Below are 57,671 nucleotides of genomic sequence, written 5' to 3' on the forward strand. Positions count from 1 at the left end.
GTTTGAACTGAATCAACGTCACCACTAAGATACAGGCAAACAGTACCATAGCCTCTGCCGATGCGTAGCCAAACTTGTAATTCTGGAATGCCTCTTTGTAAATCTGGAGCACCAGCACGGATGTAGCGCGTCCCGGACCGCCCTTTGTCATGATGAAAATCGGCGTAAATACCTGGAACGAGTTGATGATGCACATGATGGTTATGTAAAAGGTAACCGGTTTAAGCTGTGGAATCGTAATAAACCGGAAGCGCTGGAACGAATTGGCCCCGTCTACGGTAGCCGCCTCATACAGCGAGTTATCAATCCCCTTTAAGCCCGCCAGATAAATGATCATATAGTATCCGATTCCTTTCCAGATAATCATGATCATCACAGCCAGCAGCGCCCAGTCCTTATCCGACAGCCACGCGGGAACATTTTGAAGGCCAATGCTGTGCAGGATCTGATTTAAGGGGCCATTCTTGGAATAAAGAAACTGCCATACAACCGAAATCGCAACAATAGAGGAAATATGCGGAAAGAAATGCGCCGCACGGATTGCAGAAGAAAACTTAATGCCGGAATCCAGAATAAATGCCATAACCAGCGACAGCATGATGATAAACGGCACAGTCCCCACCGTATAAATAATGGTATTCCAAAGGGATATCGTAAAGTTTGAATCGCGAAACAGATTGATATAGTTTTTAATTCCCACAAACTTAGCAGCACCGGACCCGTCCCAATTCGTAAAGCTTAAACCGATTGCCCAAACAGCCGGTATTAAGGTAAAAACTGCAAATCCGATGATATTTGGCAGCAAAAAACAGAACGCCATCTTCCTGTTCCGGTTGACCACTACCTGGTTCGACTTGTATACTGCTGTCGTTTTTGCCATATCGTCCCTCCTTGTTATGAGCACTTCGCGGCGTTCCCTGGCCGCTCACGTGCAATACATGTCATCTCCGCTCAGCGCGTGACGCTTTTTAAAGTCTGAGCCGGCAGACTTGAATGCTGCACTGCGTAATAAACGGCGCAGTGCAGTGCTCAAAATATCGTACCGGCTCAGGAACCACCCCTTAGTTCTGAGACAGAATCTCTTCACGGCGGGTATTTAAGTTATCAGCCATCTCTTCCGGAGACTGGTTGTCTGTAAGAACAAGCTCAAGTTCTTCGTTTACCGCACTTGACATCTGGCCTAAATTCACGCTTGCCTCTCCAAGGCCGTAGCTGACATTATCCGTCAGCGCTTCCATGGATGATTCGTCAAGCCCTGTGCTCTCTTTAAATGTGGTCATAATCTCATCTGTCATGTATCCCGGAACCAGCATGGATTCTGCAACGATCTTTGCGCCCTCTTCTCCGCAGAGAAATGTCATCAAATCCCATGCCGCATCTAATTTTTCCGTCTTAGGATTGATCAGTACCGGCGTAGAGGTTGCGAAGCCCTTCTTCTCGGTTCCTTCCCAATAGGGAGATTTCACAATGCCGTAATCAAATCCAAGATCCTGTGCTTCCAGAAGCTGCGTCATCCAGGAACCGTTATACAGCATGCCCCATTTTCCCTGGTAGAAGTATGTCTGATCCTTCGACATGGAGACAGACTCCGCATAGTCTTCCCAGACTCCGTCTTTCATCGCTGCCATAACCTTTGCAGCTGCCGGCACCAGCTCATTAAAATCGCTGGAGGTAATATCAAACCCGTTTACGGCTCCGACGAGACACGGTGCGATAAATCCTGGTTTTGGATAGAACGCGCATCCGTAGACATCGTCATGGCTTAACTGCTTTCCGAGTTCAAAGAACTGCTCCCATGTCATATCATTGGTGGGATATGCAACTCCTGCATCATCAAAAATCTTCTTATTATAATAGATCACCCAGTCATTGGTCCGGAACGGAAGGGCATAGAGGCCGCCGTCAATCACATAATGCTGTTCCAGAACAGTTCCGTAAGGGGTGAGGTCAAATCCTTTTTCTTTCGCTATGGCATTTAAGTCGAGGGCAAAATTCTTCTGTACCAGCGTCGGATAAGAAGTATTGGATTTTGCAAAATATACGTCAATGTCGTCGCCGGAAGCCAGCATCGTGGTAAGCTTTGTCTCGTAATCGTTGGCTGGCGCGTTGATGACTTCCACTTCAATATCAGGATATTTCTGGTTAAACGCCTCCATCATGGCCGGGTATACAGAGCCCTCCACGTCATAGTCCCAAAGAGCCAGTTTTAATTTCGTCTTTTCTCCTGACGCATCTTTGCTTTCTCCCGCCATTGTTGTCGCAGACTCAGTCGCCGGAGCTGCTGTTGTGGTCTCTGTCTTTGTTCCGGTACCGCTGCATCCTGCTAGAACTGTCACTGCGGCTGCGGCTGCCAGCATTACACTTACGTTTCTTTTCTTCATGTGAATAATCCCTCCATTTTGAATGCCAATAAAAACCGCCAATCACTTTTACGATCATTTATTGGTTTTACGATTGTTTTGTATGTTCATTATATTCTTTTATGTACGTTATGTCAATAGTGTCAAGAAATATTTTTCGTTTCTTGTTGTTTTTATGCGTTTTTTCGTCTCAAACTGTTCATTTAAGCACTTTTATGAATTCTATTTTTATCTTTTATTGCAATTCGCGCGATTTTCTATTGATTTATTGTACATTTTTTGGTATGCTGTCCCTGTATTCTCAAGTTTTTTCTTTTTTTCGTTCATTCAGGAGGGTTATATGAACGTTTTAGTGATTGATGTTGGTACTTCCAGCATGAGGGGGATTTTATACGATGCGCACGCAGCAGAACTGAAAAAGATTCAAATTTCCTATTCCCCGTTCTATATTGATCAGATTTGTGTAGAGCAGAATGCTTCTGACTGGACCTCGGCACTGATCCGGATCTGTTCCGGATTGGCGCAGGCCGCCAAAGAAGAAAACAGGAAGATTGATGTGCTGTCTCTCACCTCACAGCGATCCTCCGTGCTTCCTCTGTCGAAGGATATGGAACCGCTGTCTCCGGCAATCATGTGGCAGGACAAACGCACAATGTCTCTCTGCCATGATTTAAAGAAGTCTGATCCTGTCATAATCCAAAAGGCAGGAAGCCGGATTAATCCGGTTTACTCCGGCAGTAAAATGGCCTGGATCCGCAGGAATCAGCCGGAGCTGTTTGAACATGCGGCAAAACTGGCGGTCATTCCCGATTATCTGGTATGGTTTATGACGGGTACTCTGGTCACCGACCATACCTACGGGAGCCGCTCTCTTCTCATGAATCTGGGAACCCGGGAGTGGGATGAGGAGCTTCTGCGGCTCTTTGAACTCCCCCGCTCCAAGCTCTGTGATCTCATATCTCCCGGCACTGTGGCGGGACACATATCCGGCCCATTTTCGCGGCTCACCGGACTTTTGGAAGGGACGCCGCTCATATCGGCCGGAGGCGATCAGCAGTGCTCCGCGCTGGGCCAGGGGGTGATCCACCACGGAGACGCCCAGATCACGACAGGTACCGGCGCTTACATCATCAGCGGCTGCGATGAACTGCCTGTGGTTAAAGGCAGCGAAGTCATCGCGGGCGTCAGTGCAATACCGGGGAAATACGTTTTAGAGAGCAGTATTCTGGCCTGCTGTTCCGCCTTTAACTGGTTTCATAACGCCTTTTATCCTGACAGCGACCACGGCTTCGATTCGATCAACCGGGAAATCCTGGATTCGCCTCCTGCGGCAGGCGGCATCATCGCTCTGCCTTATTTTCAGGGGCAGGGGACGCCAGACTGGAACAGCATGGCCACGGCCTCCCTCCTGGGTCTCACGCTGTCCTCCTCAAGAGGGGATATAGCCAGAGCCATCTTAGAAGGGATCTGCTATGAGATAAAGGTCAATATGGAGTGCATGGCACGGTATCTTCCTGCCCCCTCGTCCATTGTCTTAAGCGGCGGCCTTACGAAATGCCCGTCCCTGGCGCCATCCCTGGCCGGAATCCTGGGTACGCCGGTCACCCAGTACAGCAATCCGGAGTCCACTGCCTTAGGCGCATGGATGTCCGCCGCCGTAGCCACCGGGCTGTATCCCGGCTGGGAAGAAGCCTTTCGGGCCGCCCGGGCCTCCGATGCCGTTACACAGACACTCCCGGAAAACAGGGACAACTACAAAAAAGGATACAGTCTATATCAGGAATCTTATTCCAGACTGTATCCTTACACTTAAATATTCTGTTATCTGTCCTTACATATCAATCGGTAACGTGGCCCTTCAATATGGTCACGTTATCTTTTTCCAGCCTTGACGTAACCGCCTCGTCGGCCAGCTCGTCCGTAACGATATGGGTAATCTGATGGGTATCCGCGATGATAAAATTATGCAGCTTGCCGATCCGCTTATGATCCGCCAGTATGACGACCATATCCTTTGCCCGCTCGATCATCAGGCTGTTTACCATGGTTTCCTGAAGTACCGCCGTGCTGATCTCGCCTTCTGCCGTGATCCCGCTGACTCCGATGAAGCACTTGTTCGCCCGGATCTTCCGTATGGTGGCGAGTGCAAAATCCCCTACCAGGGAACATTTCGTTCCGTGCAGCTCTCCGCCGGTCAGAATAATGCTGACCAGCGGATCGTGACTGCTGGTAATGGCATTTCCATTATTCGTTATCACGCTGACCCGCTTGCCGGATATATAGTCCAGCATTAAAAGAGCCGTCTTACTGCTGTTGACGAATATTATATCGCCCTCCTCAATCAGTTCTGCAGCCTTCTTTGCAACGACTCTTCTGTAATCCGTCGTTCCGTCCTGACCGGTGGCAGGCGGGACATCCAGCGTCGGATCTTCAAAAAGGGTGCCTTCTATCAATTTTGCACCGCCGTAATGGCGTTTCACAAATCCCTGATTTTCAAATTCAATCAAATCCCGTCTTATGGTAAGCGGTGAGACTCCCAGTTCATTGGCTAATTGATCGACCGATACTTCTTTCTCTTTCTGCAGTCTCTGTAAAATCGTCTGCTGCCTTTTTACAATGACACCCTTTTTGTTTTTCACTTCGACAACCTCTTATATCCTGTTATAGTTTCGTTTCCTGCCTTCCGCAGAAGACATTTTCACTTAAAATACATTTTCCTGATCGTTTCATTCAGATGCATCGCATTTCACGAACGTTTCTTAATGAAAAAGGATTCGTTCAGAACGTTTTATCGAACATTGCAGCAAATATCTGCGGTGTTTCAGTCCGGCATTCCCCGCCAAATGCTTATATAGTACATATCATACCATATATTTCATTATTTGAACAGTTCAATAGCCAGGAACTTAAAATTTGAATTTAAAATTCCTGGCTATAAACAGTAACCTATAATCTCTTCTTTGTTTTTGACGTTATGAATCCCAGCGCAATCGCAGCCGCGCACCCGGCCAGTTTGGACACCAGCAGCGCAGGCAGCATGTCCGGCTCGGTGCTCACGGTAAATCCCAGATGGGCGGCCAGCATGGAGGCGGAGCTCACCATATACGCCACATTGACAAGCTTGCCAAACGTGTTCATGTCCTTCATCATGACGAGCGCCGGTATGGGACTCACGATACTGACCAGCAGCCCCAGGACACTGATGCTGTCCAGCCCCATTCTGGCGCCCAGCGCGGTACAGGGCCGTTTCAGCCGGCGCTGTAAAAATTCCGTCACGGGAAGGCTGCCCAGAAGCACCACACCAATGGAGGAAACCACCGCCATGGCCTCCTCGATGGGAGCCATTCCGGGAATCACCACAAATCCTGTCATATATGTAACCGCCGCCAGCACAAGCCCGGCGGTTATCACGGTACGGATAAGAACAGCGAACACCTCAAAGCCTTTCACCATGCCATCAGGAATGCGGAACAGACCGATTCCCAGCAGAAGGGCCAGAACCAGAACAGGAAGATTCTGATGCAGAATCTCCCCGATCCCCAGGCCGCACACAGCCCCTCCGGTGATCAGCGCCGCCGGCATGGCAGCCAGTCCCAGCATAATCCCCTTTGCAAATACAGGGCGGTCGCCCTCTTCGATCAGCCCCATCCCTACCGGAATGGTAAAGACAATCGTACAGCCAAACACGGAGGCCGCCACGATTCCCGCGTACCTTCCGATCAGCGGATTCTCCGCCAGCTCCATGGAAAGCTGATATCCGCCCATATCGATGGCCAGAAGGCTTCCAAACATGGCGGGGTCCACCCCAAGGAACCGGTAAACCGGAATGATAAGTCTTCCCAGCGTCCCCGATACCAGCGGGGCCAGGCAGATGATCCCCACCATGGACAGCGCGGTCGGCCCCAGATACTGAAAGCCTTCCTCAAATTTCTTCCCATACCCAAAACGGTTCCCCAGGATACGGTCAATTCCCCCAGCCACGGCGCCCAGCGCCATAATGATCATAATAATCCGGTTTATCATATCTCTGTCTCCAAAATCAAATTTAATCTCTCACCGGACACTGTCGGCTGTGTCTCATTGTACCACAAACACGATACTCGTGGAAGACCTCATTCGCTTTTGAGCAGGTATGAATCTTCTATTCTTTACCGCTGAATCTCAAAGAATACGCGTTTCTCGTCCTGTCCAGAATCTCCTCCAGCACACGTTTCGGAACCGCCGCATTCAGCCGGATAAATCCCAGCCCGGCTTCCCCAAAATGGCTGCCTTCATAGACGGATACCTTCGCCTCCTCCAGAAAAAACTTAACAATCTGCGCTTCCGTCATCCCTGTCTTTCTGTAATCAATCCATGCCAGGAAGGTTCCTTCCGGTTCCCTCAGTTCAAACAGCGGCATGTGTTCCTTTAAATATCCGGCCAAAAAGCTCATATTTTCATCCAGACAGCGTTTTAATTCCTCTTTCCACGTTCCGCACTCACGATACGCGGGTTTTATCACTGCCGCCGCAAATATGTTTGGATTATGGAATCCCTCCCGGTCTACCGTCGCCTTCATCGCCTGACGCATGGAATCATCGGGTATGATCATATTGGAAAACATAATTCCCGGAATGTTGAACGTCTTCGTCACGGACTGGTATACGATCATCCTCTTCCTCATCGGTTCGGAGAGCGACAGTATGCTGCAAAACCGTCTGCCTTTCCTTATTATATCGGCGTGAATCTCATCGGATAAAAGAAACAGTTCATGGCGCAGGCAGAAGGACTCCACCGCCTTTAATTCCTCCGCTTCCCAGACCCTGCCCGTCGGATTGTGGGGATTGCAGAGAATCATCATTTTCACAGAAGCATCCATCTTCGATTCCAATGCGTCAAAATTCATACTCCAGCGTGTTCCGTCCCATTCCAGCGGACTCCCGATCATGATTCTGCCATGCTTATTCACCGCATCCATAAGGGCCGGGTAAGCCGGCGTATGAACAATGATCCTGTCTCCCGGCTTTGTAAACGTCTCCACGGCCATGTTTAGCCCAATATTGATTCGCGGGGAAAACAGGATCCACTCATCTTCGACCCTGCATCCGTATTCTCTGCGGATCCACTCCCCCACAACAGCGGGATAACAGGACGGAAGATTGGTATAGCCATATATTCCGTGATCTGTCACCTTCCGGCACGCCTCCCGTATGGGTTCCGGCGCGCGAAAATCCATATCGGCCACACCGCAGTGCAGGATGTCTTTCCCGTACTTTTCATCCATTTCATCGTATTTCGCGCAGTTGGTCCCTCTTCTGCTGATCACCTCATCAAAACAGCCTGTATTCATCTCCGCTCACCTACCCTTTTACGGAACCGGCAATCAGGCTCTGCTGCACCTGCCTGCTCAATATCACATAGATAATGATAATGGGGAACGTGGCGACCACCAGCCCGGCCCCGATGGGGCCCCAGTCTGTCGTATACTGCCCTACCAGGGACTGTATTCCAACCGTCAGCGTCCGGTATGCCGGCTTGCTGATAAACACGACCGCAAACATCAGCTCATTCCAGGACTGCAAAAACGTAAAAATGGCAATCGTGGCCAGCGACGGCTTCATCAGCGGGAGTATAATCTGAATAAAGATTTTATATATATTGCATCCATCGATACACGCGGCTTCCTCCAGTTCCACCGGAATGGAAGAGATAAAACCGGAGCTGATCATAATCGCCATCGGCACTGCGAAGGCCGAGTACGGAATAATCAGGCACCAGTAAGTATTGATTAAATGCACCTGCCGCATCATGATAAATACGGGCAGCAGCGCTGCGTGGATCGGTATGGTGATTCCCATGATAAAAATCAGCTGAAAGGTCCTCTGAAGCTTCCATTTCATCCGGATCAGAGCGTAGGAAGCCATCAGAGATGCAATACAGACAATCAGAATGGTGGCCGCCGTAACAATAATACTGTTGGCCAGATAGCGCCCCACATTTCCGCCCATAAAGGCATGGGTGTAATTCTCAAAGCGCCAGACAGAGGGGAGGCCAACCATATTTCCCTGAAATATCTCTGTGTTGTCCTTCAGTGAAAACGTCAAAAGCCAGTATAAGGGGAATATCTGAAGCGCGGCCCAAAAGATCAGACACGCCTGAATGACTGCCCGGGATAAATTTATTTTTTTCATATGTCCTCCCTTACTCATTGTCACGAAATGCCCCACGAATCAGCCATGCAAAAAGGAAGCATTCCAGAATAATGAAAATTGCCATCGAGCTTCCATAACCATACATATTTCTGGAGAAAATGGTCTCAACCATCAGCGTACTCGGAAGCTGGCTCGCTCCCGCCGGTCCGCCGCCCGTCATAACGTACACAAGATCGAAGTTCTTTAAAGACCCAACCACCGCAAAGGTCACGCAGACCTTCAGAATCGGCTTCATAAGCGGAATGGTAATATGTAATGCAGTCTGAATCCCATTGGCGCCGTCGATACGGGCCGCTTCGAAAATCTCCTCTGAGATGGAGCGCACCGAGGCGTACATCAGCAGCATGTGGTAACCGATGTATTGCCACAGCACCGGCACGATCACGGCAAAGATCACCTTTTTTGTGTCTCCGAGCCAGTTCCCCGTAAGCTGTTCTAAGCCCATGGATCTTAAGACCGTATTCAGAAGCCCGTACTGCGGATTGTAAATCTTCATCCAGAGCTGTCCGATCACCACGGTAGAAATCAGAACCGGGATGAAATAGACGCTGACGTAAAAACGTTCCCCCTTTACTCCTCTTGCCAGAATCAGCGCCAGGATGAGAGAAATCGGCAGCTGCACAAAGACAGAACCCGCTGCAAAAATCAAAGAATTCTTAACTGCCCTCCAGAATCCATCACTGTTGGTGAGGAACAGCTCCTTATAGTTATCAAACCCCGTAAATACCTTTTTCCCGATCCCATCCCACTCTGTGAGGCTGTAAGTCACGGACATAAAGATCGGCACGATAATAATGGTCAAAAACAGGACCAGCGCCGGAAGCAGGAAAATAAACACGGCTTTTTTATTTGACAGTACCCGGTTCACAAAAAACCTCCTATCTTTTTATGAAGGGGACTGTCTCCAGTCCCCTTTCGGTTTGGAGTCGCTCTCAAAAAAACGTTTCCGGGAGCGCTCCTCGTTTACTGATTTAATTTCTGCAGTTCAGCCACATACTGTTCCGGTGTAATACTGCCGACAAACAGCTCCTGAAGCTTGTTTAAATATACGGTTGCATCTTTTCCTTCCATCAGATTATCCCACCAGATTGTATAGCTTGTGGCGTCTTTTGTGAAATCATAGATCTCCATTAAGAGCGGATTGATTTCAGACTTATCTACGTCCACGTTTACATACGGAAGGATGCTGGAACCGATCTTGTACTTTCCGATCGCCAGTTCATAGGCAATATACTGAGCAACTTCGGTTGTAAGCTTCGGATCCCTGGTGGCTGCGCTGACCGCAAAGGCCGTATCCGGCCCGCCGGTAAAGTCTGTCACTCCTGATTTTCCATCCTTTAATACCGGGAATGGGAATACTCCGATTTTTCCCTGTACCAGGGAAGAGTCCTTATACACTCTCGTCGCCGTCCAGCTTCCGTTTAAGTACATCGGAATCTGTCCCTGAAGGAACGGAACCTCCGATTCTTCTCTCGAGATACCGGCGGAGCCATCCGGAAATGCGCCCATATCCACCAGCTTCTTCAGGCACTGGGCCGCCTCTAAGAATCCAGGATCGTCATATCCCGTCTCTTTTCCGGTGGCAGCCTTTACGCCCTCGCTTCCAACCGCCCTTAAGGCCAGAAGATCGTGATACATGGCAATCGTCCACGGTTCCTTTCCGCCTACGGTGAGCGGTGTGATTCCGTTGTCCAGGAAGGTCTGGCATACTGTCAGGAAGTCATCAAAGGTCTCCGGAACTTCCAGATTCAGTTTTTCGAACATCTCTTTATTATAAAACATGCAGGCTACCGACTGGTCTGTCGTAAGCGCATACGTTTTTTCATCGAACTGGAAGCCGGTCAAGGTTGACGGCCCCAGATGTGACTTGAAATCATCGGTCAGATAATCGTCCAGCGCCTCTACCTTTCCCGCTTCGACAAACGGCTTGATGAAGCCATGGCCCCAGGTATAGAAGATGTCCGGCGTTTCATTGGCCGCGATGGCCGCCTTTAATTTCATCTTATATGCCTCATTTTCAGCCGTGTCGGATTCTATCTTTACATGGAACTTTTCTTCCGCATCTTTTACGACCTGATCGATAATTGCCTTATTGGGATCGGTATCCCCTCCGAATATATGCCACAGCTTGATCACAGGCACTTCCCCCGTGTCACCACTGGCCTCTTGTGTGGTTTCCTTAGCCGTTTGTGCAGCACTGGTATCTCCTCCGGCTGTACTGTTTACTGCACCTGAGCCGCAGGCAGTCAGTCCCATCGCCATAGTACCCGCAAGTGCAAGTGCCATGACAATTCTCCATGTTTTCTTTTTCATGATTCCGCTCCTCCAATATTTTTACTGCTGTTTACAGTTATCTGATTCAAAAGCGCGCCCTTGTGAATATAAATCTATTTTACACAGTTCAGCGTTTTCACGGAAGAGAGAGATTTTACTGTTTCTGGTGATTAACTTACTATTTTCCCGGTGGTTCACGTCTCATTTTCCGGCTTTGCCATTAACCGTATAGTAAATCGCTTACTTTCTCTAGTAGATTTTTTACTTCATTTTCCGCTTTGTTTACTTTTAAAATTCACCGTGATATGATGACATAATAGCAGGGGGGATGCATTTATGGGGAAACGGAAAGCGAGCGCTTTAAATCTGTGGAACTGGGCGTTTCACAGTAAAATATCGAGAAAAATCAGCACGGTCTTTTTTGGTTTTCTGCTGCTCAGTGTTATTCTGACTTACTTTTCATACCGCTATGTATCGAAAGAATACGTCCTGTCCAACATGGAACAGCATTCCAGACAGACGCTCACTTCGATCCGCTCCAACATCGTGGAAATGGTGGAAAATACCAATAACAGCTACAGCCTTCTGCTGAAAAGCGGTATCTCTGATCTCACAAAGCTTCCACTGAAACCAACTGACCGGAAATTTTATGACAATTATCTTTTTACCATTATCGACAGCTATAATCATCTCGATTCTATCTATATTATGAATCTAAAGGGGCAGCTCTATGGAGTCGATAAGTTCGGAATCAAGACGCCGGTGATTCACTCTGTCACAGAGGCCCCCTGGTATCAAAGCGTCATGGACGCCAAGGGGAGCTGTATTCTTTCTCTTCATGCCGGCAATATTTTTCTTCCCGACTACTCCGAAGATTTTCTGTCGGCAGTCCGGGTCATCAATGACTTAGAAACCCAGAAACCGATCGGCTTCTCTATTATGAACATACCGACGCGCTCCATCAACCAGATATTTGAGCACGTCTTTCAGCCATCCGATATCGAGATTACCCTGTATGACGCTTCCGGGGAGATCATCAGCACCTACGGCGATACAAAGGAAGGGGAAAATCACCACAATATCAGCCCCTTCATCGGTCCTGCGTCTGCTTACTACAGTGCCAGCGGCAAAAATTCGCTGTCAGCAGGAATCTATATTCCAGAATACCAGTGGAGATTAACCGCCACCTTCCCTCTAAAATACGAGTCCACGCTGAGCACCTCCCTGCTCCAGATCTCCTTCTGGATTTTCTTCATCAATATGGTGCTCATGCTGATCTGTGTCATCGTTATTGCAAAATCGATTCAGACGCCTGTCTCCCAGATGATTCAGGCCATGGGCCGCGCGGAAAACGGAAATTTCGAACCGGTGGCCGTCCGCCACCCGAACAGCGAACTGGGTCTTCTGGAGATACATTACAACCATTTAATAGAAAGGCTTCAGTTTCTTATGGAACGGCTGGTGCAGGAACAGAAGCTGAAAAGAAAGACGGAGCTCCGCGCGCTTCAGGAACAAATGAAACCGCATTTTCTGTATAACACGCTGGATACTATCGGATACATTGTGCTCACCGGAGACACCAATCAGGCCTATGACGCCATCACCGCGCTGGGCAGTTTTTACCGTCAGAGTCTGAGTAAGGGCAAACAGTTCATCACCCTGGAGCAGGAACTGCAGATCATAAAGGATTACACCTCCCTTCTCTCCCTGCGCTATGAGGAATTATTTACCGTAAACTATGATGTAGATGAAACGCTGTACCAGCACGAGATCATAAAACTCCTGCTTCAGCCCCTGGTCGAAAACTCGGTCTACCACGGTATCAAACCGCTTGGGGAACCCGGTACCATCCTGATATCCGTCAAACGCCAGGAGACCCTGATCTGTCTCACGGTTACCGACAACGGGGTAGGAATGGACGATCAATTGCTGCAAAGCCTGCGCTCCTTAAGCCCCTCACCCAGAGACAGCTTCGGTCTGGCAGGCACAATTGAGCGGGTCCATATTTCTTACCCGGAAAAGGGCGCCGTAGAGCTGCTCAGCCAAAAAGGGAAGGGAACTTCTGTCATCATTAAAATACCGTTTTAGGAGGTCTGCCGATATGTATCAGCCACAGCCCATAAAAGTGATGCTCGTAGACGATGAAGATAAAATGAGGGGACTGCTGCGGATCTGCATCCCATGGGAGGAACTGGACTATGTCATTACGGATGATGTATCCAGCGCAAACCAGGCGTTGGAGCTGATTGCCGAACGAAAACCGGATGTCATCATCACCGATATTGAAATGCCGTTTATAAACGGCCTGGACTTTGCAGAAATGGTTCTGGAAGAATATCCGCACATTAAAATCATCATTCTTACCGCCCACGATGAATTCGACTACGCCAAGCAGGGGCTGGAAATCGGAATATCGAGTTTTCTTTTAAAACCCATTAAACGTGAGGAACTGATCAGGACTGTGACCGATATCCGCAATTCCATCCGGGAAGAGCAGAAAAAACTTTACCAGCACGAACTCCTTCAAAAGAAGCTGAACGAAAACCGGGACTACATAATCCAGAATTTTTTCAGCAACATGATGGTCAGCAGCCTCCCCTCCGATTACCTTTGGGAGAATTTGAGCTATTACCAGATACCGCTGCATCGTGATTCCGATTTCTTCAATATCCTTCTCCTGACACTAAATGTCAGCCAGGACATCGAAGCCAGCATCATGCAGCAGTTCCAGTGCCGGGAAATCATCCAAACGGCGGCAGAGCGGCTAAGCGGCCTCCTGGTCTTTCAGGATATTCATATGAACCTGGTCCTGCTGACTGAAAACAGAAAAATCAACTTATACAATTACGGCTTCCATTTTTCTACCCTGCTGAAGGACAAACTGGGGATCAAATCGTATGTGGGCGTCGGCACGCCGGTGGAGCGCCTCGAGGATATCCGCAGCTCCTACCGTCAGGCCTACCAGAACTCCCAGGTCGCCAAATACAGCCATAACAAGTCATTTCTGGCCAATCCGCCCCAGGAACAGAATCAGCAGGAATTACAGAATTTAATCAATACGGTGACGGAAGAGCTTCCCTTGTATATGCAGCTGCCCCAGGAGGATACCGCTCTGCGGCGCGTTGATGCAGCCTATGATTCGCTGGAACGAATCCCCAGCCATGTTCTCTCCGATGTCATGGTGCTGTCGCTCTCCATCGTAAATATCGTGCTCGCAACACTGAGAGACAAGGGAATCTCCTACAATGAAATTTACAATACGGATCACCTGCCCTACACGCATATCCTGAAGCTGACCGACGAAAAAGACATCCGGCAATACGTCCTTCAGATGGTGCGCTTCACGCTTTACCAGGTAAATCTATATACTGATGCCAAGGGAAACAAGCTCATCCACACGATTTTGCAGTATCTCAACGAGAATCTGTCCACGTCGACTCTGACGCTGAAAAAAATCGCAGAGATCAATTACGTCAATCCGTCCTATCTAAGCCGGATTTTCAAGGAAGTCACTCAAATGAATTTTGTAGACTACTTAGCGAGCCTGCGGATTGAGAAAGCGAAGAGACTGCTTCAGACCGGTAATCTCCGGATTTACGAAATTGCAGAATCGGTCGGCATCAGCGACCCCAACTATTTTTCGAAGCTGTTTAAAAAATATACAAATATGACACCGGCACAGTACAAAGAAGAGACACACCGACAGGAGGATTATTAATATGACCGATTTTTCAATGTTGTCCGACTATATCATTGGCATACGGAGAACGCTTCACAAGCATCCGGAGCTGAGCGGCCAGGAATTTCAGACCCAGCAGTTAATCAGAAATGAACTGGACAAACTGGGGATTCCACACCGTACACTGCATAAAACAGATATTCTGGCTGAGATCGCCGGTTTGCAGACGCGCCCGGAGGAAACCGCTGCCTTACCACCTGAAAAGTACAGTAAAACAGTTTTGCTGCGCGCAGATCTGGATGCCCTGCCTATTACGGAAAATTCAGACGCGCCCTATGTCTCACAGTCTCCCGGTGTCATGCATGCCTGCGGACACGACTCCCATACGGCCATGCTGCTGGGGGCGGCAAAGCTTCTTTGGGACAGCCGTGACCATTTTTCCGGCACCGTGCGGCTCATGTTTCAGCCGGCGGAGGAAACCGGCAGAGAAACCAGAATGCTGATCGATCACGGGATGCTTGACGGAGTGGATACTGTATTTGCGATCCATGTGGCGCCCGATCTTCCAACGGGAAAAATCTGTATTCTGCCCGGCCCCTGCATGGCAGGTGTAGATGACTTTTCCATCCGCCTTACCAGCCCCGGAGGCCACGGCGCGACACCCCATCTCGGATCGGATACGCTCCTTGCCGGCGCCCATCTGGCTGTCAATCTTCAGCAAATCGTCAGCAGAGAAATTGACCCGCAGAAACCGGCTGTCCTTACCATCGGAATCTTCCAGGCCGGCACAAAGGTCAATCTGCTGGCTCAGGAAGCTGTATTATCGGGAAATATCCGTTTCTTTGACAAGGAGCTCAGCGGTTATTTTAAGGAAGCCCTTACCCGTTACAGTGAACACACAGCCGCGATGTACCGCTGCTCCTCTGAAGTCACCTACACGCCGTCCCTGCTCCCGACTGTCAATGATGCCGCCTGCTGCGGCACGGCAAAAAACGCGGCCATGACCGTGTGGGGGGAAGACAACTTAATAAAACGTCCAGCCAGCATGACCTCTGAAGATTTCTCCCGATATTTAGAGGCTGTCCCCGGCGTCATGGTATTCTTAGGAACGAGTGACGGAACCCAGAAAACCTCCTGGCCGCTCCACCACGAGTGTTTTGATCTGGACGAATCGGCTTTACTAAATGGCTGCCGTCTCTATGCGGCGTATGCTTGGGAATGGCTATTTCAATAGCTTTCGGTTAGCCATCACAGCCAGGTATAAACTTTTTACTCTCAAGTATTGATGTGAGCAGAAATTTCTATTATAATAGGCTGAAGAATATGGAACCACTGGCAAGAGCACACAAAAAGGCAGATTCCAACATCTGCGCAGAAAGAGGAGAACCAATGTCAGACAAACTCACACGGTGTGACTGGGCCGCCCACGATATACTGAACCAGGAGTATCACGATAACGAATGGGGGAAACCCGTTCACGATGACAGAACACTATTTAAAATGCTGATTCTGGAGGGTATGCAGGCAGGTTTAAGCTGGATTACCATCCTGAAGAAGCGGGATGCCTTTATAAAGGCCTTCGATGATTTCGATCCGGCCATCATCAGTACATACGGCGACGAGAAGATTGAAGAGCTGATGCAGAACGCCGGAATCATCCGAAACCGTTTAAAGATCAACGCGGCCATCACCAACGCCAGGGCTTACTTCGTGTTGTGTGAAAAATACGGTTCCCTGGACCAGTTCTTATGGTCCTATGTGGATAACAAACCCATCAAAAATGCCTGGGAAACCATGGCTGACGTTCCTGCCAGCACTCCGTTAGCAGAAAAAATCAGTAAGGATTTAAAGAACCTGGGATTTAAATTTGTAGGCCCTACCATTATTTATGCCTACATGCAGTCGGTCGGACTGGTCAACGATCATATGACCTCCTGCTTCTGTTATAATCGCGAAGAGTAGAGAGAAAAAGAGGATTCCGGCAGGTTCTTTCCCGGAATCCTCTTTTTCTCTCTATTTCGCTTCCTCAATCAGCTTTATAAAGTCTGCCGCTTCCTCCGTCGGCACCATGCGGGCCGTAACCTTCACACCGTGCCCGGCCAGATACAGGAAGTTTTCGATATCCTCCTCCGACACACTGACGGCCTTTTTCAGCATTCTGGTATTCTGCTTACCGCCCATATTGCCCACATTGACGGAATCCATCACAAACCCATGATCCAGAATGGAACGGATCGTCTTCGGATTCTTCGCCACAATAAATACCTTTTCTCCATCGTATTTACCCGCGCATAAATTAGCCGCTGCTTTTTCCGCTGTCAGAATAGACAGCTTGCACTGCTGCGGGCAGGCCATCTTCAGCGCCTCTTTATTGACCACGTCATGCACGACCTGGTCGTCCACCACCATAATTCTGGTTGCCTTCGTATACTGGCTCCATACAGCGGCCACCTGACCGTGAATCAGGCGGTCATCGATTCTTACATTCACAATTTCCTGCATCCGGTTAATCCTCCTTCTTCTCTGCCAGCCCATGGCCGGTTCTTAAAAATACAGGGGAAGTCCACGCGGCGTCATTATTTTTCTGCCATACGCGCAGGCGGTAGCAGCAGTCCTCTTCCACGTTTATCGTCTCATGGTGCTCCAGTAAGTAGCTGTCCTCCGGATATGCACGGCCTACTTTAAACTTGTATGCATTGTGCCACCACGGGTCATCTCTGTAATGGGTGATTTTTCCCCAGGTATCCTCCGTCAGTTTTTCCACTTCGTCCCACAGCGCCGTTACGCTGGAGCTTTTCAGCATATCCCTTACCAGAAATGCGTACTCTTTTCCTTCCACAGTCAGATGAATGAAGCTGTCTGCATCCGCTTCCACCTCGAAGATAAAGCCTTCTGTTGTCACATTGCTGGGCCCCATCCATTTACCGGTAGCCGTGGACTGATAGGTGGTAAGCGCGAATTCACAGGAATCCTCCGTTTGTGAGGTCAGCTCCTGTCCGAAATTATTCCAGCATTTTTCCACGCCCAGCAGCTTTCCTTCCACTTTCAGCAGCCCGTTCCATACCCGGCAGATTGCATCCGGATAGACACGGATATCCGGTCCCCAGCCAAATTCCAGGCGGAATTTAAACCGGATCACGCCAGACTGTTCTTTTCTTTCCCATGTTCCTGAATGCACTACCATTTTTTCCAGAATGTTATCTCTCAGTATTTCCACACGGTCGACCGCAGCCGTTCCCTTGATCCGGAACAAAAGCTCCGCCTCCCCACCGGTCGTGATCTCGCTTCCCATTTCGGCTCCATCGACGAAGAAATCCACCTCGATCCGGCTCTGGGATACCCCGTATACCCTGCGGTTCACAAAAGCCTCCCAGATCGCTTCCTTCGTACAGTCTGCGGCCAGAGCGCACATGCTGCCATGCTCAAAGACCGCAGGCACGCTGTGATTGTCGCCTGCCGCGATCATTCCGATCCGGTATCCCTTCTCGATCGCCCGCTCGAATACCGTCTCTCCCGTCCTCGGCCCCATGTGGACATGGCGCTTCATAAGAAGCGGACCGTCATCCGTCTCGCTGCATCCGTGGCAGGAATAAATTTCCGCAAACGGAGAAAATACTTCATCGTGAGTATCCCAGTTTTTTCCTCTCGATCCGGGCTGATACGCCACGTGATGCGGGATTCCAATTACCGGCTCACCCTTATAGGCGGCCGCCAGTTCCCGGTAGGTATCCGGATGCTTCTGCTCTCCGTCATTATTTAAAAAGAACACGTTGTGATCTCCGTCTTTTCCCGTTCCCTGCCACTCATAGCCCATGAACACGGGATAGCCCTCTTTGTTTGCCTGATTCGCAAATTCACGAATCTGCTCCCAGTCCATTTTGATCAGTCCATCCTCGTACCGGTCTTCCACCTTAAGTCCTGACTCTGTCGGTCTCATATAAAAGGGATAATAGGCGACCGGCCAGAAATCCATGATTTTCTTTACCTGCCCAAACCATTCAGGCAGCAGCTCCATCTGTTCATGATGGATATTACTGTGCATATCTGTCCAAAGTTTTTTATATTCCATTCTTTCTACCACCTTATTCCACAGGTTTGTGACGCGCCCATTCTGGAACCGGCATAACCGCCCATTCATGAGGCTTCTTTCTCTTTCCCCATTCCTTCAGCTGTTTTACCCGTTCTCTCTGCGTTATTTCCGTTTCAATACAGGCGGAAATCTCCGGTAATGTCAGGAAATACGTTTCTGCCGCTTCCATCCATTCCGGGTATTCTCCTGCGATGTTTCGTTCCTCCAGTGGGTCGTCCTCCAGATCATACAGGAAGTAGGCCGTACCACCGTATCTCACGGCCTTATACCGTCTCCACACCACGGCTTCAGCCATCATGGGTTCTGACCGGTAATCCAGAATCTGCTGAATCACCGCAGGCCTGTCGAATTCGCCGGACCCTGCGGAATGCTTTACCAACTCACCCACATCGGGCAGCCCTGATAAATCAATCTCCCGGCCGTCGTGCCAGTCTGCCGAAGTTCCGGCCTGTGCCAGAATTGTTTTTGAAATGTCCAGAAGGCTGACGCATTCACGCCTTCTTCCCACAGGCACACCTGTTCCGGCCGCCACGAAGGGGACGCGGACGGCGTCCTCATACAGGGTCTGCTTTCCGAAAATACCTCTCTTTCCCAACTGTTCTCCATGATCTGACACGTAAAGGAAGAGTTTCCGGCCTTTTCTGCCTTGAAAGGCGTCATACAGGCGCCCAATATACCGGTCTGTCTCTTCCACGGCTCCGCAGTAGGCAGCCTTACAGCACACGGCCTTCTCCTCGCTGCACTCCATGACGTAATCCTCATAGAACCGGAGAGGCGCTGCCGCAGGGCGCCTCTCCCCTGCGAACTGTTTTTTGTACAACTGATACGTATCCGGTTCCGCAACAAAGGGAAAATGCGGGGAGTAAAATCCCACCACCAAAAACAGAGGTTCTTCATGCTCCTGCTCCAGGTACCGGAGCGCGCACTCATATACTTCTCTGTCATAGGCCATAACCGGCGAGATTCCACCTCCAACAGCCTCCAGACAGTGTTTCCGGTTCGTCGTCCCGGTATAGGCGCCGAAATCCACCCGCTCTTTTCCGCCTGTTCCCCAGTACTGGGAGGTGATATCCCCCACCAGTCTTTCGTCAAAGCCATGTTTCTGTTCGTCCCCCTTAAAATGCATCCGTCCGATCAGCACGGTGTGATAACCGACGGCTCCCAGAGCATGGGCGATCGTCGGCACATCCGCCGGCAGCACCGTATCGTTATTGAAAATGTTTAAGTCAGACGGACGCTTTCCGCTTAAAAAGGACATGCGTGAGGGCACGCAGAGAGGGGCGCTGCAGTAGCAGCGTTCAAAATACAGTCCCTCCCCTGCAATCCGCATAAGCGCAGACGTCCTCACTCTGTCGTCTTCCATGCCGGTATACGCCCCGCCATGCTGATCCGACATGATGAGCATGATATCTTTCATGGATTTACCTTTCACGAATTTACTTTCACGAATCACATGATCCCAAGAACCACCATGACTGCGGAAAAGATAACGATGCCGAGAATAATTTTATTTGCCGACCATTTTTTCTTATCCATCAGATACCAGACTGCAAGCGTCAGGCAGAGCGGCACGATAGCCGGCATAATCTTGTCAAATACCTGCTCCTGGATGGAGATTGCCATATCCCCGCTGACAAACTTATAGATAAAGTTCGCCTTAACGGTTGTGGAAGCCACACCGCCGATTACGATCAGCCCCATCATCGTAAGGCCAGTTGTAATTTTATTTGTAATATCCTTATTTTTGAAAAATGTGTTAGCCGCATCCAGTCCCATGGAATATCCCTTGTGGAACAGGAACCACTGCAGGCCAACGATCGTTACCAGCCATACCGCGCAAAAAAAGAGCGGGCCGACAGGATTTCCATCGTCAATACACATGCTCATGGCAATACTGAGTAAGATCGGGCTGTATGTACCAATCAGAAGAGAGTCGCCGATTCCGGCAAATGGGCCCATCAGGGCGTTTTTGGTATTTACGATCAGCTCCTCGCTGACGTCGTCTCCCTTGGCTCTGGCCTCCTCCATGGCAATGGTGATGCCAGGAATCAGGGAGCCTAACTGCGGTTCCGTGTTATAGAACTGCATATGGCGTTTTAATGCATTTTTGTATTCCTCATCGTTATTCTTATAGAGCTTGCGCAGAATTGGCTCCACCACGTGGCAGAATGCCAGCCCCATCATACGTTCAAAGTTCTGTGTCGCCTGCGAAAAGAAAATATAACTCCACGCCGCACGGTCAATATCTTTTTTGGTTAACAGTCCGTCTGATGTATTCTTATTCTTCATAGCAGTCATCCTCCTCTATTCCTTTAGCCGGCTGAGCCGCTGCCTGTACTGCAGGCTGTCCCTGTGCCATGACAAAAATAAATGCCAGGGCGGTTGCGAATATCGCAAGAGCCGTAACAGACATGCTGGTAGATCCGATCAGCACCCATCCCATAAGGAACAATACGATCATCCACGACCTGGACAGCGACTGCTTTAACAGCATGGCAAATCCGATTGCCGGAAGCAGTTTGCCGGCCACTTCGAAGAAATGAAGCATCAGGTCAGGCATGTTGTTGAGCAATACCTCGGTGAGCGGAGTTCCGAGATAACAGATCAGCATAGCCGAACCAGCTCGCAGAATGAAGCTCGGCACTGCCGCCAGATAGGTGGCGCGGTGAATACCGGCGCCGTCTCCTCTTTCCGCGGCCTTGTCTCCCATATGAGGGAAGTATGCATTTATGGTCATGATAAAGTTAAAGAGTCCCAGTCCCAGCATGCTGAGCGGAACTGCCAGTGCCACCGCCTGTTCTCCGGTACCGCCAGCCGCCAGTGCCAGCGGAATGCCGATATAGGCCGCCCAATTCACATCGGCCGGCATCGCGCCGCCCGGAGTAATCTGACCGATAAACAGCGCCTGAACCATGGCGCCTGCAATTACGCCGCTTCTCACATCCCCCAGAATCAGGCCGATGATCAGACCTGCCACGAGAGGCCTTCCTATCATGTTCCATCCGCCTGTCACGCCAAAGAACCACGGGGTTCGCTTAGAGCCGAGATAAGCAAAAATACCGATTAGTATTGCCTGAAATAAACTCATACCTTTTCCTCCTGTCTTTTACTCTTCAAATTCGTCTTCCCCATCATCCACGGAAGGCACATAGACAACCAGCTGGCCTTTTCCTGCTTCGCAGGCCGCATCGGCCAGTCCCGCCACATTTCCCTTCCGCAATCCCTCCGGAGATTCGTCCTTCTCTGCGGCGTGCTGTCCGGAGGGCGTCTCAGCCCCCTCATACATGGCGCGCGACAGATACGCTTCTAAAAGCACCGGCAGATTCGTTCCGCCGATTACCTCGATTGCTTCCGTCCTCGTAAGCTTCAGCTTCAGCGATACGTTAAACGGAGATCCTCCCGCGATGTCCGTGAGGATTAAAATTCCTTCCAGCCCGCTTAAGACCTCCACCGCCCTCAGCAGCTTCTCTGTCAGGGCTTCCACCGAATCCTCCGGCAGGAAATCCACCGCTTCATAATACGCCGTCTCTCCTGCCAGCAGCTTTAACCCGCTGGTAATTCCGGTGGCAAAAGAACCATGACCCGTGACAATGATTCCTATCATACCATTCCCCTTTCTGCAAGCACTTCCGGAAACTCTGCATTCTCCGGTATGCTTATGACTTTTTTCTGTTGCTGTTTACTGCAGACACATAGTCCTCCGGATTCTTCGAGCTTGCCGTAAGGCATTCCTTCCGGTTGACCTTCCACTCCGGCGAAACAGAAATCCCCCCGTTCCTTATGGGATCGTCCGTTTCCCGCAAATGGCGGTCCAGCCGGGCTGCAAGTACTTGCTCCACTGCTGCGAACTCCGGAAGCCCCGCTAAGTTTCTGCGCTCCCCCACATCGAATACAAGATCGTAGAGCGCTTCCTCGTATTTATGCTGCTCCTTTAGCCCCCTTTCGTTAAAGTAATCTTTCGTAAGCGACTCGTCTATATTGGACTGATTGATTCGCAGATACGATGCGTCATAATACCGGATATACTTGTACCGTTCTGTACGGATACAGCGGATGGGCTCATAGGAGGTGTGGAAATTCACCTCTGCAAATATCTCATCCCGGATCTTTGCTTCCGGGTCGTCCAGCATGGGAACCGCCGACACACCCTCCAGGTAACCGGGTTTTTCAATTCCCAGCAGATCGCAGAGCGTCGGAAATATATCCAGATGGGATACCAGCCCATCGATCACATGTCCGTTAGCCCGCTTTCCCGGAGCCCTTATAAGAAGCGCTACCCCGATGCCGCTGTCAAATAGTGTGCATTTACAGAACGGCTCCGCAAGGCCATGGTCCGTCGTAATCAGTATAACAGTCTCCTCCATAAGACCCTTTTCCTTCAGGGCGTCAAGCACCCTGCCCACGCAGAGATCTGCTGATTTCGCACTCGTCATGTATCTGGCAAAATCCTTTCTCGTCTCCCTGCTGTCCGGTATAGGGCCAGGCGGCAGGACAAAGTCCTCGTTAATATCGCGATCAATGACATCCGGAAATCTTCTGTGTGTGGCGTACATTCCATAGGACAGGAAGAACGGCTTTTTCCCGTCGTAGTTCCCGATCCATTTCGCCGCACGGTCCGCGTTCTTCTTATCCCATTCCGTCAAATCTTCCTGCCTGTATCCATCACTCGGACAGCTGATCTCCTCCTGGTATCCAATGGTTTCAGCCCCCTGCTTTGTATCTAAGTACCAGCCCGCTTCATGCTGGATTCCGTCTAAAACAGTCCGGTAGCCGTTTCTATTTAAAAAACGGACCAGATGTTTCTCATAATCCATGGAAAATCCTCTCTGTGCAAGTCCCAGCATCCCGTTCTGATGGGGATACGTCCCGCTCAGCATCGCCGCCCGGCTGGGAGAACAGGTCGGCCCCGCACAGTAGCAGTTTCGAAATACCGCCGCCTGTTTCGCAAATGCCTCCAGATTCGGTGTGGGGACCGCATAACCGTACGGGCCCAGCACTCTGCCCGAGTCATGAGTATGTATATACAAGATATTCAAAGACTGCGCCTCCTCCCTATTGTCTATTTTTACATATTTTCCAACACTCATAGGTAAAATATACAACCTTATGGCCCAAATGTCAATACATTTAATTTTATTTGTATTGTTATTATGTCGGTCATATGTATTGAATTCTAGCATCATATATGTATACATTATATAAAAAAGCAAATTGCCTTTTCTCCGGTTATGTATTATAATGATTGCAGTACATTTTGGCAGGTGATAATATGGCAGAAAAAAGAATTGCCCAATACAGACAGATAGAAAATGATTTGCTGGAGCAGATTAATCTTGGATACTACAAAAAGGGAGACTTGATTCCCACGGAGCTGGAATTGTCGGCCACCTACCACGTTTCCAGAGTTACGGTACGCAAGGCCACGGACAATCTGGTGGCCAAAGGCATTCTCCAGAGAGTGGCTGGTGTCGGAACTTTCGTGAGCCGATCCGCCGTCACGCAAAACCCGCCGCCGATCCAGGGCTTTACGGACTTAATGATAGAACAGGGGCTGGAGCCGACGACGAAGGTCGATGTGTTTACATTACAGAAGTCCCCCGCCAATATCGCCTCCATATTGGGAATCGAAAAGGAAGACCCGATTTACTACATTCACCGCCAGCGCTATGGCGACGGAGAACTGCTTCAGCTGGAGACCACCTATATGTCCGCCAGGCTGTATCCTGACATCTCCATTCAGATTCTGGAATCCTCCAAATACCAGTATTTTGAAAAGGTCAAGGGGATCAAGATCGCCTACAGCCACCACGCCGTGACTCCGATTCACCCCTCGAAGGAGGTGGCGGAGCTTTTTGGAATCGCGCAGAACACCCCCATCATCAAGGCGGCTAATGTGACACATCTGGAGAACGGGCAGATTATGGATTACACGGAGCTGATCCTGAACTCACCCAAGTATCAGCTGACCTATATCAAACGTTAGGAGATAGAATGCAGAATTCCCTTACAGAGATTTCATCTGATTGTATTCAGACCGTCATGGACGGTCTGCGGAAAAATAATATGGACGTGCAGTATGTTCCTCACAAGGAAGAGGCCGCCGCTGCGGTTGCCTCCCTGTTAAAAGAGGGGGATACCATTGCCGTCGGCGGATCGGTCACGCTGGAAGAGACCGGCGTGCTGGAGCTGGTACAGAACGGGCGCTACCATTTTATCGACCGCTATGAAGACGGACTATCGGACCGGGAAAGGAAGGACCGTCTGACAGAAGCATTTCGTTCCGACGTGTTTCTCTGCTCTGCTAATGCAATTACAAAGAACGGGGAGATCTATCAGGTTGACGGATTAAGCAACCGGATCGCGCCGCTCGTATTCGGTCCCGACAGCGTTATTATTGTAGCCGGTATCAACAAAATAGCGGCGGATATCGAGGCCGCCGTCTATCGTGTCAAAACCGTCACCGTACCTGCCATTGTAAAAAGAAGAGGCCTGGATGCGCCCTGCGCCCGTTTGGGAAGCTGCATCGCGGCCGACCAGAAGAACATGGCTTCCGGATGCATGTGTGATGCAAGGCGCTGCTGCAATTATCTGGTGCTCGGACGCCAGAGAGTCAAAGGCCGTATCAAAGTCATTCTCGTTGGAGAATCTTTAGGATTTTAAAAAGAAGCGCTTTTCCGGTGCAACCATGACCGGAAAAGCGCTTCTTCTATTCTTTGTTACTCTTTATTATTCGTTATTTTTCTTTTTTACCAGCTTTTAATTACCGCTCTTTCCATCTCTACAGCAAATTCTTTGGTCCGAACCCGATCGGCAGCAATTCCTTCAGCGTAAAGATTTCATACTCCTCCCTGCTGGAAGGCAGAATAATCTGAAACGTCTCCGGGTCGCAGAATTCCATCATCACCTGGCGGCAGACGCCGCAGGGAGCCGTCAATCCTTCCGGGACACCATCCTTCCCGCCGACGATACAGATCGCAGTAAACTCTCTCACCCCTTCGCTGACCGCCTTGAAGAACGCCGTCCGTTCCGCACAGTTGCTGGGGGTATACGCCGCGTTTTCAATGTTGCAGCCCTGATACATTATTCCGTCAGCCGTGAGCAGCGCTGCTCCGACTTTAAATCCGGAATAAGGGGCGTAGGCCTTCGCCATGGCCGAAAATGCCTGGGATATCATCTCCTCAGCGGGAAGCTTTGTCCTAAGCGCAGCCATTCTCTCCGTACAATCCATAACGGCCTCCTTTCCTTTACCAAACAGTCTAGTGCCGCCCTTAATATCCGCCGTCACTCTTCTCCTGCTTTACCAGCTTGATCATCCGGCTGGTTCCCAGGCGCTCCGCGCCCAGCTCCAGGAACCTTTCCGCATCTGAGAGCGACGAGATGCCGCCTGCGGCTTTGATCTTTACCTCTTTTCCCACATGAGCCTTGAAAAGAGCCACATCGTCAAAGGTTGCTCCCGCTTTGGAAAATCCGGTGGATGTCTTGATAAAGTCCGCGCCGGAACGGGTTACGACCTCGCACATACGGATCTTCTCCTCATCGGTGAGAAGGCAGGTCTCGATGATGACCTTTAATATCTTATCTTTGCAGCATTCCTTTAACGTGCGGATCTCCTCCTCCACGCGGTCGTATCTGCCGTCTTTCACCCAGCCGATGTTGATGACCATGTCAATCTCATCGGCTCCGTTCGCAATCGCGTCCTTTGTCTCATACGCTTTTACCGCGGTCGTGGAATAACCGTTCGGAAAACCGATCACCGTGCAGACCGCCATGCGGTCCTTCATATATTCTTTCGCCGCCTTCACATAGGAAGGGGGAATGCAGACCGACGCGGTCCCAAATTCCATGGCCTCATCACAGATCTTCCTGATTTCTTCCCAGGTTGCCGTCTGGGTCAGCAGCGTATGATCCACATACTTTAACGTTTCTTTTCCGTCCATATTTTCCTCCTGTGCCTCCTTACAGTTCCAGAGCAATCTCCATCATCTTACCGAATCCCAGCTGGCGCTCCTCGGCGCTTAATTTCTCCTCGCCGTAGATCAGATCCGAGATTGTCAGCATACAAAGCGCTTTCTTTCCCGCAGCCGCGGCGTTCATATACAGCGCGGCAGCTTCCATCTCCACGGCCAATACGCCCATACTGCGCCACTTGTCATTTACGGTAGTGTCCGCGTTATAGAAAATGTCGGAAGAAAGGATATTGCCTACCACCACATGGGTCCCCTGTGCTTTCGCCGTATCCACCGCTTTCGCCAGCAGACCGTAGTCAGCAATAGGGGCAAATGTCCCAGGGAGGCCGTACTGATAAGCATAGTTGGAATCCGTGCAGGCGCCCATGCCGATTACCACGTCCATAAGCTTTACCCCATCCTGTAAGGCTCCTGCGGAACCGATGCGGATAATCTGCTCCACGCCATAGAAATGGAACAGCTCATACGTGTAAATGCCCACAGACGGCATTCCCATTCCGCCGCCCATGACGGAGATCTCTCTTCCCTTATACGTTCCGGTATAACCGAACATGTTGCGCACCGATGTCACCAGCACCGGATTTTCCAAATACGTCTCCGCAATATATTTTGCACGCAGAGGGTCGCCCGGCATCAGTACTGTCTTCGCTATCTCTCCCTGTTTCGCCCCGTTGTGGGCTGTTGGTATCATACTCATTTGCCTGTCTCCTTCTCAATTTCTGCTGTTTTCTTCCTGAATCATCATCCGAATAGCCTCGACAGCTGTCCGGATGGCCGCATCCGTGTCATGGACGATCGGGTTCTCAAGCCCTTCCTTTGCCCTCTCCTGGTTAGCCATAACGAGAAATACCGATCCCGCTCTCACCTTCAGCGCGCTGGCCACAATAAACAGCGCCGCCGACTCCATCTCAGAAGCCTTGCAGCCCAGACGCAGCCAGGCGTTCCACTTATTCATCAGCTCATACGATACCGGCTTCGTCTCCGGTGAATGCTGGCCATAGAAAGAATCCTTGCACTGGACGACGCCGACGTGATACGGTTTTTCCAGCTTCTTCGCCGCCGCTGCCAGGGCGTTCGTCACATCAAAATCGGGAACCGCCGGAAATTCGATAGGCGCATATTCGCGGCTGGTGCCCTCCATGCGGATAGCTCCATTGGCAATCACCAGGTCCCCGCTCTTAACATTGATATCCATCCCGCCGCAGGTGCCGATACGGATAAAGGTATCCGCCCCCGACATCACCAGCTCTTCCATGGCGATCGAAGCCGACGGTCCGCCGATTCCGGTGGAGGTAACGCTGACTGGCGTTCCGTCAAGCGTTCCGGTATACGTCACATACTCCCGGTTGTCCGCGATCAGCTTCGGATCGTCAAAATATTTCGCAATAAGCGCGCACCGCTTCGGGTCGCCCGGCATGATGACGTACCGGCCCACATCGCCCCTTCCCACCTGGATATGATACTGTTTCCCTTCGTTTTCCGAATAGTTTGTCATAAATGACCTCCCTTTCTCTCAATCCGTTATATATCATTCTCATCTATCTTATCCGCCATAGCCGATTTAATTCGCTGGTACTGTTCTTCACTGATTAAGATTCCCCTTCCCTCCCGGGAAATGTATCCCTCTTCCTCCATCTGGCTTACGCACCGGTTTACCGTCTTCACACACAGCCCCGTGCTGTTGGACAAATCCTTTCTCGTCAAATGAATCCGGCAGACCCCCCGTCTGGCTGAATCCCGGTATATCTGCATAAACAGAAGAAAAAGCCGGTCGATTCCCTGAAGGAAGAGAAAGAGACGCTCCTTCCTCACCTGCTCCACGAGATAAACGCTCATAGCCTTCACCTGTTCCAGCACCGCGTGGATATCCGTCAGCATCCAACGGCTGAACTGGTCCTTGGACACGCAGAGGAAGCGGCAGTCCGTCTCCGTCATTAAGGTCGTCTTATATAAATCGTATCCCATGAGAAATTCCATGGCCCCGAACACCTCGATGGGATAAAATCGCGTGTAATCGTACGCCACCTCCTGAATGCGGTAATCCGTCGCCTTCACAATTCCCTCTACCAGAATGTATACAGTGTCCACATGCGCGTTTTCATGGATGAACGTGGTTCCCTTCTTCAGACGCACGATCTGAAATGCTTCCAACAGCCACTTAGGCGCGTTTGCCAGATAATTATTCAGATACTCGCGTTCTTCGCTGCGCAGCTCGTTGATCAAAGATACAACATCATTCATGGTCTACCTCCTTCATCCATCCTCGCCGTCCTCTCCCTCTAGTTTGCATCATTTCACAAAAAAAGTCTACTGTTCCTCATAAATTTTTTATTATTTTTCCCTTTATGGCATACCAGTCCCAGCCTGCCGCCAGTCCAATCCGCCAGTCTGCTCCGCCTGGGACGGGAATGGGACTTTTCCGTACCCTGGCCGGAAAAAGGCGGAAGCCGGCGGGCAGAAGACGGCGATTTTTTCCGGAGTGTGGCGGGACTTAGGGCGGGCAGGGGGCAAACGGGGGGCAGATTTTCGTTTACAGGACGAAAATCTGAGGGCACTGAGAGCGAACTCATCAAGAGTTCGGTCGAATTGCCCGGTACCCCCGTTTGGCCCCTGTCGGCCCTTAGTCCCGTCCGCTCAGGAAACATGAGCCGTCTTCTGCCCGCCGGCTTCCGGCTTTTTCCTCACACCGCCGCCAAAGTCCCATTCCCGTTCCAGGCGGAGCAGACTGGCGGATTGGACTGGCGGCAGGCGTCCCCTTCAATTTTATCTGGCTCCCTTCTCGTACGGCTGGCCGCTTGCCTTAGGTGCAGAGGACTTGCCAACAAAGAGAATTAGAATCACAATCGTAATAAAATACGGCAGCATAGCGAGAATCTGTGACGGGACTGCGAAGTTCCCGCCTCCCAGCGTTACCGTCAGCGCCTGGGCCGCGCCGAACAGAAGACATGCGCCATACGCCCCGTGTGGCGTCCACTTACCGAAAATAACGGCCGCCAGCGCGATAAATCCCTGGCCGCTGATAGCGGTCGGCGTAAACTGCGGAATAATGGCCAGAGTCATGGCGGCTCCGCCAAATCCCGCTAACAATCCGGAAACCAGAACACAGATGTAGCGGATCACATACACATTGATACCCATGGTATCGGCAGCAGCCGGATGTTCCCCCACAGCCCGGATGTGAAGGCCCCATTTTGTCTTATACAGAAAGAACCAGATGAACACAGCCAGCAAAAGCGCGAGAACAACGGTCACATCCACATTTAAATTCTGAAGAGCCCCCTGTACTTTCAGTCCTCCGAACAGCTTGGGAATCTTGTTTGGTACCGGCTGCGACATGGTCGCACCGTCGAATAACAGCCGGCAGACGAAGAGCGCCACACCCGGTCCGATTAAGTTAATGGCAATTCCGGAGATCGTCTGGTCCGCTTTGCAGGTAATGGCGGCAAACGCATGGAGAAGCGCAATCAGTCCGCCTGCCAGCCCCGCGGCGATAAATCCGGCCCAGGCGCTTCCCGAGTAATATCCCACCGTAGCTCCCGTGACCGCTCCGATTGTCATCATTCCCTCAATCCCCAGGTTTGTCACTCCGGACCTCTCTGACACGACTCCGCCCAGTGCGGCGAAAACCAGAGGAGTTGAATACATCAGTGTAATGCCGATAAACAATGTCAGACTGTTAATCATGTTTTTTTCCTCCCTTTGACAGACGTTCCACCAGCGGCGGAATAATATGGGTCAGCGCAACAAAGAACACGATAATGCCGATGACAATGTTGATAATCTCGGACGGTGCACCCACCTCGTACTGCAGTGTCTGGCCGCCATAAATGAGACCGCCGAACAGAAGTCCCGCAAAGATACAGCCAACCGGAGAGCTTGCCGCGATCAGACAGACTGCCAGCCCATTAAAACCGGTATTCTCAAATGCCGCCAGTGTAGCGATTCCGTGGGGAGAGTTGCCTGTTATGTAAAGAGCTGCCGCCAGCCCGCAGATCGCGCCGGAAATCAGCATGGAATGCAGGATATTCCGGTTCACATTAATTCCCGTAAACTCCGCCGCAAACCGGTTTGCGCCGACCGCGCGAAGCTCAAATCCCTTTGCCGTCTTGTAAAGCAGAAAAGATACGAGCACGGCAAGGATGATGGCAATGAGAAATCCGGCGTTGACGTCTGTCTTTAAAAGCGTATTTTTCAGGAATTCATTTTGCATCAGTGCGGCCTTCCCGCCTTCCGTCGCCTTGTAATTTCCCAGAATCATCGTATAGCCGGAACGGTTGATCGCATACGTTCCGATGGTGTCCGGCTTATGGAAGCGCTCCAGTCCGCACACATAGTTGGAGAAATAGAGCGCAATCCAGTTGAGCATGATGCTGGTGAGAACCTCATGGATACCGAATTTTGCTTTCAGAAAGCCTGCAATTCCTCCGTATACCGCGCCTGCCGCTACTCCCGCTCCCAGCACCAGGGGGATCTGAATCACCGGTGGGAAATCACAGACAATTCCGACCACGGTGGCCGCGACACAGCCCATAATAAACTGCCCCTCCGCACCGATATTAAAGAGGCCGGTTTTAAATGCAAAGGCCACTCCGATTCCGGTCAGAATCAGAGGCGTGCTTTTGATAATCACGTTAGACATATGCTTGGGACTCGAAAAAACACCGTTTAACAGAACGCCCAGCGACTGAACAGGCGGATATCCGACCGCAGCCAGAATGATTCCGGCGACCAAAAACCCAAAAAAGATGGCAATCAGGGTCATCGTGAGCGGCTTTTTCAAAATATGAACAGTTTTATTCATGATTCTTTCCTCCTGCCATCAACAGGCCAATCGTATTTTCATCCACGGTCCCCTGTGGAAACGTATCCTGGATTTTTCCATCGTAGATCACCGCAATGGTATCAGAGACATTCATTACCTCATCCAGCTCAAAAGAAATGAGGAGCACCGCCTTTCCCTTGTCGCGCTCGCGGATCAGTGTCTTATGCACGGTCTCGATGGCTCCCACATCCAGTCCGCGGGTGGGTTGAACCGCAATCAGCACATCCGGGTTCATGGAGATTTCACGGCCGATAATGACCTTCTGCTGGTTTCCTCCAGATAAGCCGCCTGCCCGCTTCGAACCACAGTCCTCTGGCCTGACGTCAAATTCCCCGATCAGTTTTTTGGTGAACAGCTCCATCTCCCTCTTATTCAGAATACCTTTTCTGGAAAATGGTTCCTGGCGGTATCTCTCCAGCACCGCGTTCTCATTGACCGTGAAATCCAGTACCAGGCCGCGTTTCTGCCGGTCCTCCGGTATCGTGCTGATCCCGCTGTCGATGACGGTGCGCGGATTTGTGTTGCCAACCGCTTTTCCATTGACTGTAATGGTTCCCTTCTCCGCGGGCACGAGACAGTTAATCGCTTCTACCAGTTCCTTCTGGCCGTTGCCGTCGATACCCGCAATCCCCACGATCTCACCCTTCCGCACGGTTAAGTTAAGCCCCTTTACCGCGTCCAGCTTCCTCTCGTTCTTCACAACCAGATCTTTAATCTCCAACACGGTTTCCCCGGGCTTTGCAGGTGTCTTGTCCACCACCAGCTTCACCTCATGGCCCACCATGAGCGTTGCCAGCTCCTGCTCCGTCACCTCTTCGACCGATATGGTATTGATATACTCTCCGCGGCGAATGATTGTGCAGGTATCGGAGGACGCCTTGATTTCCTTTAGCTTGTGGGTGATAATAATGATGGCTTTTCCGTCATCCACCAGATTGTGCATGATGGAAAGAAGATCTTCGATTTCCTGAGGAGTCAGCACCGCAGTAGGCTCATCCAGGATCAGCAGTTCAGCTCCCCGGTACAAGGCTTTTAAAATCTCCACTCGCTGCTGCATTCCCACGGAAATATCACTGATTTTTGCATCCGGATCAACCTCCAGACCATACTTTTCGACGATTTCCAGAATCTGTTTTCTGGCCCTTTTCATATCCACGATTCCTGCGTGGGAAGTGGTCTCATTGCCAAGAATGATGTTCTGCGTCACCGTAAAATCCTCTACCAGCATAAAGTGCTGATGAACCATACCGATGCCGCTCATGATCGCCGTATTGGGATTTTTAATATCCTTCTTCTTTCCGCCTATGTAAATCTCGCCCTCGTCGGCCTGATAAAGACCGTACAGCACATTCATCAGTGTACTTTTTCCTGCCCCATTTTCACCCAGAAGGGAATGGATGCTGCCCTTTTTTACGTCCAGATTCATATTTTTCAAAGCGTAAAATGCCCCGAAACGCTTTGTGATCCCATGCATCTGAACCGCATAGTCGCTGCTCACCGTGGCCATCTCGATTTCTCCTTTCATTTTTACACCGCAGCCCTGCTGGTACTGCGGTGTAAAATCATTCGTCCCTATTCTGCTATGAATGCTTCGTACGTTTCTTTTGTGGTTGGCGGAACCAGTTCCCCGTTTTTGATGGATTCCGCTACCTTCAGCGTATCCTCATAAACGCCGTCCGCCATGTTGCCGTGTTCTTCCGGAATGCCTACACAGTCCTCCTTTAAGCCGAATGTCAGTGTCTGTCCGCCAATCGTTTCGCCTTCCATTGCTTCGATGGAAACTTCCTTTACAGCTTTACCAACCAGCTTAAGCGCTGATGTCAGAACGTTTTCCGGCGCTAAGTAAGCCTGGTCTCTATCCACGCCGATTACCCATTTGTCCGCTTCCTTTGCAGCCTCGATCACGCCGGTTCCGCTTCCGCCTGCGGCATGGTAAATCACGTCACAGCCGTCTGAATACATCTTTGTGGCAATGGCTTTTCCTTTCGCCGCATCGCTGAAGCTTTCCGCATACTGAACGGAAATATCGATATCCCTGCCCAGTTCCTTTGCCGCGTACTTGACGCCCGCCTCATAACCGTACTGGAACTGGTCAATCAGACCGGAAGATATGCCTCCCACGAAGCCGACCTTGCCGGTCTCCGTCATACGGCCCGCCACGTAACCGACCATAAAGGAGGGCTCCTCAGCCCGGAACATTACTCCCGTTACGTTGTCCGGCGTATCATCATAGGCATTGTCAATAATTGCATACTGAATATCCGGATTGCTGTCCGCTGCTTCCAGTACTGCATCCGCACAGGCGTAGCCCACGCCCCATAAAAGGTTGGCGCCGTTGTCTCCCAGCCTCTCCAGGTTCGTAACGAAATCCGACGCCTGTTTTGATTCAATATAGTTAACTTCTACTCCTTTTTCTTCTTTTAACTCGGTCAGACCTTCCCATGCCGACTGGTTGAAGGACTGGTCGTTGATTCCGCCCGTGTCCGTGATCATCGCAACAGAAAAGCTGCTCTTGCCTTCCGATGTCCCACCGCCTGCATTTTCTGTGTTCTCTGTCTTTGCACTTTCCGCTGTTGTACTTCCTGTCTTTGCGCCTCCGCATGCTGTAAGAGACAGTGCCATTGCCGCCGTTAATCCAAATACAATTCCTTTTCTGAGTTTCATAATGCCAATTCCTCCATCTGCATTTTTTAATTTATAGTCACGTATAGTTTTTTACCCTGTACGATCCTTTATACAACCTGAATATCCTGAAACCCGTATCTGACCGCCAAATTCTTAAGCGCTTCCATGCGTTCCCGGGACGGACTTTTCGCCTCCTTAAGACTTCCAGTCACTCCATATTGACGGAAGGTGATCAGCTTCAGCCGGAACTCCTTCAAATAGGGAGCTGCTTCCCGGGATACGCCTGCGATGACCGCCTCCATATCCACTTCGGGAACCCGTTCCTGCCGGTTTTCCCCCTCGTGCCCCGAGTCCAGGCAGACCAGCCGCACTTCGAATAATTTTCCGTGTTCCGCCAGATTTTTAAGATTCTTCTTTACTATGGAAACATCTCCGCCTGTCAGCCGTCCAAAGACTTTGTGATCCCACGCCTTTACATCTAACATCACCTGATCCGTCACCTGCATGAGCCGTGGATATTGGGACAAATCCACACAGCCGTTGCTGTCCAGGAAACAGGTAAGCCCCGCTTTTCCTGCCCGCCGGAACAACTCTGTGAGGAACTCAGGATACAAGGCACATTCACCTCCGGAAACGGTGATTCCCTGGATAAACGGCATGTTTTTTTCAATTTCCTTCCACACGTCTTCTGCGCTCATCCGGCGCACCTTTGGAGACGCATGGCTGGGACAGACGCGAATACAGGTATCGCACTGCATACAAAGGCTCTCATCCCAGATTACGCTGTCATGCTTATATTCCTTCGATACTGCTCCGCCATTCCGTGCTTTTCCGCCATTCCGTGCTTCTCCGCCCTCCGGCTCGTCTCCTCCATTTACCTGAATCGACAGCGCTCCCGCCGGGCACTGGCTGACACAGAGGCCGCAGCCGCTGCACAACTGCTGTGTCTCAGGGTTGTGGCAATAGGCGCAGGCGATATTGCAGCCCTGGACGAATACGGAGGTGCGGCAGCCCGGACCGTCCACAACGCTTAATGGAATAATCTTATTAATCACGGCCTCGGGAGGGACCATGCTCATAGCGCCCTCACTTTCCTGTTTTCCAGATGTGCATTCCGGTAGTTATCTCCTCCGAGATACACCGTATTCTGAAGCACCGCCTCGCCCTCGTAATACTTTTCCATCTCGCTCCGTTTCACCAGATAGCCGGTAATCCGGACTAAATCGCTGTCCGACGCATAAAAGCTTATGTATTTATCCCCCAGGGAAAATGCCCCCTTAACGATATCCAGCATGGCCGCCGGATTATTTCTGCCGGTTGGGTCAAAGGAAAAGATATCCGCGCATCCGGTCGGGAAAAAGCGATGGAAACGCGCGCTGTGGCGAAGGTGGTCATACATGCGTTCCGGTTCCATTCCAACCGGAATCCTCACTCCGGACGTAATTCCGTGGTCCGAGTCGATGCCGACCTGCGCGTGGAGTGCAAAATGGCCATGAAATACCTCCGAGTAAAGCGCCTTCGATGTCTCCGCATATTCCGCGATGACCTGCATGATCTGGTCTGCCAGCTGGTCCGCTTCCTGATCGCTTCCGTAGATCTTATCCGGGTCATCCATCAGCAGATTTGTGCATTCCGCCAGCCCCACGACTCCGAACATGGCAAGGAATTTATCCCTGGAAATAAACCCCTCTCTGGAGAGGAACGAGGTCTCGAAGAAATTTGATTCTTCCACGAGGAACCGGATTCTCTCGTTCATATAGTCCCCCATACGCTGCAGACAGTCCGGAAGGACCTCCGTCAGAAACTGTTCTCTGCTCTCTGCCTCGGGAACCAGCTTCGGAAGGACGATTCTCGTCAGTGTGTAGGAGCCGCCTCCAATGGGCAGAATGTTGTAACAGCTGGAAATGCCGTAGTCCCCATACGTATCCTTGTGCATCCGGTGGTTGCAGATGGCCGGATTTGCGCAGTAAAGGGAGGTATAGAGCGCCAGTTCTCCATAGGAGTCCGGCGTAATATCCGGATCATATTTCAGTGTCAGATTCGGCACCGCATTTTGAAGCTCTTTTTCCAGCTTCAGGATGATCCGTCCGGTTCTCGTCTCCTCCGGGCCAAGGTTTGCATGACAGAACCCGTCGGTAATGGTTCGGTCCAGATAAATCAGGAACAATCTCAGCTTTTTCTCCGCTTCCTCATCGCTCACACCTTCGAGAAACGGTTCGATCAGGCGGTCGATGCTGCCAAGATAAACGGGATAACTGGTAATGGAGGGCACATGGCGGTACAAAATCTCCAGGAACTGAATCACCTCGTCAAGATCCTTCGGCGGGTCAAGCTGCAGAAATTCACACCCTTTTTTTATCGCCGCTTCGTAATCCGGCATGATATATCTTGGCCGGTACGGCGCATGGCCTTCGTCCAGGTCACAGATGGCTCCGGTCTCCATATAGTGACGGGTCTTCTCCGGTATCTCCAGTACCTCCAGACTGTTCTCCGCCGCATGGGCCAGGGCCACCACCTTCTGTTCATACGTCAGTCCCTTCGATGTCACAATGTCTAAAACCTTATTCATGCATTCCACCTCTTTCTTTTTCAATGGAGCTTATGTCTCTTTTCATTTTGTAATAATCACATTGTAGCAATGGTTTTTTTATTTTAAAAGGACTTATGTCCCTTTTCATGGAAATATTATCCACTTTGTGAAAATATCACATTTTTACGAGCCATTTTTTAGACAAAAAGTAGATACAAAAAGGACACAAGTCCTCTTTTTAACGACTGTGATCGAAAAATTAGTGATTTGCAATAAAGGGGTGGGGGGATTTCGGGAAGGTGCACCAGTCCGGATAGGAGAATGTTCATTACACATTTTAGCAATAAAGAACGACAGTGTTTCCAGAATAAAAAATAAGATATGAAAAAAACAAAACGCCAACTTAAACAACTCATTGAATATACATATTGTGCAAAAAGCAGCTTCCTGCCGCAAAAGCTCGCAGAGAATGCTTCAGACTTAGCAGAAAAAGCAATAGCGCCCTAAACCAGAATGGTTCAGGGCGTCCTTCAGAACAAATCACTGTGAGTACCAGTTCTAATTAACCGAAGAATTAACATTTCGTTGTTGATTTGGTATACCAGCAGCCAGTCAGGCTGTATGTGGCACTCCCTCATTCCTTTATAATTCCGGGAATCTGCCAAGCTATGGTCTTTGTACTTTGGCGGCAGCGGCTTCTCATTTACCAGCATGGTAATTACATCGGCCAGAAGCTTCGGGTTACAGCCTCTTTTAACTGCCAGCTTATAATCCTTTTTAAATTGCCCCTGATACTCGACTTTAAGCATTGAGATCCTCCATCAAAGCTTCCACACTGTCAAAGGGACCATGTATATCTTTTCCATTAACGGCATCATCCATAGCAGCTGAAGTAACCGCATTTGGCTTCTCAACTTTTAACTCAAATGGAATTCCGCCAACGTTAATACTTTGATGAAGAAACATATTTATTGCATCTGTAATCGTTATTCCAAACTTTGAAAACAAATGCTCGGCCTGCTCTTTAATGTCAGGGTCAATCCGAATATTTATGTTTGATGTCTTTGCCATTGTTATCATCTCCTTTAATAAGATTATAGCACAATGTGTTAACAACGTCAATACATTCAAATGCGATATATACTACAATTCTGATTAGATTTGCGATAAAAAATCACTGAATATTTTATAATGCAGCTTCTCGTCCAGAGACAGACGAGCGAGCATTTTGGATACCTGAGGGTCCTTGATCTTTTGAGACTGATCGGCATATGCCTGGGCGGCGAACTTCTCGGACTCGGCGTCTGTCGCCAGCACGGTACGGATATCGCAGCTGTAATCTACCATATTTCCGCGCCAGTACGAACACGGCTCCGCCGAACGGCATTCCGGCTGGCCGCCAAGAAGAGTAATGAGCTGTCCGATAATGGTAAAATGGTGTTGTTCAACCACAGCGATGCGCTGGATCACACGGCGTATGTTTTTATGTAAGGCGCGGGAATCCGGCTTGCAGGACTCGTTATTATAATTGCTGCCGGCAGTCCAGGACTGATACAGATATTGGTGTACCGTGGTCATTTCGCTGGCCGCTGCGGCTAAGTCCGGCATGAGGATCTGCGCGTACTGAAGATTTTTTTCGGTGACGGCGACCGGAGGATACCAGTTCGAATGGATAACCGGTATGGAGTCCGGATTCGCATGGATACTATACGGAGTATTATTCATAAAATCGCTTCCTCAAAAGATCTGTTAAAGTAGTTAAGTAATCTTTATGAGAAAAAGCCCTGATATAGAACCTTGTATATTATGACCTATCCCCACCGCTTCACACACTGTTTTTATCTAATTTTTATAACCAATATTTTTATACTGGTAAAACGCACAATTTTTTATTTTGATTTTTCCAAAGTTTGTGAACACTTTTTTGTGGGAATGAGTTATATTAATAATCGTAAACCCCCCCAATACATTATATAGTTTTTGCTACACCCCATAAGAAACGAAATACCTTCTCCGAAAAAAGGATCAGCTCCCCCGGCTGGTCCTTTTTCATGTTATTCTTGCAATTTTCCAATTCTATGGTAAAATACATAACTAACTGCTTTGGCATTTTCGCCAAATGTGTGCACCTGTAACAGACAAATACATAAAGGAGATTTCTAACATGGAAAAAACAGGCGTGAAAGAGTTTTTGAAACGTAAAAACGTCAACATCACCGTCCAGACCTATCTCATTGATGCATTGGGTGCCATGGCATTTGGCTTATTTGCCTCGCTGCTGATCGGCACCATCTTTGCAACGCTGGGTGACAAGACAGGTGTCGCGTTATTTGGCACCATTGCGGGCTACGCAAAAAGTGCGACCGGCGCAGCTCTGGGAGTATCGATCGCTTACGCGCTGAAGGCGCCGCAGCTGGTCTTATTCTCCGCCGCTACCGTCGGGATCGCCGGCAACGAGCTGGGCGGACCGGTCGGCGCACTGGTGGCCACCGTCGTGGCAGCGGAACTCGGAAAAATCGTATCGAAGGAAACCCGGGTTGACATCATCGTCACCCCCGGCGTCACCATCATCTCCGGCGTCCTGATCGCTCAGTTTGTAGGGCCGGGTGTGGCTGCCTTTATGGCCGCCTTCGGAAATCTGGTAAAAACAGCCACGGAGATGCAGCCCTTCTTCATGGGAATTCTGGTATCCGGCCTCATCGGAATCGCCTTGACGCTGCCGATCAGCAGCGCCGCTATCTGTATTATGCTGGCGCTCGACGGTCTGGCAGGCGGCGCGGCCACGGCCGGCTGCTGCGCCCAGATGATCGGGTTTGCCGTTTTAAGCTTCCGGGAAAATGGCTGGGGCGGTTTGCTGGCCCAGGGGCTCGGCACCTCCATGCTCCAGATGGGCAACATCGTAAAGAATCCGAAAATCTGGATTGCGCCCACGCTGGCCTCCCTCGTAACCGGTCCGGTCGCCACTGTGATCTTTCAGATGAAAAACATCGAGACGGCCTCCGGCATGGGAACCTGCGGGCTGGTTGGTCCAATTGGCGTCTATACCGCGATGGGCGGAGGTTCCAGAATGTGGATCGGAATTCTGCTGGTCTGCTTCCTGCTTCCCGCCGTTCTGACGCTGGTCTTCGGAGAATTTTTAAGGAAAGCCGGCTGGATCAGGGAAGGGGATTTAAAACTGGATCTGTAGCACGACATACTCTACTGCCGCACGTCATGCTGCACTGCAGAACAAAACAACCAAACTTTTTTCAAAACAGGGCCTGGCTTTTTCCGCCAGGCCCTGATCTTTTGTTAAGCCATATCATCTCGAAGCGCATCAATGATATTCTCTTTCTTTAATTTTCCGACTGCAAACACCATTGTGATAAACACGATAAAGAACACACTGAACGCGCTGACTGCCATACTTGCCCAAGGAAATACGAAGCTTACGTCCGCTCCCCCGGCAGCCATGCCGCAGTAGATCAGCCAGGAGCAAATTCCCGCCGCCGGCAGCCCAAACAGCAGCGTCCGCATACCGTAGAAGGCACACTCAAAATTCATCATCTTATTGAAATCACGGTCAGACATTCCTATCGACCGGAGCATGGCGAGTTCCCGCCTGCGCAGCTTAATATTGGTGGAAATGGTATTGAACACATTGGCCGCCGCAATCAGCGAAATCATCATCACAAAAACATACGTAAACACATGAATGACAAACAGAATGCTGCGGTTTTCTTCAAACATCCGGTTCACATTATACAGGGTGTAATCGGTTCCTATTCCCGCTTCCTGAATCATTTCCGACATCTCCGCCGTCACCTGGGAGGGCTTATCTGCCAGAAAGGTCAGTCCCACTATCTCCCCCGCATCCGGAGATACAAACTGTTCTCTTAGCTGCCATGGTGCGACGATCATAAAGATAAACGGCTTCACATCGGAAGAGTTCTTTGGAAGTGTATCGAGAGGTATGGTATCGACGAAGGTGATACTTATCTGCTTCTCTTTGTCTGCCGATGGATTCCCTTTCACCTCCCCGGGCGGTTCGGCTCCGGGAGTGACCGATCCGCTCACAGAATCACCCACAAACATATTAACCAGCCCGCTCCGGCCGCTTTTCGTCTCATCTGATTTTTGCTTCGCTACGGCAATCATTTTCGCATTCTGGCCGGTATATTCTTCCGGAGACAATCCCTGGCTTTCGATAAAATTACGGAATTCTCTGTCCTCAATGAACTGGATATCTATCGGCAGTGTGACTGTCTCATCCGGATTCTCATACCCCATGTATTTCCGGTATTCGTCTGACAAGTCGCCAGCCCTGACCGCGCAGGAATATGACATAAGCGCCTGATAAGAGCTTTCTTTGATCCCATCCGCAGTTTTAAGCCTGCCGTAAAGACGGAATAATTCATTTTCATCAATTTTCGGTGACGAAAAACAGATGTCAAAATCCGTATTTACCACGGACCGCTTCGCTCCCTGATTCAGGCAGCTTCCAAAAGCATTGGCCGATACAAACAGAACGACGCTTAAAGAGAGGGAAAGCACGATGCTGCGGCAGCGCTTCTTATTTCTTTTAAAATTTTTCAGAGCCAGCGTTCCCTCCAGGCCGCAGAGGCGCTGCGCCAGCTTCGATGTTCTCACGGCTCCCGTTTCGATTTTGATCTCATTGGTCTGGCGTATGCTTTCCATCACAGGTCTGGACGCCGCTTTCCTGGCCGGAATATAGGCGGCAAACAGAATTGTGACCAGACTGATCACCGCCGCCCCCGCTATGGCTGTACCGGACACAGTCAGCGAAAGAGACACGGCACTGTAGCCGAAGTTTTTGAACTTCTCGGCCACAAAGGATATTACAAGGCCAATGCTGCCAAGGCCCACAAGGATACCGATGGGAATACCAGCCGCACCGATACAGAGCCCCTCAAACAGCACCGAATTCCGCAGCTGTCCGGCCGTAGCCCCCACCGATGCCAGAATCCCGAACTGGCGCGTCCGTTCGTTCAGCGAGATGGTAAAGGAATTGTAAATCAGAAAAATGGAGCCTGTCATAATCAAAACCATTAAAATTCCGCCGACGGAATATAAAAGCATGTTAAACAGGTGATCGCTGGACACCCCCAGAAAACGCAGCACATTGTCATTCAGGACATATGCTCTTTGCCCGGCAGTCCTTTCAATATAAGCCTGGACTTTTCCCGGATTTTTCAGTGTGACAAAGATGCTTAAGCTGGCCGTCTGATCTGTCAGGCCTGCCGTCTGACCTGCTGCCGTATCTGCTTCTGTATCTGCTGCTGTATCTTCTGTCGTATCTTCTGTCGTTATCAAGGTATAACCCGGCGCAGTAAATTCCTCGAAAGCCGGTCTTTCGCAGATGCCGACAACCGTATAGGTTCTTTCTTCCCGAGGCACAAAGGTTTCGTTTTCCTTCCCCGGCTCATTTCTGGCAGGAAAGGGATCATGCTGGCCGAGACGGCCTTCCCCAGCCATACGGCTTCCGATGGCAAGCGAAAGTGTGTCCCCCACTGCATAAGCAACGCCGCCGTTTGCCGCGACATGGGCCGGAACCAGAATCTCCCCGCTGTTCTCAGGCAGTCTGCCGGAGAGTAACTCAATGGGAACCGTGTCAAAAGCCTCTTTGCTGAATCCCGCAATAAAGAGATAGGGCTTGTTGGGATTTTTCCCGCCTTTCAGCTCCGCATAGCCAATATTTTCGGATATCGCTGTGCCAGCCACTCCGGCGTCCCTGGCCCGCGCCTCCGCGAACGAGGAATCAACATCCAAAAACTCGACGTGCCATCCGCCATATTTCACGGTTGCGCCCTTAATCATGTAGTTCAGCAGAGAAACGGAGAACGTCGTGACAGCCGTGATCATAGCCGCGGACAGAATTACCCCGATCACGGTGACAATTGTCCGCGTGCGGCTCTTTTTCATGCTCTGCAGGGTGACCTTGTGAAAGATATTCATCATCACACCATCCTCTCATCCCGCACTACCTTACCATCCGAGATACCGATGATGCGGTCTGCCTGCAGGGCGATATTTTCATCATGCGTGACGACGATGAGGGTCTGCCGGTATTTTTTGTTGCTTAATTTCAGCAGATTGATGATCTCATGGCCGTTGTGGCTGTCCAGACTGCCTGTCGGTTCGTCGGCCAGGCAGACAGACGGCGCATTCATCAGCGCGCGCCCAACGGATACCCGCTGCTGCTGCCCCCCGGACAGCTGATTAGGCAAATGCGTTCTCCGGTCTTTCAGACCGAGCATTTCCAGCAATTCCTCCAGTCGTTCCTCATTGACCTTCCTTTTGTCCATCAGGATGGGCAAGGTAATATTCTCCACCACATTCAGGGTGGGAATGAGGTTGTGAAACTGGTAGATCAGCCCCACCTGCCGCCTGCGGAAAATGGCCAGCTTTTCACTGTTTCCCGCATACACATCCTGCCCGTCTAAATACACCTTTCCGCTGGTCGGCACGTCCACGCCGCCGATGATGTGGAGCAGTGTCGATTTGCCGGAGCCGGAGGGGCCGATGATCGCGGCAAACTCGCCCTTTTCGATTGTGAGTGAAACGTGGTCAAGGGCAGTAACCTGATTTTCACCCCTGCCGTAGACCTTGCATAGATTATCAATTTTTAAAAGCTCCATTATGTGAGCCTCCTTCCTCATGGTATACTCATATAATAGAGAATTCACCTTACATCTCTGTGACTTTTCAGTGAGAGATCCGTCACTTTGGAAAACGGATGGTAAATACCGCGCCTCCCTGCGGATGATTCTTTGCAGTAATCGTCCCTCCCTGCCGGATGATAATCATCCTGCAGAGAGCCAGCCCGATCCCATATCCCGCCCTGTTTGCGCTTTTTCCGCTGTAAAACCGCTCAAATATGTGAGGCAGAGCTTCTTTTTCAAATCCCGCGCCGCTGTCATGAATCGTAATCTCAGTGAACAGAACCGTATCCGTACAGTCAATCGCAATCGTTCCGTGATCCCCCGCGCTTTCCATACAGTTTTTAAGGATGTTCTGTACTGCCTCCGCCAGCCAGCCGGGGTCGCCCTGAACGATTACGGGGAATGCCGTCTTTGCATCTGCACGCACCTCTCTCTGCACCACAATCCCATGCAGTTCCATAGGGATCAGCAGCGGCCGGAGAGCCGTGCTTATGAGGCCGTTTACGTCAACCGGCTCTCGTTGAAATACCACAACGCCCGCGTCCAGACGGGACAATTTAAGCAAAGACGTGATCAGCCAGTCCATGCGCACCAGCAGTTCCTCTGTTTCCCGAATAAAGGCCCTCCGCTCGTTTTCATCCGGATTTTTCTCCAGCAGGGAAAGCGTTAAGTTTGCAGACGTAAGAGGTGTGCGGAGCTGATGGGCGATATCGGCAAGCGAATCGGCAAGATGCATTTTTTCATTTTTCAGTGCCTCGTTCTGCTCCCGAATGCGCAGCAGCATTTTCGTTATTTCGCTGTGGAGAATAGACAGCTCGCCCTCTTCCAGTTCGTCGAGATCCAGACGGTCGGCATTGTGCAGCACGAGATCGATCTGATTGGAAAGCCGTGCGATACTCCTGTATCGGGCTTTCGTAAACAGGAAAAAGGCGATGCCGAAGACAGAAGTTGAAACGGCGGTAAGAATTCCGGCCGCCGTATTGATGGTAAATCCAAGTGCTGCCGTGACGGCTGCCGTCAGGACGAACACCATGACAAACTGCCGAAACTCCTTATTCCGAAACATTTCCGCCCCCCAATCGATACCCGGTTCCGCGGACAGTCAGAATAATCTGCGGATTTGCAGGATCATCCTCTATCTTCTCCCGCAGCCGCTTGATATACACAGTCAATGTATTATCATTGACAAATTCGCCCGCCGCATCCCACAATTCATCAAGCAGCCTGCTTCTCGTGATAATACTCCTGGGATTATTAACAAACACCAGCAGTAAACGGTACTCCAGCGCTGAGAGGAAAACCTCGCGGCCGTTTTTTTTCACAACGCCGCCCGCCATATCGACGGAAAGCCCGCCGATTTCAAATGCCGCCCCGCTGCGCCCATTTTTTCGCAGCGCAGCCCCGATCCGCGCGATCAGCTCCCGCGGGCGGAAAGGCTTGGTAATATAGTCGTCAGCCCCCATATTAAGCCCTGTGACAACACTCGTCTCATCGCCCGAGGCAGTCAGAAAGATCACTGGAATATCCTGGGTCTCCTTGATCTTTGTATATACGGTAAAACCATTTCCATCGGGCAGCGCAATATCAATCAGCGCCAGATCAAATTTATTGCCGTCTGCTGCGGCAAATGCTTCCTCCCGCGTGGGGGCGTGGGTGACCGTAAATCCCTCCGAGCGCAGCAGAAGCATAAGGTTTTTCGCAATCTCCCTGTCATCCTCTACCAAAAATATCCGCGGCATTCGTCATTCCTCCAATCTTTCCATAGCTTCATCGGCCGGCACTAGATATCGATCCCTGCCTTGCGCGCCTGGCTTCCCAAGTCCTTCACCGCCAGCGTGTACCGTTTGCCGTCCTTGATAAAATGAGTCCCGCACTGCCTGAATTCAAAATGAATCCCGTTTTCCATACACTGCTGCCTCAGCCAGAGCACCCACTCATAATCCAGGGGCCGCGCATTCCGGTCGGATTCGCCGCCGGCCACCACCAGTTCAACCCCGGATAAATACGGACGTATATCGATCCTTTCAATCAGCGGCTGGCAGATGATATTTTTATGCCTGATCGGAAGGCCGGAAAAGATGGAAAGCCGTTCATCGGCCCTGGCCTGATTTTCTACTGTACAGCATACCGTCACATTGTCATATCCATTTTCCCAGTCGGGAGGAATACACTGCATAAACCGTTCAATACGTTTCGTCAGAAAGAGAAAATGCAGGTCCGTTCTCTGACGAATCATCTTCCAGCATTCTTCCCGCCACGCATCAGCCTCGTCAACCAGAAAATCGGACTGGAAGCAGAGATATACCACCTGGCCCGGCTTCATTTTGTATTCACCGTTCTTCTTTTTCTCGATGGGCGCAAAGAATTTATCCGTACGGATCACCTCGGCCGTATTGATCCCTTTTCTTGCATCGCCTTTGTGAATATAGCAGTATTTGCAGCCCTCGCTGTGCCGGTGGCACCCACGCCACGGATTCCAGACAGCCATCCTGGTTCCTCCTGTTCTTACTGAGAGTTTTCACTAAGTCATTTTAAATTATCAGAAGCTGCACTCATACAAAAACATTTCCGAGCAGTTATCTTCAGCTATCTCTTTTTCAAAGGATGAATATACGAGAACCGTTGTAAATCCGATTTCTTTCAGAATCGATTCCATTTCTCCCAATTCATAGAGATGCGTCTGAAAATCCATCCGCTCCTCCTGCAATAATTCCGTACCGCAATATAATTCATAAAGTCCCGGTCCAAACTGTGTATGGCTTGTCTCATCGAAATAACTCTTTGTTTTAAGAACTAACTCGTAATTTTCTTTGGTTCTGACCGATATTGACTCCTTATACTCATCGGTATCGGGGCAGCGGTTTGCCGTCGTATCGACTGCGAAAACAAATTTTCCGCCTTTTTTTAACAGGGTCTTCATCTTGCTTAAAATGCTTTTACAGGACTCCATATCCGTAAACAAGGATACGGAACCTGATGAGATAAAAATGTAATCAAAGCTCTCCTGCGTCTGATATTTCTCTATATCGTTCTGTTCTACCATGGAATCCGGTGCTTTTTGCTTCAGTTTTTCAAGCATTTCCCTGGAATTATCGACACCTTTGATCTGATACCCTTTTTCCAGAAACGGGATCAGGAATCTCCCGCTTCCGCATAAGGGCTCTAAAATTGACATTTCTTTTTCGGCGTATGAAAGATAAAATTCCAACTCATCCTGCGGCGCCTTTTCATGCAAAATCTCGTACATTTCCGTACACAAACTGCCATAATAATTTTTCTTTAATTCCATATTTACTCCTTCGTCACACCAGTCAGATCAAGCAGCCTCTGAACCGCTTCCGGACTCTCTGCAAATGTCTCAATGGGTTCTCCCGCCCACTCAGAACAGGCCTCCCTGGTCATGGTCCCCTGTCTTACCTGCGGCCCGTCTTCCAGTTCGACCGTGTAAGTCCAATTGACCTCTCCCAGATTTCCGGTCAGAGCCATCAGAACACAGGCGTATCCCTTCATTTGCTCTTCAAACACAGCCGAATTCGCCGCGCTGTTCTCAAAGTTCAATGTCCATCCAAACGGTTCCTCCGAAGTCTGAAGCTCATTTTTAAAGCTGCCAAGCGCCCTGCCGATTCCGAGCAGCTGTGCGACTCTGCCGTTGGCGGACATATCTCCCACATACGGATGCTTCGCGGCGAATAATTCATTTGCCTGCCTGCTTACAATGGTTCCGTCCTGCTTCACACTCATTCCATTGATGGAAAGATCCGTTCCCACCTCCGTTAAATCAATGTTCAGGTTAAATACTCCGCTCCTGTTCCAGACAGACGGCAGACACGCATAGATCACCATTTTTGTATTTCCATCATCCTCTCCAACCAGTTTATACCTCCGGTACACAGAGGCGGAATCGTAAAAGACACCTCCGACCGCCAGCATGTGTTCGTTCACATTTGCATACGTCACCAGATAGGAATCAACCGGGTATCCGATGACAAACAGCTTTAAAAACAGGGCCAGCAGGACTACGGCAAATGCGGAGCCAATGCCTAAAAGTACTTTTCGCAGATTGCTCTTCCTGATTTTTTTCAAATAATCAATTTCCCGTTCATTTTCTTTTCGTTTTACATCCGTTTCACGTCCAAGGTCCTCTTTCATCCGCAGATACCGGCCGCGGCAGTCCTCACAGTTCTCCATATGCGCCTCGATCTGCCTGCCGCTCTCCTCGGACGTCAGCCCTTCCACATACAGCGGAAGAAGATCGCGGATCATTTCACAGGGTATGTTCTGTTTCATTTTCCTTCGCCTCCTTTACAATTCTTGAGTACTCTCGGAAACTCCTTGTGCTCAGATTTGTGAGATGATTTTTCGTCAGATGTGCACAAATTTACGAGGCGTACACGGTGTGTACGTTGAATAAATTTGTGTGCATATGGCGGAAAATCAGCCACAAAGATGAGTGCAAAGGAGTTTCCGAGAGTGCTCTTCTTTCCCCGATAGAAAGTCACTCTCGCCCAGTTCTCGCTCTTCCCCATGATCTCTCCGATCTGGCCAAAGGTCAGACTGCCGGTCAGGCGCAGATACATCACCTCCCGCATGGGGTCCTCCAGATGATGAAGCAGCTTCATGACCGAAAGCTGATCCCAGGAACAGAACACTTCCTCCTCCGCGGAAGGGACTGCAATCTCTTCCGCTTCCTCGAAATCGGCCCTGCCCTTCTGCTTCCGCAGATGATCGAACCATACGTTCCGGGCAATGCCGCAGAGCCAGGTAGATACACTGCTCTGCTCTTTGAATTTATGGATGCTTTTCACCGCCTGATAGAATGTTTCCTGGGTCAGTTCCTCCGCCAGATCCGGGTTCTGTGTCTTCGTCAGGAGAAAGGCATATACTGTTTTGGCGTGTGATAAATAGATCTGTTCCATGGAATCCATATATGTGTTTCCTCCTCTCTGTTAATTAGTGTTGCAGAAACCCGATTCGTTACAGGCCAGTTACAATTTTTTTCATTTAGCTTCTATAAAACTTTTTCTTCGACCGTATCTGCTGTTCCCAGACACCGGGCCCACTCCCTGTTCCATACCTGCTCCCCTCCGGAGACCAGAAGATTCATGGTCAAATCCTCCAGCCTGGCTATATGCCAGAGTGCCCATGCGATCGTCTCATCCTTTGATGTCACCATCACCGCATACTCCGGGTCCTCCAGGTCTCCGGTCAGCCGGTCCAGCTCATTCTCCTCGCCCCCCGACACCTCCGAAAGATGCAGGGCGCCATGAAGCTCTGAAAACAGACGCCTGGCATCAGCCAGACAATCTGCCTTCCGTATAATCTTCCCCAGTTCCTTATGCACTTCACCCAGTCCTGCTCCAAAATATTTCATAGTTTCTCTCCCTGTTCTTTGCATTTATGTTATAGTTGTTATAAATCCTGTTTTGTCTGCTGCCCCTCCTCCCCCGACTGCTGGAACTCCTGCATTGCCAGAAGGATATTGCGGACAAAGGGCGGAACTACCTCACGCACCGTATCATAGTCATGATTCAGACACCATTTTAAGGACGACATGGTCAGAGCCGCGTAGGTTCCGGACAAATAATCCATTTGGGTGGCATTGCCGATAAATCCTGAACTGTAGGCAGCAATAAACCGGTGCTTTAAATAATCCGCCATCTCGTTCTCCAGATTAACCTCATCCGTATGTATTTTCCAAAGATTCAGAAATGCTTCCCGCTTATCATACAGCACCTCGTAAATCATATCGATGGTCTCATAAACTTCCCTGTTCTGCGATGCATTAAAACGGTTTTCCAGCATAAGCTGAAACTCCTGAAACATCCGGTTCGACAGCAGTCTGGCCAAATCGTATTTGTCTGAATAGTGTTTGTAAAAGGTTGATCGGTTGATCAGCGCCTCGTCCAGAATATTCTGCACCGTGATCTCGGAAAAGGACCTCTTTTCCAGCAGCCGCAGAAATGACTGTTCTATGTTTTTCTTCGTTTTAATCACACGCAAATCCTGCTGATTCATGTCATTTCCTCCTCGCTATGAGCGTTTAGCGGACATCTTTTGGCCGCTTACGTGCAAGAATAGCTGCTTGATACGAGCAGAATAGCACATTCCGTATGGTTAAACAACTGCTTGTCGCATTTTATTGCTTTTCCTATAACTTCCGTTCTATCTGGTGATTGAAACTTTTTTCCGGCCCCCTTACAATCGGTGGGAAAGGAGATGATTATTTATGAAAGCAATTGTATGGCTGCTGCCGCTGCTATTTATTCTCCATGATATGGAAGAGATCATTCTTGCTATCCCACGGAAAAGCAGTGAGGCTCTAAAGAAACAATTTATTCGGGTACGTTTCGTCCCATTCGGCACATTTTTCAATACGGAAAGCTTCTCGATCGCTGTCTGCAAGCAATTGCTGCTTCTAACCTTTGTATCGGCGTTCGGTTACTTTACGGGACACTATGAATTGTGGCTTGGCTTCCTGGCCGCCGGAACCGTAGTGGCTGCAGTCAATATGAAACTGCTTCATCGATGCGGGGAGGTGTTTACAGACTATGTTTCTTCTTTTTTCCGATGATGAACAGATGAATTTTCAGATCAACCGCGCGCTGATGTCCGTCCTATCTGAACCTGCACTGCCGTCACAGACAGACGAAAACGCCCGGACACTGGCCGATCAAAATGCCCGGACACTGGCCGAGATAACGGCAGCGGCTTCCAAAATCACCGATATGGAAAGTTGGTCGGCCACCTGGTGGGCCGCAGCTGAAAAAGCCCGCACGGAGCAGCGTTTCAAACATGCAGCCGCTTATTACCGCATGGCAGAATTTTACCTCCCCGATACATCAGTCCGAAAAGAAGAGTGCCTGCAATCCGCTTAAAAGCCAGACCGGGAAGTGCCCCTCATCTCTGTTCGTCAGACATTGTAAGCCCTCCTAACCGATCTTCGGCAAAAAATGAGCGGGGTGTTATCCTGATTCACGGCGGCTACGATTCCTTTACGGAAGTATTCTATCCGCTCCTAAAAGAATATCCGGATAAAGGCTATACCATCTTATTATTTGAAGGGCCGGGGCAGGGACAAGCGAGAAAAAATGGCCTCGTCTTTACTTACGAGTGGGAAAAACCGGTAAAGGCCATTCACCGTCTCTCACCGTTAAAAGGAACTGTTCTCCGGCTGCTTTTATTAACCGGGAGGAGAGAGCTTATCAATTCCCTGATACGGCGGAAAATGGAGTCTGACCTGGACCTAAACTGGAAAATAACGCATGACTCCTCTGTCACTAGCCGGATATTTACTGCGCTGGAAGGCGGAGAACAGTACTGTCAGGTCGGCGGCTTTGAACTGGCTCAGGCAGAAATAGAAAAGTTTCTTTCTTTAATGATCACTTGACACTCTGAGCAGCAAAATACGAGAATGGCAATACAACCGACGCGAATACTCATCAAATACAAACTGGAAGCCAGCCTCTGTAAAGCGTCTAAATGACGGATCCCAGTCAATAAAATCAGTGGATTTTTATCCATTTCCGACAATCAATATTTTTTTACTGGTAAAACGCACAATTTTATCTTTGAAATTTCCTGAAGTTTGTGAACACTTTTGTAGGGATTATGGTGTATATTAATAATTGTAACCCCCCCCCCAATACATTATATAGTTTTTGCTACACCCCATAAGAAACGAAATACCTTCTCCGAAAAAAGGACCAGCTCCCCCGGCTGATCCTTTTTCATTGTCTTAATATATTATTTTGCCCTGTGAGAAAGGGGCGGCAGACTCGCGTCCGCCGCCCCTTTCCCTATTTTACCAGATAGCCCTTCTCCGCGAGCGCTTCCGCCGCCCGCAGGAAATCTTCTTTCTTCGTCAGAACGTAATCGGTGTTATACGTGGAAACAACGAAAATACCGATCGAATGCTTCGCCAGGACTGCCGATATATCCGCCAGGATTCCAATCAGGGAAAAATCCAGCACTCCCTCGATCCGAAATGCCTTCCAGCCATCCTCTCTGTCCGTCGTCTCCTCCGGAACATGCTCCGTTCTGCACACCAGTGATAATTCCTCATCCGTTTTCCCGATAAAATAAAACGAATCCGTCAGATTGACTCCTGACAGGTCCCGGATTTTACAAACCGAGAAATCGTCGTTTAAAAGCTTTATTTCCATGTAACTTCCTCCTGTCACCTTATTTCATCATATTATCACGTTTGAGCTGAAAGGCAGCCACTATACTGTCTAGTCTTCTCGCTTCGGCGGAGAGCGTCTGGCTGGCCGCCGCTTCCTCCTCGGCGGTTGCCGAATTGGACTGCACGATCTCGGCAATCTGTTCCATGCCGCCGCGTAAGAGCCTGATGTGCTCCGCCTGCTGGGCCGACGCGGCCGATATCTCACGCACCAGTCCCATCGCCTGATTGGAAGCAGACACGCCCTGCTCCATAGCTTCGGCTGTGGCAGCGGCGATCTCTCTGCCCTTTCTGACCGCCGTGTTGGCATTCTCGATCAGCTTCGCCGTATCCCTGGAAGCCGCGGAGCTCTTCCCCGCCAGACTCCTCACTTCCTCCGCAACCACGGAAAAGCCTCTGCCCGCCTCCCCGGCCCGCGCGGCTTCGACGGCAGCGTTCAGCGCCAGCAGATTCGTCTGCAGGGCAATATCCTCGATCACCTTTGTGATTCGCTCAATCTCTTCGGAAGCGTGTGTGATATCATTCATGGCGGCCGTCAGCTGTTCCATCTGAGCCTTTCCCGCCTCCAGCACCCGGACCGCGTCCTGGGAGACGAGACTGGCCTCGCCCGCGTTGCGAGCCGTACTGTCAACCTCATCCGAGGCGGCTTCCAGCGTCGCCGCCAGTTCCTCCACCGAAGCGGCCTGTTCCTGGGCCCCCTCACTCAGCGTCATGGCGCCGTCTGCCACCATACCGGCACCATCTGCCACCTGGGCGGACGACCGGACGATCTCTTCCAGCGTATGATTTAACCGCAGCGTAATATGAACCAGAGATTCCCGGATGGAGCTGAAATCCCCGACGTAATCCAGTGTGGGACTCACCGTCAGGTCATTGGCCGAAATCCGTTCCAGCACGTATGCCAGCTCTCCAATATACTCTCTCAGCCGCTTTACGGTAAGTTCAAAGGTTCCTGCCAGCTCTCCGATCTCATCTCCCGACGTAATTCCAGATACCACAGGAGTATTAGAGGCAATTCCAAAATCTCCATGTTCCACCGTGCGGGCAAACTTCCTGAGGCTGGCGAAGGGAAGCGATATGGCCCTCTTCGTAAAAAACAGAATCAGTCCAACGCCCACCGCCGCGCAGATCAGCCCCGCAAGCCCCATGGCCCACAGCGCCCGATACATCGTGGACTTCGCCTCATAACTCGAGACTCCCGAAAAAATGAGCCCTTCAATCGTCCCCTCCACTCCATACAGCGGTACATAGGAGCAGACATGGGGTACACCCAGGATCGGGGTCTCTCCTACAAATGATTTCCCCTCTGAAAGGACTATCTTCGCAACAGCCGGATCCAGCGTCGTTCCGGTGACGCGCTCTCCAGCCTTTATGATCGTGGTGGCTGTCCGCTTATCTCCCTGAAAGATCGTATACTCGTAACCGGTCTGAGCCTTCAGTTCATCGAGAAGCTGCGTCCTGTCCCGATCCCCGTTTTCCGCCTTCGAAAGCTCATAAATCAGCAGATTCGTTCCCTGCACACATTCCGCCTTCAGCATGTCCATGAACTGCCTGTGGAAAATGATTCCACAGAGAGTAATAACAATAGCTGTGCTCGCACACAGCAGGGCACCAGCCAGAATACTGAATCTGGCGCCTAGTTTCAGTGACTTTTTATGGCGCTCCATACGTGGCCCTCCTGGAATTAATTTCCTCTTCCTTTCTGTTAATAAGAAATATTCTGCTTAAACATATCACGAGGGCTTATGTCTGTCAAGAACTTTGAAAGGGCTTTCAATTCCAGGAAGAACGGCCTGTTTTTACAGTTTTTTCACCGGAAGCAGTTCAATATATCCTCTTGTACCGACCGGTTCCAGCTGAATCCGGGGATTTTCGCTGTCCCACCGGTATCCCGCGGCCGACGGTTCGTATCTCTTTATCGCTGTCTGAACCGCCTCGATCGCTGCGCAGTAGTCTTCTTCCTCAAAGGTTTCCCCCTGGAACATGAGGTATTTGGCCGCAGGGAGTTCGATCACATCGAAGCCCTCCGGAACCGGACCGTCGTAATCCATGGTGACCTCCACGCCCTGTACATAGACTGAGGTCCCAGGCTTACGCAAGGCCTCCGGAAGCCAGAGGCATACAGGTTCCCCGCAGAGGGATTTCATGCTGGTTAAGAGTCCCCAGACATCGCAGCCCACCTCTTCACAGTAGGGGAAGTAGTCCTCCGCCTTCACCCCTCTCTTGATAATCACTTTGCGCTCTGGTTTGTCAATTGCCTGAATAAACACATTTTTCACATTTTCCATTGCATTCCATTCCTTTCTGATCTCTCTGTATTTGACGCCATACGGGGTAAACAGATACAATGGAATCGGATTCCCGGCGTATTCACGCGGATTGCAGCCAAACTCCCGGAAGAACGCCCTCTGGTATCCATCCACGCTGCCGAACCCATACTCAAACGCCACGTCTGCGATTCTGCACTGCTCGTCTCTCAATTTCAGTGCGGATTCGGAGAGGCGCAGCCGCCTGATATAGTCGGCCGGAGTCTGGTTCGTCCACTGCCGGAACAAACGGTAGGAATGCCATGGCGAGAACAGCGATACCCTGGATAAATCAGCCAGCGTAACCGTCTCCCTTAAATGCTCCTGAATATAGTCCTGCATCCTCTGAACCGCTTCCACCTGTTCCTTCATAACTGTCTCCTCCTGTTCTGTGCACCCAGCGGGCGTCTTGAAACCGCTTGCGTGCTATTTTGTCATCTTCACCTAAAAAGTTTCTTCACGAACTTTCTGATGTATCTGACACGCTTATCATACAAAAAATCAGAAAAATACTCTCGACCTTTTTTGCTGAACGGAATTCTGATACAGCCGCCCTCTGCACTGAATTACCGGGCGTATTTCAAAACAGCCCGGTGTGCCATTTCAGCACATCGGGCCGTTTCGTTGAATTCCATGGCGGCGCTCAGCAGTCGCCCACATAATAATTCACAATGTTCAGGTAATCCGCTGGTGTGGGAACCTCCAGGCACAGACTCAGAATCTTCCTGTTCCTCTGATATTCCGCCTGAAGCTTCGCCTGGATTCCGTATTCATTGTTTATATTTTCTTTTCTTCCATCAGAGTCCACCATATAAACGGGCCCCGTACATTCATTGACAGCTTTCAAAAATTCCTTCATATCTAAAATCCTGAGTTTCATCATATCTATCCCTCCTGAATAAAACCGTCCGGCACGCCGGACACCTGCACTGTCTGATCTGTTGTCTTCTCTTTACAATATCATTATAGTGCAGTTTATTTCAGGAAAATATCATCTTACTGTCAATCTATATCATAATTCCGCCATTTGCTTCGGTACTCCATGGGACTGCATCCGATGCGTTCCCGGAATACCTTTCCGAAATAGCTGCTGCTTCCCAGTCCGCAGGACTGACATATCCTGGTGACGGAGTCATCCCCTTCCGCCAGCATGTGGCACGCCTTCTGTAAGCGGTAATCTGTCATATATTCCACTGGCGTCATCTTCAGGCAGTCATGAAACGTGCGGAAGCACTCCCTCTCGCTGATATAGGCGGCTGCCGCAAGCTCTGCCACCGAAATCTTATCCGCGCAGTGTTCATGGATATACACCATCATCATCTTAATCTTTTCACTCGGCCTGCTGCCCTGGGCGCCATCACCGAAAAGTGGCTCTGCGATCGCAAGCAGACGGCACCACAGCTCCGAGAGAAGGGCCCGCAGGCGGATCTCGTAACCATACTCATCCTCCGAAAGTTCAAACGATTCCCGGAGAATCCCAAGGAACTCCGCGTGCTCCGGCCGGTCCGGATAAAGCCCGATCATCTCGATACCAGGGGCTGTGACCAGCGGCCGCACGTATTTCTGGTCAATCCGGCTTCCCGTCTGCCCGCTCACCAGCAGCGGATCGAAAATATGAATCATGGAAACCGACGTCTTCTCCCCCTCCTTCACCCGCGACATGTGGAGTACATTGGAGTTGACGAAGCCGGCGGAGCCCTGTGGGAGGATGATCTTCCCCTGGGGTGTGACATACTCCACCGCCCCCTCTTTCATATAAAACAGTTCGACTTCCTTATGCCAATGCCACGGCGACTGCTTCCCCAGATGCTTCTCCAGTTCCACATAGGAAGCGATATAAGGAAAATCCGGCGAAAAATCAGGCAGCTGCTCTTCATAGCTTCCCGGCTTTAATTCTACAGTATGGATAACTTTCATGGTGACCTCCTGTCTCTGGTCTTTATTATACCAGAACGAGAGGCCGCTGTAAAAAGGAACTGCTGACCAGTTCCGTTCTTTTTCCAGAGTAAAGCAGCGTCAGTTCATGCATGGCCCTCGTACAGGCAATGTAAAGCAGGCTGCGGTCATACTCTGTCCTGTAGTTTTCATGGTCTGCATCCGCAAGGATTACCTCGTCGAACTCCAACCCTTTTGCCATCTGAATGGAGGTAACTGTTACCCCATTCTGAAAACTTGAACTTTCCGGAGTAATTAAACTTACGTTACAGTCCGCAGAAAGAATCTCATACATCTGTGCAGCCGATCGATTTGTCTTTAAAATAACTCCCAGGGAAACGTTTCCCCCATTTTCAAAATTACGGATTTTCCGCTTAATCTCACGGATCTTTTCCTGCTCATCAGCACAGGAGATTATGACCGGCGCTCTCCCATGCCGTTCTACCGGCTCTAAGGACACAACATTCTGAACGCTTTTGGCAAATGTCATAATTTCATATGTAGACCGGTAGCTCCTACTCAGCGTGACAAACTCTGCTTCCGGATAAATTGTTCTTAAATCCTCCAGAGAATAACGGTAATGGGGATTGATGGACTGACCAAAATCTCCCAAAATTGTTTTGGGACACGGAAACATCTGATTCAACACCGCGTACTGAACCGGCGTATAATCCTGCATCTCATCGACCACCAGATGTTTCGTAACTCCGCTTTTCTTTATCCCGTCAAAAGCCGCCCGCAGGTACATAAACGGATAGACATCCGCCCACTCCAGTGTCTTTTTAGATGGCATGACAAACAATTCCGGCCGTCCAAGCCACTTATAAAACGCCCGATAGAGAGCAAACGAATTCTTAATCGTGAGCATGGAGTTTAAACTCTTCAAAATCGTTCCCCGCCGCGGAATATCTTCTTCCATAATATTCTCGCTCCGGAACCGTTCATAAATATCATCCGCTGTCATGGAAAGCCTCTGCTTTACCGGATAACCGCTGTAGGCGCGGAATCTGGTCCTGATCCACTCCCTGTCCGCCTTAAATCTCCCAAAAATATAATCGGTTGGAACAAACAGGAGGTCCGGCAGCTGTCTGATGTATTCATCCATCTCTGAGACGAATTTCATTGAAGACTTGTACCGTGCTCTTTGTATCCACGCTTCCTCCCTCGCTTCAAGCGGGTCGTGTTCCTTCTCAAAACCAATGATGCCTTCCAGCTGTATATCAGCAAGTTCAGCAAATCCCAGTTCATAGATTGGTTCCTCTCCAAGCTCCGGTATAACATTAGAAATATAATCTCCAAACACTTTATTCGGAGACAGTATTGTCACATTTCTGGCACTCAGCTGCCGTTTATGCCGATAGAGCAGAAATGCGATCCGGTGCAGTGCAATAGAGGTCTTCCCCGAACCCGCGACCCCCTGTATCACCAGGGTTTCCGCCTTTTCGTTTCTAATGATCCGGTTCTGTTCCTTTTGAATGGTGGAGATGATAGATTTCATCTTCTCATCGGAGGTATGGCTCAGCTCCCTCTGCAGAATCTCGTCCTGTACGTTAGCGGAGCTTTCCAAAGCGTATTCCATCACCCCGTCCTTTATTTTAAACTGGCGTTTCCTTGTCAGTCTCCCTTCGATCCTTCCGGATGGCGAGTCATAGAAGGCCGGCCCGGTTTCAAAATCATAAAACAGACCGGAAACCGGGGCACGCCAGTCATAGATCAAGAGGTCATTTTCATATTTAAAGGTAAATTTGCCAATATAAAAGGGGTCCTCTTCCGTTTCGTCTTCCCCACAAAAATCAACTCTGGCAAAGTACGGAGATTCCTTCAGTTTCATGAGCCGGTTACGCACCTCCACGGAAAATGCCCCCGTCCGATCCGTCTGTTTTAAAAGAAGCTCATTCTGAAACATTTCATGGGGATCGATTTCGCCCCTGTTCTCCGCCATATACCGCTTGGAAGCCTTATACTCCCGGTCCAGCTTCTCTACATCTTTTTCCGCCCTCTCAAGAGCATACTCCAGCTTCTTATTCATATCCTCCAGATGAGCCGCCTCA

55 protein-coding genes and 1 pseudogene (2 of these 56 cut by a window edge) are annotated in these 57,671 nt (G+C 50.2%); 11 read left to right on the forward strand and 45 right to left on the reverse strand.

Features of this window, described 5'->3' with window-relative positions; all coding sequences use genetic code 11:
- Both H8S75_RS20790 and H8S75_RS20795 read right to left on the reverse strand, forming a co-directional pair.
- Positions 1–880: the 5' portion of a carbohydrate ABC transporter permease gene (locus H8S75_RS20790; protein ID WP_002601336.1), read on the reverse strand. Its footprint begins 17 nt before the window's first position; only the first 880 of its 897 coding nucleotides appear in the window; it begins with the start codon at positions 878–880; the stop codon falls past the left edge of the window.
- A 181-nt stretch (positions 881–1,061) separates the two neighbouring features.
- Positions 1,062–2,381 (reverse strand): extracellular solute-binding protein, encoded by a 1,320-nt coding sequence (locus tag H8S75_RS20795; protein ID WP_187023220.1) that lies wholly within the window; start codon positions 2,379–2,381, stop codon positions 1,062–1,064.
- A 319-nt stretch (positions 2,382–2,700) separates the two neighbouring features.
- On the opposite strand from H8S75_RS20795, the gene H8S75_RS20800 reads away from it, so the two are divergent.
- A complete protein-coding gene (locus H8S75_RS20800) occupies positions 2,701–4,173 on the forward strand; it encodes an FGGY-family carbohydrate kinase (RefSeq protein ID WP_187023221.1) in 1,473 nt (490 codons plus the stop codon).
- 25 nt (positions 4,174–4,198) lie between these two features.
- Here the strand turns inward: H8S75_RS20800 and H8S75_RS20805 are convergent, their stop codons facing one another.
- The 6 genes from H8S75_RS20805 to H8S75_RS20830 form a co-directional block, all read right to left on the reverse strand.
- Complete coding sequence (locus H8S75_RS20805; protein ID WP_002601339.1) at positions 4,199–4,999, reverse strand: DeoR/GlpR family DNA-binding transcription regulator; 801 nt, start codon at positions 4,997–4,999, stop codon at positions 4,199–4,201.
- Positions 5,000–5,306: 307 nt separating this feature from the next.
- Positions 5,307–6,383, reverse strand: coding sequence for an ethanolamine utilization protein EutH (locus tag H8S75_RS20810; protein WP_117622128.1), 1,077 nt, complete (start codon positions 6,381–6,383; stop codon positions 5,307–5,309).
- Between the two features lie 118 nt (positions 6,384–6,501).
- Positions 6,502–7,689 carry a MalY/PatB family protein gene (locus tag H8S75_RS20815; protein ID WP_187023222.1) on the reverse strand — a complete coding sequence of 396 codons (1,188 nt, stop codon included), beginning with the start codon at positions 7,687–7,689 and terminating at the stop codon, positions 6,502–6,504.
- A gap of 10 nt (positions 7,690–7,699) precedes the next feature.
- Positions 7,700–8,530: a carbohydrate ABC transporter permease gene (locus H8S75_RS20820; protein ID WP_187023223.1), complete on the reverse strand. Its 831-nt coding sequence runs from the start codon at positions 8,528–8,530 to the stop codon at positions 7,700–7,702.
- A gap of 10 nt (positions 8,531–8,540) precedes the next feature.
- On the reverse strand, positions 8,541–9,419 hold the full coding sequence (locus H8S75_RS20825; protein WP_002601343.1) for a carbohydrate ABC transporter permease: 879 nt from the start codon (positions 9,417–9,419) through the stop codon (positions 8,541–8,543).
- Positions 9,420–9,514: 95 nt separating this feature from the next.
- Positions 9,515–10,864 (reverse strand): extracellular solute-binding protein, encoded by a 1,350-nt coding sequence (locus tag H8S75_RS20830; RefSeq protein WP_187023224.1) that lies wholly within the window; start codon positions 10,862–10,864, stop codon positions 9,515–9,517.
- A gap of 297 nt (positions 10,865–11,161) precedes the next feature.
- Between H8S75_RS20830 and H8S75_RS20835 the strand changes: the two genes are divergently transcribed.
- The 4 genes from H8S75_RS20835 to H8S75_RS20850 all read left to right on the forward strand — a co-directional run bounded on the left by H8S75_RS20835 (position 11,162) and on the right by H8S75_RS20850 (position 16,466).
- Positions 11,162–12,913, forward strand: a complete 1,752-nt coding sequence (locus H8S75_RS20835) for a cache domain-containing sensor histidine kinase (RefSeq protein ID WP_187023225.1) — start codon at positions 11,162–11,164, stop codon at positions 12,911–12,913.
- A gap of 13 nt (positions 12,914–12,926) precedes the next feature.
- Positions 12,927–14,543 (forward strand): response regulator, encoded by a 1,617-nt coding sequence (locus H8S75_RS20840; RefSeq protein WP_187023226.1) that lies wholly within the window; start codon positions 12,927–12,929, stop codon positions 14,541–14,543.
- A gap of 1 nt (position 14,544) precedes the next feature.
- Positions 14,545–15,738, forward strand: coding sequence for a M20 metallopeptidase family protein (locus H8S75_RS20845; RefSeq protein ID WP_187023227.1), 1,194 nt, complete (start codon positions 14,545–14,547; stop codon positions 15,736–15,738).
- 155 nt (positions 15,739–15,893) lie between these two features.
- Complete coding sequence (locus H8S75_RS20850) at positions 15,894–16,466, forward strand: DNA-3-methyladenine glycosylase I (protein ID WP_055659019.1); 573 nt, start codon at positions 15,894–15,896, stop codon at positions 16,464–16,466.
- A gap of 51 nt (positions 16,467–16,517) precedes the next feature.
- Here the strand turns inward: H8S75_RS20850 and H8S75_RS20855 are convergent, their stop codons facing one another.
- From H8S75_RS20855 to H8S75_RS20885, 7 genes are read right to left on the reverse strand one after another with little or no spacing between them, the layout of a single operon-like run.
- The gene (locus H8S75_RS20855) at positions 16,518–17,006 is read right to left on the reverse strand and encodes a PTS sugar transporter subunit IIB (protein WP_034533246.1); all 489 of its coding nucleotides are present in this window, start codon (positions 17,004–17,006) and stop codon (positions 16,518–16,520) included.
- A gap of 4 nt (positions 17,007–17,010) precedes the next feature.
- A complete protein-coding gene (locus tag H8S75_RS20860) occupies positions 17,011–18,573 on the reverse strand; it encodes a hypothetical protein (RefSeq protein WP_187023228.1) in 1,563 nt (520 codons plus the stop codon).
- 13 nt (positions 18,574–18,586) lie between these two features.
- Positions 18,587–20,011: a sulfatase-like hydrolase/transferase gene (locus tag H8S75_RS20865; protein WP_187023229.1), complete on the reverse strand. Its 1,425-nt coding sequence runs from the start codon at positions 20,009–20,011 to the stop codon at positions 18,587–18,589.
- A gap of 32 nt (positions 20,012–20,043) precedes the next feature.
- A complete protein-coding gene (locus H8S75_RS20870) occupies positions 20,044–20,883 on the reverse strand; it encodes a PTS system mannose/fructose/sorbose family transporter subunit IID (RefSeq protein WP_029467392.1) in 840 nt (279 codons plus the stop codon).
- Entirely contained in the window at positions 20,873–21,682 is an 810-nt protein-coding gene (locus tag H8S75_RS20875; RefSeq protein ID WP_055658897.1) for a PTS mannose/fructose/sorbose/N-acetylgalactosamine transporter subunit IIC, read from the reverse strand. Before H8S75_RS20875 ends, H8S75_RS20870 begins: the two co-directional genes overlap by 11 nt.
- Before the next feature lie 18 nt (positions 21,683–21,700).
- Positions 21,701–22,198, reverse strand: coding sequence for a PTS sugar transporter subunit IIA (locus tag H8S75_RS20880; RefSeq protein ID WP_187023230.1), 498 nt, complete (start codon positions 22,196–22,198; stop codon positions 21,701–21,703).
- A 52-nt stretch (positions 22,199–22,250) separates the two neighbouring features.
- Complete coding sequence (locus tag H8S75_RS20885) at positions 22,251–23,630, reverse strand: sulfatase family protein (protein ID WP_187023231.1); 1,380 nt, start codon at positions 23,628–23,630, stop codon at positions 22,251–22,253.
- 233 nt (positions 23,631–23,863) lie between these two features.
- Between H8S75_RS20885 and H8S75_RS20890 the strand changes: the two genes are divergently transcribed.
- Together H8S75_RS20890 and H8S75_RS20895 are read left to right on the forward strand one after the other, a co-directional pair.
- The gene (locus tag H8S75_RS20890) at positions 23,864–24,577 is read left to right on the forward strand and encodes a GntR family transcriptional regulator (protein ID WP_187023232.1); all 714 of its coding nucleotides are present in this window, start codon (positions 23,864–23,866) and stop codon (positions 24,575–24,577) included.
- Positions 24,578–24,585: 8 nt separating this feature from the next.
- Positions 24,586–25,254 carry a lactate utilization protein gene (locus tag H8S75_RS20895; protein ID WP_187023233.1) on the forward strand — a complete coding sequence of 223 codons (669 nt, stop codon included), beginning with the start codon at positions 24,586–24,588 and terminating at the stop codon, positions 25,252–25,254.
- Positions 25,255–25,372: 118 nt separating this feature from the next.
- On the opposite strand, the gene H8S75_RS20900 is transcribed toward H8S75_RS20895, so the two are convergent.
- The 14 genes from H8S75_RS20900 to H8S75_RS20965 form a co-directional block, all read right to left on the reverse strand.
- Entirely contained in the window at positions 25,373–25,822 is a 450-nt protein-coding gene (locus H8S75_RS20900; protein ID WP_187023234.1) for a cytidine deaminase, read from the reverse strand.
- A gap of 40 nt (positions 25,823–25,862) precedes the next feature.
- Positions 25,863–26,531: a deoxyribose-phosphate aldolase gene (gene deoC, locus H8S75_RS20905; RefSeq protein ID WP_187023235.1), complete on the reverse strand. Its 669-nt coding sequence runs from the start codon at positions 26,529–26,531 to the stop codon at positions 25,863–25,865.
- Positions 26,532–26,550: 19 nt separating this feature from the next.
- On the reverse strand, positions 26,551–27,258 hold the full coding sequence (gene deoD, locus H8S75_RS20910) for a purine-nucleoside phosphorylase (protein WP_187023236.1): 708 nt from the start codon (positions 27,256–27,258) through the stop codon (positions 26,551–26,553).
- Between the two features lie 15 nt (positions 27,259–27,273).
- Positions 27,274–28,056, reverse strand: a complete 783-nt coding sequence (udp, locus tag H8S75_RS20915; protein WP_187023237.1) for a uridine phosphorylase — start codon at positions 28,054–28,056, stop codon at positions 27,274–27,276.
- 26 nt (positions 28,057–28,082) lie between these two features.
- Complete coding sequence (locus H8S75_RS20920) at positions 28,083–28,802, reverse strand: Crp/Fnr family transcriptional regulator (protein ID WP_002601355.1); 720 nt, start codon at positions 28,800–28,802, stop codon at positions 28,083–28,085.
- Positions 28,803–29,324: 522 nt separating this feature from the next.
- Positions 29,325–30,245: an ABC transporter permease gene (locus H8S75_RS20925; RefSeq protein ID WP_110323911.1), complete on the reverse strand. Its 921-nt coding sequence runs from the start codon at positions 30,243–30,245 to the stop codon at positions 29,325–29,327.
- Positions 30,238–31,362 carry an ABC transporter permease gene (locus tag H8S75_RS20930; RefSeq protein ID WP_187023238.1) on the reverse strand — a complete coding sequence of 375 codons (1,125 nt, stop codon included), beginning with the start codon at positions 31,360–31,362 and terminating at the stop codon, positions 30,238–30,240. Before H8S75_RS20930 ends, H8S75_RS20925 begins: the two co-directional genes overlap by 8 nt.
- Positions 31,355–32,890 carry an ABC transporter ATP-binding protein gene (locus H8S75_RS20935; protein ID WP_187023312.1) on the reverse strand — a complete coding sequence of 512 codons (1,536 nt, stop codon included), beginning with the start codon at positions 32,888–32,890 and terminating at the stop codon, positions 31,355–31,357. Before H8S75_RS20935 ends, H8S75_RS20930 begins: the two co-directional genes overlap by 8 nt.
- Positions 32,891–32,955: 65 nt before the next feature.
- Entirely contained in the window at positions 32,956–34,047 is a 1,092-nt protein-coding gene (locus tag H8S75_RS20940) for a BMP family ABC transporter substrate-binding protein (RefSeq protein ID WP_187023239.1), read from the reverse strand.
- A 68-nt stretch (positions 34,048–34,115) separates the two neighbouring features.
- Positions 34,116–35,087, reverse strand: a complete 972-nt coding sequence (locus tag H8S75_RS20945; protein WP_187023240.1) for a radical SAM protein — start codon at positions 35,085–35,087, stop codon at positions 34,116–34,118.
- Complete coding sequence (locus tag H8S75_RS20950; protein WP_187023241.1) at positions 35,084–36,577, reverse strand: YjjI family glycine radical enzyme; 1,494 nt, start codon at positions 36,575–36,577, stop codon at positions 35,084–35,086. The genes H8S75_RS20945 and H8S75_RS20950 overlap by 4 nt, the downstream gene beginning before the upstream one ends.
- Before the next feature lie 491 nt (positions 36,578–37,068).
- A complete protein-coding gene (locus H8S75_RS20955; protein ID WP_187023242.1) occupies positions 37,069–37,347 on the reverse strand; it encodes a type II toxin-antitoxin system YafQ family toxin in 279 nt (92 codons plus the stop codon).
- On the reverse strand, positions 37,340–37,609 hold the full coding sequence (locus tag H8S75_RS20960; RefSeq protein WP_055659015.1) for a type II toxin-antitoxin system RelB/DinJ family antitoxin: 270 nt from the start codon (positions 37,607–37,609) through the stop codon (positions 37,340–37,342). The genes H8S75_RS20955 and H8S75_RS20960 overlap by 8 nt, the downstream gene beginning before the upstream one ends.
- An 84-nt stretch (positions 37,610–37,693) precedes the next feature.
- A complete protein-coding gene (locus H8S75_RS20965; protein WP_025529219.1) occupies positions 37,694–38,263 on the reverse strand; it encodes a ferritin-like domain-containing protein in 570 nt (189 codons plus the stop codon).
- 439 nt (positions 38,264–38,702) lie between these two features.
- Between H8S75_RS20965 and H8S75_RS20970 the strand changes: the two genes are divergently transcribed.
- Complete coding sequence (locus tag H8S75_RS20970) at positions 38,703–39,725, forward strand: PTS sugar transporter subunit IIC (RefSeq protein WP_187023243.1); 1,023 nt, start codon at positions 38,703–38,705, stop codon at positions 39,723–39,725.
- 104 nt (positions 39,726–39,829) lie between these two features.
- On the opposite strand, the gene H8S75_RS20975 is transcribed toward H8S75_RS20970, so the two are convergent.
- The 10 genes and pseudogenes from H8S75_RS20975 to H8S75_RS21020 form a co-directional block, all read right to left on the reverse strand.
- Complete coding sequence (locus tag H8S75_RS20975) at positions 39,830–42,493, reverse strand: ABC transporter permease (RefSeq protein WP_187023313.1); 2,664 nt, start codon at positions 42,491–42,493, stop codon at positions 39,830–39,832.
- Between the two features lie 2 nt (positions 42,494–42,495).
- Complete coding sequence (locus tag H8S75_RS20980) at positions 42,496–43,176, reverse strand: ABC transporter ATP-binding protein (protein WP_002601366.1); 681 nt, start codon at positions 43,174–43,176, stop codon at positions 42,496–42,498.
- Positions 43,177–43,258: 82 nt separating this feature from the next.
- On the reverse strand, positions 43,259–44,266 hold the full coding sequence (locus tag H8S75_RS20985; RefSeq protein WP_187023244.1) for a sensor histidine kinase: 1,008 nt from the start codon (positions 44,264–44,266) through the stop codon (positions 43,259–43,261).
- A complete protein-coding gene (locus H8S75_RS20990) occupies positions 44,253–44,939 on the reverse strand; it encodes a response regulator transcription factor (RefSeq protein WP_187023245.1) in 687 nt (228 codons plus the stop codon). Before H8S75_RS20990 ends, H8S75_RS20985 begins: the two co-directional genes overlap by 14 nt.
- Before the next feature lie 41 nt (positions 44,940–44,980).
- Positions 44,981–45,688, reverse strand: coding sequence for a DUF5131 family protein (locus tag H8S75_RS20995; protein WP_187023246.1), 708 nt, complete (start codon positions 45,686–45,688; stop codon positions 44,981–44,983).
- 51 nt (positions 45,689–45,739) lie between these two features.
- A complete protein-coding gene (locus tag H8S75_RS21000) occupies positions 45,740–46,489 on the reverse strand; it encodes a class I SAM-dependent methyltransferase (RefSeq protein WP_187023247.1) in 750 nt (249 codons plus the stop codon).
- A gap of 2 nt (positions 46,490–46,491) precedes the next feature.
- A complete protein-coding gene (locus H8S75_RS21005) occupies positions 46,492–47,487 on the reverse strand; it encodes a zf-HC2 domain-containing protein (RefSeq protein ID WP_187023248.1) in 996 nt (331 codons plus the stop codon).
- Positions 47,488–47,675: 188 nt separating this feature from the next.
- Positions 47,676–48,125, reverse strand: a pseudogene (locus H8S75_RS21010) (RNA polymerase sigma factor); the annotation flags it as partial.
- Between the two features lie 83 nt (positions 48,126–48,208).
- A complete protein-coding gene (locus tag H8S75_RS21015; protein WP_187023249.1) occupies positions 48,209–48,571 on the reverse strand; it encodes a hypothetical protein in 363 nt (120 codons plus the stop codon).
- Between the two features lie 38 nt (positions 48,572–48,609).
- Positions 48,610–49,215, reverse strand: coding sequence for a TetR/AcrR family transcriptional regulator (locus tag H8S75_RS21020; RefSeq protein ID WP_187023250.1), 606 nt, complete (start codon positions 49,213–49,215; stop codon positions 48,610–48,612).
- Positions 49,216–49,426: 211 nt separating this feature from the next.
- Here H8S75_RS21020 and H8S75_RS21025 point away from each other — a divergent pair, with 211 nt between their 5' ends.
- Genes H8S75_RS21025 through H8S75_RS21035 form a run of 3 tightly spaced genes read left to right on the forward strand, consistent with a single transcriptional unit; the run spans position 49,427 to position 50,587 of the window.
- Positions 49,427–49,771: an HXXEE domain-containing protein gene (locus tag H8S75_RS21025; protein ID WP_187023251.1), complete on the forward strand. Its 345-nt coding sequence runs from the start codon at positions 49,427–49,429 to the stop codon at positions 49,769–49,771.
- Positions 49,749–50,075, forward strand: a complete 327-nt coding sequence (locus H8S75_RS21030) for a hypothetical protein (RefSeq protein ID WP_187023252.1) — start codon at positions 49,749–49,751, stop codon at positions 50,073–50,075. Before H8S75_RS21025 ends, H8S75_RS21030 begins: the two co-directional genes overlap by 23 nt.
- The gene (locus tag H8S75_RS21035) at positions 50,057–50,587 is read left to right on the forward strand and encodes a hypothetical protein (RefSeq protein ID WP_187023253.1); all 531 of its coding nucleotides are present in this window, start codon (positions 50,057–50,059) and stop codon (positions 50,585–50,587) included. Before H8S75_RS21030 ends, H8S75_RS21035 begins: the two co-directional genes overlap by 19 nt.
- Positions 50,588–50,996: 409 nt before the next feature.
- Here H8S75_RS21035 and H8S75_RS21040 read toward each other — a convergent pair whose 3' ends face one another.
- The 6 genes from H8S75_RS21040 to H8S75_RS21065 all read right to left on the reverse strand — a co-directional run.
- A complete protein-coding gene (locus H8S75_RS21040; RefSeq protein WP_002601387.1) occupies positions 50,997–51,362 on the reverse strand; it encodes an ACT domain-containing protein in 366 nt (121 codons plus the stop codon).
- A gap of 19 nt (positions 51,363–51,381) precedes the next feature.
- Positions 51,382–53,046, reverse strand: coding sequence for a methyl-accepting chemotaxis protein (locus tag H8S75_RS21045; protein WP_187023254.1), 1,665 nt, complete (start codon positions 53,044–53,046; stop codon positions 51,382–51,384).
- 132 nt (positions 53,047–53,178) lie between these two features.
- Positions 53,179–54,057, reverse strand: a complete 879-nt coding sequence (locus tag H8S75_RS21050; protein ID WP_187023255.1) for a helix-turn-helix transcriptional regulator — start codon at positions 54,055–54,057, stop codon at positions 53,179–53,181.
- 271 nt (positions 54,058–54,328) lie between these two features.
- Positions 54,329–54,568: a ribonuclease HII gene (locus H8S75_RS21055; protein WP_187023256.1), complete on the reverse strand. Its 240-nt coding sequence runs from the start codon at positions 54,566–54,568 to the stop codon at positions 54,329–54,331.
- A gap of 119 nt (positions 54,569–54,687) precedes the next feature.
- Complete coding sequence (locus H8S75_RS21060; protein WP_187023257.1) at positions 54,688–55,602, reverse strand: AraC family transcriptional regulator; 915 nt, start codon at positions 55,600–55,602, stop codon at positions 54,688–54,690.
- Between the two features lie 25 nt (positions 55,603–55,627).
- Positions 55,628–57,671: the 3' portion of a HelD family protein gene (locus H8S75_RS21065; protein WP_187023314.1), read on the reverse strand. The gene runs 32 nt beyond the window's last position; only the last 2,044 of its 2,076 coding nucleotides appear in the window; its start codon lies off the right edge, out of view; its stop codon occupies positions 55,628–55,630.

The sequence above is a fragment of the Hungatella hominis genome (genome assembly GCF_014288005.1).
Classification (GTDB): Bacteria; Bacillota; Clostridia; order Lachnospirales; family Lachnospiraceae; genus Hungatella; species Hungatella effluvii.

Bases quoted from the DNA above. Each gene is read 5' to 3' on its own strand.
- H8S75_RS20795 (WP_187023220.1), bottom strand. From the start codon at position 2,381: ATGAAGAAAAGAAACGTAAGTGTAATGCTGGCAGCCGCAGCCGCAGTG.
- H8S75_RS20800 (WP_187023221.1), top strand. From the start codon at position 2,701: ATGAACGTTTTAGTGATTGATGTTGGTACTTCCAGCATGAGGGGGATT.
- H8S75_RS20810 (WP_117622128.1), bottom strand. From the start codon at position 6,383: ATGATAAACCGGATTATTATGATCATTATGGCGCTGGGCGCCGTGGCT.
- H8S75_RS20815 (WP_187023222.1), bottom strand. From the start codon at position 7,689: ATGAATACAGGCTGTTTTGATGAGGTGATCAGCAGAAGAGGGACCAAC.
- H8S75_RS20820 (WP_187023223.1), bottom strand. From the start codon at position 8,530: ATGAAAAAAATAAATTTATCCCGGGCAGTCATTCAGGCGTGTCTGATC.
- H8S75_RS20830 (WP_187023224.1), bottom strand. From the start codon at position 10,864: ATGAAAAAGAAAACATGGAGAATTGTCATGGCACTTGCACTTGCGGGT.
- H8S75_RS20835 (WP_187023225.1), top strand. From the start codon at position 11,162: ATGGGGAAACGGAAAGCGAGCGCTTTAAATCTGTGGAACTGGGCGTTT.
- H8S75_RS20840 (WP_187023226.1), top strand. From the start codon at position 12,927: ATGTATCAGCCACAGCCCATAAAAGTGATGCTCGTAGACGATGAAGAT.
- H8S75_RS20845 (WP_187023227.1), top strand. From the start codon at position 14,545: ATGACCGATTTTTCAATGTTGTCCGACTATATCATTGGCATACGGAGA.
- H8S75_RS20850 (WP_055659019.1), top strand. From the start codon at position 15,894: ATGTCAGACAAACTCACACGGTGTGACTGGGCCGCCCACGATATACTG.
- H8S75_RS20855 (WP_034533246.1), bottom strand. From the start codon at position 17,006: ATGCAGGAAATTGTGAATGTAAGAATCGATGACCGCCTGATTCACGGT.
- H8S75_RS20860 (WP_187023228.1), bottom strand. From the start codon at position 18,573: ATGGAATATAAAAAACTTTGGACAGATATGCACAGTAATATCCATCAT.
- H8S75_RS20865 (WP_187023229.1), bottom strand. From the start codon at position 20,011: ATGAAAGATATCATGCTCATCATGTCGGATCAGCATGGCGGGGCGTAT.
- H8S75_RS20870 (WP_029467392.1), bottom strand. From the start codon at position 20,883: ATGAAGAATAAGAATACATCAGACGGACTGTTAACCAAAAAAGATATT.
- H8S75_RS20875 (WP_055658897.1), bottom strand. From the start codon at position 21,682: ATGAGTTTATTTCAGGCAATACTAATCGGTATTTTTGCTTATCTCGGC.
- H8S75_RS20880 (WP_187023230.1), bottom strand. From the start codon at position 22,198: ATGATAGGAATCATTGTCACGGGTCATGGTTCTTTTGCCACCGGAATT.
- H8S75_RS20890 (WP_187023232.1), top strand. From the start codon at position 23,864: ATGGCAGAAAAAAGAATTGCCCAATACAGACAGATAGAAAATGATTTG.
- H8S75_RS20895 (WP_187023233.1), top strand. From the start codon at position 24,586: ATGCAGAATTCCCTTACAGAGATTTCATCTGATTGTATTCAGACCGTC.
- H8S75_RS20900 (WP_187023234.1), bottom strand. From the start codon at position 25,822: ATGGATTGTACGGAGAGAATGGCTGCGCTTAGGACAAAGCTTCCCGCT.
- deoC (WP_187023235.1), bottom strand. From the start codon at position 26,531: ATGGACGGAAAAGAAACGTTAAAGTATGTGGATCATACGCTGCTGACC.
- deoD (WP_187023236.1), bottom strand. From the start codon at position 27,258: ATGAGTATGATACCAACAGCCCACAACGGGGCGAAACAGGGAGAGATA.
- udp (WP_187023237.1), bottom strand. From the start codon at position 28,056: ATGACAAACTATTCGGAAAACGAAGGGAAACAGTATCATATCCAGGTG.
- H8S75_RS20920 (WP_002601355.1), bottom strand. From the start codon at position 28,802: ATGAATGATGTTGTATCTTTGATCAACGAGCTGCGCAGCGAAGAACGC.
- H8S75_RS20925 (WP_110323911.1), bottom strand. From the start codon at position 30,245: ATGATTAACAGTCTGACATTGTTTATCGGCATTACACTGATGTATTCA.
- H8S75_RS20930 (WP_187023238.1), bottom strand. From the start codon at position 31,362: ATGAATAAAACTGTTCATATTTTGAAAAAGCCGCTCACGATGACCCTG.
- H8S75_RS20935 (WP_187023312.1), bottom strand. From the start codon at position 32,890: ATGGCCACGGTGAGCAGCGACTATGCGGTTCAGATGCATGGGATCACA.
- H8S75_RS20940 (WP_187023239.1), bottom strand. From the start codon at position 34,047: ATGAAACTCAGAAAAGGAATTGTATTTGGATTAACGGCGGCAATGGCA.
- H8S75_RS20945 (WP_187023240.1), bottom strand. From the start codon at position 35,087: ATGAGCATGGTCCCTCCCGAGGCCGTGATTAATAAGATTATTCCATTA.
- H8S75_RS20950 (WP_187023241.1), bottom strand. From the start codon at position 36,577: ATGAATAAGGTTTTAGACATTGTGACATCGAAGGGACTGACGTATGAA.
- H8S75_RS20955 (WP_187023242.1), bottom strand. From the start codon at position 37,347: ATGCTTAAAGTCGAGTATCAGGGGCAATTTAAAAAGGATTATAAGCTG.
- H8S75_RS20960 (WP_055659015.1), bottom strand. From the start codon at position 37,609: ATGGCAAAGACATCAAACATAAATATTCGGATTGACCCTGACATTAAA.
- H8S75_RS20965 (WP_025529219.1), bottom strand. From the start codon at position 38,263: ATGAATAATACTCCGTATAGTATCCATGCGAATCCGGACTCCATACCG.
- H8S75_RS20970 (WP_187023243.1), top strand. From the start codon at position 38,703: ATGGAAAAAACAGGCGTGAAAGAGTTTTTGAAACGTAAAAACGTCAAC.
- H8S75_RS20975 (WP_187023313.1), bottom strand. From the start codon at position 42,493: ATGAATATCTTTCACAAGGTCACCCTGCAGAGCATGAAAAAGAGCCGC.
- H8S75_RS20980 (WP_002601366.1), bottom strand. From the start codon at position 43,176: ATGGAGCTTTTAAAAATTGATAATCTATGCAAGGTCTACGGCAGGGGT.
- H8S75_RS20985 (WP_187023244.1), bottom strand. From the start codon at position 44,266: ATGTTTCGGAATAAGGAGTTTCGGCAGTTTGTCATGGTGTTCGTCCTG.
- H8S75_RS20990 (WP_187023245.1), bottom strand. From the start codon at position 44,939: ATGCCGCGGATATTTTTGGTAGAGGATGACAGGGAGATTGCGAAAAAC.
- H8S75_RS20995 (WP_187023246.1), bottom strand. From the start codon at position 45,688: ATGGCTGTCTGGAATCCGTGGCGTGGGTGCCACCGGCACAGCGAGGGC.
- H8S75_RS21000 (WP_187023247.1), bottom strand. From the start codon at position 46,489: ATGGAATTAAAGAAAAATTATTATGGCAGTTTGTGTACGGAAATGTAC.
- H8S75_RS21005 (WP_187023248.1), bottom strand. From the start codon at position 47,487: ATGAAACAGAACATACCCTGTGAAATGATCCGCGATCTTCTTCCGCTG.
- H8S75_RS21015 (WP_187023249.1), bottom strand. From the start codon at position 48,571: ATGAAATATTTTGGAGCAGGACTGGGTGAAGTGCATAAGGAACTGGGG.
- H8S75_RS21020 (WP_187023250.1), bottom strand. From the start codon at position 49,215: ATGAATCAGCAGGATTTGCGTGTGATTAAAACGAAGAAAAACATAGAA.
- H8S75_RS21025 (WP_187023251.1), top strand. From the start codon at position 49,427: ATGAAAGCAATTGTATGGCTGCTGCCGCTGCTATTTATTCTCCATGAT.
- H8S75_RS21030 (WP_187023252.1), top strand. From the start codon at position 49,749: ATGTTTCTTCTTTTTTCCGATGATGAACAGATGAATTTTCAGATCAAC.
- H8S75_RS21040 (WP_002601387.1), bottom strand. From the start codon at position 51,362: ATGGAAATAAAGCTTTTAAACGACGATTTCTCGGTTTGTAAAATCCGG.
- H8S75_RS21045 (WP_187023254.1), bottom strand. From the start codon at position 53,046: ATGGAGCGCCATAAAAAGTCACTGAAACTAGGCGCCAGATTCAGTATT.
- H8S75_RS21050 (WP_187023255.1), bottom strand. From the start codon at position 54,057: ATGAAGGAACAGGTGGAAGCGGTTCAGAGGATGCAGGACTATATTCAG.
- H8S75_RS21055 (WP_187023256.1), bottom strand. From the start codon at position 54,568: ATGATGAAACTCAGGATTTTAGATATGAAGGAATTTTTGAAAGCTGTC.
- H8S75_RS21060 (WP_187023257.1), bottom strand. From the start codon at position 55,602: ATGAAAGTTATCCATACTGTAGAATTAAAGCCGGGAAGCTATGAAGAG.